Annotated in this window: 41 protein-coding genes (2 of these 41 cut by a window edge); 20 read left to right on the top strand and 21 right to left on the bottom strand. The window is 68.6% G+C overall.

Going from position 1 to position 57,671, the window contains the following annotated elements:
* The 5 genes from H6844_19945 to H6844_19925 form a co-directional block, all read right to left on the bottom strand.
* Nucleotides 1–19 carry the 5' portion of an efflux RND transporter permease subunit gene (locus H6844_19945; GenBank protein ID MCB9931676.1) on the bottom strand. Its footprint begins 3,005 nt before the window's first position, so only the first 19 of its 3,024 coding nucleotides appear in the window; the start codon lies at nt 17–19; the stop codon falls past the left edge of the window.
* A gap of 65 nt (nt 20–84) precedes the next feature.
* The gene (locus H6844_19940; GenBank protein ID MCB9931675.1) at nt 85–1,188 is read right to left on the bottom strand and encodes an efflux RND transporter periplasmic adaptor subunit; all 1,104 of its coding nucleotides are present in this window, start codon (nt 1,186–1,188) and stop codon (nt 85–87) included.
* A 98-nt stretch (nt 1,189–1,286) separates the two neighbouring features.
* A complete protein-coding gene (locus H6844_19935) occupies nt 1,287–2,342 on the bottom strand; it encodes a 2-oxoacid:ferredoxin oxidoreductase subunit beta (protein ID MCB9931674.1) in 1,056 nt (351 codons plus the stop codon).
* Nucleotides 2,339–4,183 carry a 2-oxoacid:acceptor oxidoreductase subunit alpha gene (locus H6844_19930; GenBank protein MCB9931673.1) on the bottom strand — a complete coding sequence of 615 codons (1,845 nt, stop codon included), beginning with the start codon at nt 4,181–4,183 and terminating at the stop codon, nt 2,339–2,341. Before H6844_19930 ends, H6844_19935 begins: the two co-directional genes overlap by 4 nt.
* The gene (locus H6844_19925) at nt 4,183–5,997 is read right to left on the bottom strand and encodes an FAD-dependent oxidoreductase (GenBank protein MCB9931672.1); all 1,815 of its coding nucleotides are present in this window, start codon (nt 5,995–5,997) and stop codon (nt 4,183–4,185) included. Before H6844_19925 ends, H6844_19930 begins: the two co-directional genes overlap by 1 nt.
* A gap of 271 nt (nt 5,998–6,268) precedes the next feature.
* On the opposite strand from H6844_19925, the gene H6844_19920 reads away from it, so the two are divergent.
* The 5 genes from H6844_19920 to H6844_19900 all read left to right on the top strand — a co-directional run bounded on the left by H6844_19920 (nt 6,269) and on the right by H6844_19900 (nt 13,680).
* Nucleotides 6,269–7,921 carry an NAD(P)/FAD-dependent oxidoreductase gene (locus H6844_19920; GenBank protein MCB9931671.1) on the top strand — a complete coding sequence of 551 codons (1,653 nt, stop codon included), beginning with the start codon at nt 6,269–6,271 and terminating at the stop codon, nt 7,919–7,921.
* Between the two features lie 214 nt (nt 7,922–8,135).
* A complete protein-coding gene (locus H6844_19915) occupies nt 8,136–9,800 on the top strand; it encodes an ABC transporter substrate-binding protein (protein ID MCB9931670.1) in 1,665 nt (554 codons plus the stop codon).
* A gap of 215 nt (nt 9,801–10,015) precedes the next feature.
* Nucleotides 10,016–11,629: an ABC transporter substrate-binding protein gene (locus H6844_19910; protein ID MCB9931669.1), complete on the top strand. Its 1,614-nt coding sequence runs from the start codon at nt 10,016–10,018 to the stop codon at nt 11,627–11,629.
* Between the two features lie 112 nt (nt 11,630–11,741).
* Entirely contained in the window at nt 11,742–12,695 is a 954-nt protein-coding gene (locus H6844_19905; protein MCB9931668.1) for an ABC transporter permease, read from the top strand.
* A 19-nt stretch (nt 12,696–12,714) separates the two neighbouring features.
* Nucleotides 12,715–13,680, top strand: coding sequence for an ABC transporter permease (locus H6844_19900; GenBank protein MCB9931667.1), 966 nt, complete (start codon nt 12,715–12,717; stop codon nt 13,678–13,680).
* 330 nt (nt 13,681–14,010) lie between these two features.
* On the opposite strand, the gene H6844_19895 is transcribed toward H6844_19900, so the two are convergent.
* The 7 genes from H6844_19895 to H6844_19865 all read right to left on the bottom strand — a co-directional run bounded on the left by H6844_19895 (nt 14,011) and on the right by H6844_19865 (nt 22,866).
* Complete coding sequence (locus tag H6844_19895; GenBank protein MCB9931666.1) at nt 14,011–14,988, bottom strand: dipeptide ABC transporter ATP-binding protein; 978 nt, start codon at nt 14,986–14,988, stop codon at nt 14,011–14,013.
* A 51-nt stretch (nt 14,989–15,039) separates the two neighbouring features.
* The gene (locus tag H6844_19890) at nt 15,040–16,020 is read right to left on the bottom strand and encodes an ABC transporter ATP-binding protein (protein MCB9931665.1); all 981 of its coding nucleotides are present in this window, start codon (nt 16,018–16,020) and stop codon (nt 15,040–15,042) included.
* A 197-nt stretch (nt 16,021–16,217) separates the two neighbouring features.
* The gene (locus tag H6844_19885; protein MCB9931664.1) at nt 16,218–17,897 is read right to left on the bottom strand and encodes an NAD(P)/FAD-dependent oxidoreductase; all 1,680 of its coding nucleotides are present in this window, start codon (nt 17,895–17,897) and stop codon (nt 16,218–16,220) included.
* Nucleotides 17,898–18,052: 155 nt separating this feature from the next.
* On the bottom strand, nt 18,053–19,186 hold the full coding sequence (locus H6844_19880; GenBank protein ID MCB9931663.1) for a DNA polymerase III subunit delta: 1,134 nt from the start codon (nt 19,184–19,186) through the stop codon (nt 18,053–18,055).
* Nucleotides 19,104–19,610, bottom strand: coding sequence for a hypothetical protein (locus tag H6844_19875; GenBank protein MCB9931662.1), 507 nt, complete (start codon nt 19,608–19,610; stop codon nt 19,104–19,106). The genes H6844_19880 and H6844_19875 overlap by 83 nt, the downstream gene beginning before the upstream one ends.
* Nucleotides 19,597–22,185 (bottom strand): leucine--tRNA ligase, encoded by a 2,589-nt coding sequence (locus H6844_19870; GenBank protein ID MCB9931661.1) that lies wholly within the window; start codon nt 22,183–22,185, stop codon nt 19,597–19,599. The genes H6844_19875 and H6844_19870 overlap by 14 nt, the downstream gene beginning before the upstream one ends.
* Before the next feature lie 153 nt (nt 22,186–22,338).
* The gene (locus H6844_19865; GenBank protein ID MCB9931660.1) at nt 22,339–22,866 is read right to left on the bottom strand and encodes a DUF3576 domain-containing protein; all 528 of its coding nucleotides are present in this window, start codon (nt 22,864–22,866) and stop codon (nt 22,339–22,341) included.
* A gap of 2,519 nt (nt 22,867–25,385) precedes the next feature.
* Here H6844_19865 and H6844_19860 point away from each other — a divergent pair.
* Genes H6844_19860 through H6844_19840 form a run of 5 tightly spaced genes read left to right on the top strand, consistent with a single transcriptional unit; the run spans nt 25,386 to nt 28,983 of the window.
* Nucleotides 25,386–25,580: a hypothetical protein gene (locus H6844_19860; GenBank protein ID MCB9931659.1), complete on the top strand. Its 195-nt coding sequence runs from the start codon at nt 25,386–25,388 to the stop codon at nt 25,578–25,580.
* A 49-nt stretch (nt 25,581–25,629) separates the two neighbouring features.
* On the top strand, nt 25,630–26,358 hold the full coding sequence (locus H6844_19855) for a YggS family pyridoxal phosphate-dependent enzyme (protein ID MCB9931658.1): 729 nt from the start codon (nt 25,630–25,632) through the stop codon (nt 26,356–26,358).
* Nucleotides 26,355–26,945 carry a uracil-DNA glycosylase family protein gene (locus H6844_19850; protein ID MCB9931657.1) on the top strand — a complete coding sequence of 197 codons (591 nt, stop codon included), beginning with the start codon at nt 26,355–26,357 and terminating at the stop codon, nt 26,943–26,945. Before H6844_19855 ends, H6844_19850 begins: the two co-directional genes overlap by 4 nt.
* A 2-nt stretch (nt 26,946–26,947) precedes the next feature.
* Nucleotides 26,948–28,135, top strand: coding sequence for a class I SAM-dependent rRNA methyltransferase (locus H6844_19845; protein MCB9931656.1), 1,188 nt, complete (start codon nt 26,948–26,950; stop codon nt 28,133–28,135).
* Nucleotides 28,136–28,170: 35 nt separating this feature from the next.
* The gene (locus H6844_19840; protein MCB9931655.1) at nt 28,171–28,983 is read left to right on the top strand and encodes a phytanoyl-CoA dioxygenase family protein; all 813 of its coding nucleotides are present in this window, start codon (nt 28,171–28,173) and stop codon (nt 28,981–28,983) included.
* Nucleotides 28,984–29,022: 39 nt separating this feature from the next.
* On the opposite strand, the gene H6844_19835 is transcribed toward H6844_19840, so the two are convergent.
* The 6 genes from H6844_19835 to H6844_19810 all read right to left on the bottom strand — a co-directional run bounded on the left by H6844_19835 (nt 29,023) and on the right by H6844_19810 (nt 46,584).
* Nucleotides 29,023–32,679 carry a hypothetical protein gene (locus H6844_19835; protein MCB9931654.1) on the bottom strand — a complete coding sequence of 1,219 codons (3,657 nt, stop codon included), beginning with the start codon at nt 32,677–32,679 and terminating at the stop codon, nt 29,023–29,025.
* Nucleotides 32,676–34,016 (bottom strand): ATP-binding protein, encoded by a 1,341-nt coding sequence (locus H6844_19830; protein MCB9931653.1) that lies wholly within the window; start codon nt 34,014–34,016, stop codon nt 32,676–32,678. Before H6844_19830 ends, H6844_19835 begins: the two co-directional genes overlap by 4 nt.
* A 106-nt stretch (nt 34,017–34,122) precedes the next feature.
* Nucleotides 34,123–39,066, bottom strand: coding sequence for a hypothetical protein (locus H6844_19825; GenBank protein ID MCB9931652.1), 4,944 nt, complete (start codon nt 39,064–39,066; stop codon nt 34,123–34,125).
* 134 nt (nt 39,067–39,200) lie between these two features.
* On the bottom strand, nt 39,201–41,654 hold the full coding sequence (locus H6844_19820) for a hypothetical protein (protein ID MCB9931651.1): 2,454 nt from the start codon (nt 41,652–41,654) through the stop codon (nt 39,201–39,203).
* Nucleotides 41,651–42,499 (bottom strand): hypothetical protein, encoded by an 849-nt coding sequence (locus H6844_19815; GenBank protein ID MCB9931650.1) that lies wholly within the window; start codon nt 42,497–42,499, stop codon nt 41,651–41,653. Before H6844_19815 ends, H6844_19820 begins: the two co-directional genes overlap by 4 nt.
* Complete coding sequence (locus tag H6844_19810; GenBank protein MCB9931649.1) at nt 42,496–46,584, bottom strand: baseplate J/gp47 family protein; 4,089 nt, start codon at nt 46,582–46,584, stop codon at nt 42,496–42,498. Before H6844_19810 ends, H6844_19815 begins: the two co-directional genes overlap by 4 nt.
* A 225-nt stretch (nt 46,585–46,809) precedes the next feature.
* Here H6844_19810 and H6844_19805 point away from each other — a divergent pair, with 225 nt between their 5' ends.
* The 7 genes from H6844_19805 (at nt 46,810) to H6844_19775 (ending at nt 52,982) form a co-directional block, all read left to right on the top strand.
* Nucleotides 46,810–47,547 (top strand): DUF4157 domain-containing protein, encoded by a 738-nt coding sequence (locus H6844_19805; protein ID MCB9931648.1) that lies wholly within the window; start codon nt 46,810–46,812, stop codon nt 47,545–47,547.
* A gap of 10 nt (nt 47,548–47,557) precedes the next feature.
* A complete protein-coding gene (locus H6844_19800) occupies nt 47,558–47,851 on the top strand; it encodes a PAAR domain-containing protein (GenBank protein ID MCB9931647.1) in 294 nt (97 codons plus the stop codon).
* 120 nt (nt 47,852–47,971) lie between these two features.
* Nucleotides 47,972–49,024, top strand: coding sequence for an Ldh family oxidoreductase (locus tag H6844_19795; GenBank protein ID MCB9931646.1), 1,053 nt, complete (start codon nt 47,972–47,974; stop codon nt 49,022–49,024).
* Between the two features lie 324 nt (nt 49,025–49,348).
* A complete protein-coding gene (locus tag H6844_19790) occupies nt 49,349–51,001 on the top strand; it encodes a long-chain fatty acid--CoA ligase (protein MCB9931645.1) in 1,653 nt (550 codons plus the stop codon).
* On the top strand, nt 50,991–51,407 hold the full coding sequence (locus H6844_19785; GenBank protein ID MCB9931644.1) for a pyridoxamine 5'-phosphate oxidase family protein: 417 nt from the start codon (nt 50,991–50,993) through the stop codon (nt 51,405–51,407). The genes H6844_19790 and H6844_19785 overlap by 11 nt, the downstream gene beginning before the upstream one ends.
* A gap of 59 nt (nt 51,408–51,466) precedes the next feature.
* Nucleotides 51,467–52,531 (top strand): amidohydrolase family protein, encoded by a 1,065-nt coding sequence (locus H6844_19780; GenBank protein ID MCB9931643.1) that lies wholly within the window; start codon nt 51,467–51,469, stop codon nt 52,529–52,531.
* 304 nt (nt 52,532–52,835) lie between these two features.
* A complete protein-coding gene (locus H6844_19775) occupies nt 52,836–52,982 on the top strand; it encodes an entericidin A/B family lipoprotein (GenBank protein ID MCB9931642.1) in 147 nt (48 codons plus the stop codon).
* Nucleotides 52,983–53,019: 37 nt separating this feature from the next.
* Here H6844_19775 and H6844_19770 read toward each other — a convergent pair whose 3' ends face one another.
* The gene (locus H6844_19770) at nt 53,020–54,033 is read right to left on the bottom strand and encodes a ketopantoate reductase family protein (protein ID MCB9931641.1); all 1,014 of its coding nucleotides are present in this window, start codon (nt 54,031–54,033) and stop codon (nt 53,020–53,022) included.
* A 158-nt stretch (nt 54,034–54,191) separates the two neighbouring features.
* On the opposite strand from H6844_19770, the gene H6844_19765 reads away from it, so the two are divergent.
* The gene (locus tag H6844_19765) at nt 54,192–54,413 is read left to right on the top strand and encodes a hypothetical protein (GenBank protein ID MCB9931640.1); all 222 of its coding nucleotides are present in this window, start codon (nt 54,192–54,194) and stop codon (nt 54,411–54,413) included.
* Nucleotides 54,414–54,548: 135 nt separating this feature from the next.
* On the top strand, nt 54,549–55,763 hold the full coding sequence (locus H6844_19760) for an LLM class flavin-dependent oxidoreductase (GenBank protein MCB9931639.1): 1,215 nt from the start codon (nt 54,549–54,551) through the stop codon (nt 55,761–55,763).
* 170 nt (nt 55,764–55,933) lie between these two features.
* Here H6844_19760 and H6844_19755 read toward each other — a convergent pair whose 3' ends face one another.
* Together H6844_19755 and H6844_19750 are read right to left on the bottom strand one after the other, a co-directional pair.
* On the bottom strand, nt 55,934–56,797 hold the full coding sequence (locus H6844_19755; protein ID MCB9931638.1) for a 3-hydroxyacyl-CoA dehydrogenase: 864 nt from the start codon (nt 56,795–56,797) through the stop codon (nt 55,934–55,936).
* Nucleotides 56,798–56,917: 120 nt separating this feature from the next.
* Nucleotides 56,918–57,448 carry an O-acetyl-ADP-ribose deacetylase gene (locus tag H6844_19750; GenBank protein ID MCB9931637.1) on the bottom strand — a complete coding sequence of 177 codons (531 nt, stop codon included), beginning with the start codon at nt 57,446–57,448 and terminating at the stop codon, nt 56,918–56,920.
* 96 nt (nt 57,449–57,544) lie between these two features.
* Between H6844_19750 and H6844_19745 the strand changes: the two genes are divergently transcribed.
* Nucleotides 57,545–57,671, top strand: the 5' portion of a protein-coding gene (locus tag H6844_19745; GenBank protein ID MCB9931636.1) for a methyltransferase domain-containing protein. The gene runs 1,169 nt beyond the window's last position; the window shows 127 of its 1,296 coding nt (coding positions 1–127); it begins with the start codon at nt 57,545–57,547; the stop codon falls past the right edge of the window.

The raw sequence follows: 57,671 nt of genomic DNA, 5'->3' as shown, positions 1-57,671 counted from the left end.
TGACGATCATCAGGTTCATCACCGCTGCCAGCCAGGGCCGGCGAACGCTGAGGCCGGGCAGACCGCCGCTGTTGCCGCCGCCCCTCACCCGGTCCCGTCCGTCGCTTTCAACACCGTGACCGCGCGGCCGGGGTGCAGGCGCTGGGTGCCCTCCACCACCACCGCATCGCCCGCGGCCAGCGGGCCGTCCACCAGCACCGCGCCCTCGCGCCGGCGCACCAGCCGCACCTCGACCTTTTCCGCCTTGCCGTCGCGCACGCGCCAGACGTGCAGGGCGCCATGGCCGAACTGCAAGGCCAGTTCCGGCACCAGGGGGTAACGGTCGCCCGGCAATTCCAGGCGCACCGCGAACGAGGCGCCCGGGCGCAGCCGGTCGTCGGGGTTGGGGATGGCGACCCGCACCTTCACGCTGCGGCTGCTGGCGACGATGCGGCTGTCAATGGCCGCCACATGCCCCTCGAACCGCGCGTTCGGCACCGCGGGGGTGGTGGCGCTGACCGCCAGACCCGCGTGCACGCGGGCGAGCAGGGCTTCCGGCAGGTCGAATTCCACCAGGATGACGCTGCGGTCGTCGAAACTGGCCACGGCGATAGCGTTGTCGACCCAGGCGCCCAGTTCGACGCTGGGCAGGCCGGCAACGCCGTCGAAGGGCGCGCGCAGCACATGATCGGCCAGGGCCTCTTCGGCCCGGCCCAGTTCGATGGCGGCGATTTCGCTGGCGGTGCGGGCCTCGTCCAGGCTGGCGGTGGTGGCGGCACCGCGGCCCTTCAACTGGATCATCCGCGCCAGCGTGCGCCGGGCCTCGGCGAGGCGCGTCTTGGCGAGGTCGACCAGCAGGCGTTCCTCGGTATCGGCGATGCGCAACAGTTCGTCGCCCGCGCGAAACCGCTGGCCGGCCGCGAGCGGCATGGCCGCGATGCGGCCCTCGGCTTCCGCGCGCAGCATGACCGAGCGATTGGCCCGGCCGGTGCCGACCGCTTCCAGCACCAGACGGTCGTCGGCGACCGTTGTCGGCGCGACGATCACGGGCACGCCGCGCGGGGGTTTGCCCTTGCCTTCGGCCAGCGCGGCCTTGTCGCCGCCAAGCGCCGCCAGCACCGCGTCCTGCCCATACCACGCGCCGGCCGCCAGCGCGACCAGCAGCACGGCCAACACCGATTGTCTCAACAGGCTCCAGGGACGGGGCAAGCGCAACACCTCACGGGCGAATGGCCCCGGCTACCGACGGGACCATTCGTTAGATGCGGTGCCGGGCCGCCATTGTCCAGCGCAGAGCGGCTACCGCTTTAGCGCAACGCGGCGTTGATCTGGTCCAGCGCCGCGCTGCCGGGGCAGAGATCGGCCTCACCCAGGCGGTTGAGCGGCGTCGGCACCGTCTTCAGGTTCGCGTGCACGTCGCGCGGCAGCGGGTCGAGATAGAGCAGGCCCGTGGCCAGTTCGCCCGCCTGGTTCTTTTCCTCGATGAAGGCCAGCGCGCCGGCCTTGTCGGACGGGTCGTAATCCGGCGTGATCTTGCGCAGGCGCAGCGTGGCGCCACCGGCCTGCGGCACCTCCACCACCTCGCCCGGCTCATACTCCGCCGTCAGCGGCGGCGCGCCCAGGATGACGTCGAGCCGGTTGACGGTCTCGTTGTGCTCGCGCACGAAGTCATAGCTCTTGGTCGAGCCGGCATGGTTGTTGAAGGCCACGCAGGGGCTGACCACGTCCAGGATCGCCGCGCCCGGATGGCTGACCGCCGCCTTGATCAGCGGCACCAACTGGCTCTTGTCGCCGGAGAAGGAACGGGCGACGAAGCTGGCGCCCATGATGATGGCGAGCGAGGCGAGATCGATGCCGCTGTCATTGTTGACCGCGCCCTTCTTCGCCACCGAGCCCTTGTCGGCGGTGGCGGAGAACTGGCCCTTGGTCAGGCCGTAGACGCCGTTGTTCATGACGATATAGGTCATGTTGACGCCGCGGCGCATGACATGCGCGAACTGGCCGAGCCCGATGGAGGCGCTGTCGCCGTCGCCGGAAACGCCCATATAGATCAGGTCGCGATTCGCCAGATTGGCGCCGGTCAGCACGCTGGGCATGCGGCCGTGCACGGTGTTGAAGCCGTGGCTGTTGCCGAGGAAATAGGTCGGCGCCTTCGACGAGCAGCCGATGCCCGACAGCTTGGCAACCCGATGCGGCTCGATCGAGAGTTCGAAACACGCCTGGACGATGGCGGCGCTGATCGAGTCGTGGCCGCAGCCGGCGCAGAGGGTCGAGATCGCGCCCTCATAGTCGCGGCGGGTGTAGCCGACCTCGTTCTTCGGCAGCGCCGGGTGGTGCAGCTTCGGCTTGGCGATATAGGTCATGACACAGCCCTTTCGAACGAAACGACCTTGAATTCTTCCACGTGCTCGCCGATGGCGTCGGCGATGAAACGGCCGGTGATCGGCGTGCCGTCATAATGGCAGACCGGCACCAGACGGGCCGGGTCCAGGCCCAGCTCGTTCACCAGCATGCCGCGCATCTGCGCGTCGCGGTTCTGCTCCACCACGAACACCGAGTCGTGCTCCAGGATGAAGTTCAGCACGCTCTCCGGGAAGGGAAAGGCGCGCAGGCGCAGGGCGTTGACGTGGTTGCCGGCCTCGGTCAGCAGGTCCAGCGCCTCGTCCATGGCCGGGCTGGTGGAGCCGAAATACAGCACGCCATACTTGGTCGGCCGGTCCGCGTCGCGGCGGATCGGTTGCGGCACCAGCGACTTGGCGGTCTCCCACTTCTTCAGCAGGCGCTCCATGTTGTCGACATAGACCGTCCCCTCTTCGGAGTAGCGGGCATAGCGGTCCTTGGTGGTGCCGCGGGTGAAATAGGCGCCGCGGGTCGCGTGCGTCCCCGGATAGGTGCGGTACGGAATGCCGTCGCCGTCCACGTCCAGATAGCGGCCGAAATCCTTGCCGGCTTCCAGTTCCTCCGCCGTCATGACCTTGCCGCGGTCATAGCGGCGGCTGTCATCCCATTGCAGCGGCTGACAGAGGCGCTGGTTCATGCCGATGTCGAGGTCGGTCATGACGAACACCGGCGTCTGCAACCGGTCGGCCAGGTCCAGCGCGTCCGCGGCGAAGTCGAAGCATTCCTTCGGGTCTTCGGGGAACAGCAGCGGATGCCGCGTGTCGCCGTTCGAGGCATAGGCGCAGGACAACAGGTCGGCCTGCTGCGTGCGGGTCGGCATGCCGGTGGACGGGCCGCCGCGCTGCACGTTGATCAGCACCGCCGGCACCTCGGCGAAATAGGCGAGGCCGATGAACTCGGTCATCAGGCTGATGCCCGGGCCGGAGGTGGAGGTGAAGGCGCGGGCGCCGTTCCAGCCGGCGCCGATCACCATGCCGATTGAGGCCAGTTCGTCCTCCGCCTGGACGACGGCGAACTTGCCCTCGCCCGTCTCCTTGTCGCGGCGATAGCGCTGGCAGAAGGACTGGAACGCCTCGGCGAGCGAGGAGGACGGCGTGATCGGATACCAGGCGCAGACCGTGGCACCGCCATAGACGCAGCCCAGCGCCGCGGCGGCGTTGCCTTCCATGAAAATGCGCTCGCCGACCTTGTCGGCCGCGCGCACCTTCAGCTTGCAGAGCGCAGGGTCGAGATTCTCGGTCGCCCAGTCGCGGCCCAGTTGCAGCGCCTTCTTGTTGGCGCCGATCAGGGCTTCCTTGCCCTTGTACTGCTCGCCGAACAGCTTCTCGATCACCGCCGGGTCGATATCCAGCAGGATCGACAGCGCGCCGATATAGATGATGTTCTTGAACAACTGGCGCTGGCGCGCGTCGGTGTAGGTGGCGTTGCAGATCGCGGTCAGCGGCACGCCAATCACGTTCACGTCGTCCCGGAACATGCTTTTCGGCATCGGCCGGGTCGAGTCGTAGAACAGATAGCCGCCGGGCGCCAGTTCGGCCACGTCCTGCTTCCAGGTCTGCGGGTTCATGGCCACCAGCAGGTCGACGCCGCCGCGCCGGCCCAGATAGCCCTTCTCGCTCACCCGCACCTCGTACCAGGTGGGCAGGCCCTGGATGTTCGAGGGGAAGATGTTGCGCGGGCTGACCGGCACGCCCATGCGCAGGATGGAGCGCGCGAACAGTTCGTTGGCGCTGGCGGAGCCGGAGCCGTTGACGTTCGCGAACTTGACGACGAACTCGTTGATCGAAGCGATGGATGCGGTCATCACAGCCCCCGGCAGGCATTGCCTGCGTGAGTCATTTCCATGAAATACTTGCGCATGTCCCAGGCGCCGGTCGGGCAGCGCTCGGCACACAGGCCGCAGTGCAGGCACACGTCCTCGTCCTTCACCATGACCCGCTCGGTCGGCAGCATGTCCGAAACATAGAGCGCCTGCTCGCCGTTCAGCGCCGGCGCGGTCAGCCGCTGGCGCAGATCCGCCTCCTCGCCGTTCGGCGTGAAGGTGATGCAGTCCATCGGGCAGATGTCGACGCAGGCGTCGCACTCGATGCACAGATTGGTGGTGAACACCGTGTGCACGTCGCAGTTCAGGCAGCGCTGCGCCTCTTTCCAGGCCAGTTCCAGGTCGAAGCCCAGTTCCACCTCGGCATTGATGTCGGCCAGCGCCTTCACCTTGTCGAGATGGGGCACCTTGAAGCGCGGGTCGATGGCGATGTCGTTGTCATAGCTCCACTCGTGAATGCCCATTTTCTGGCTCACGATATCCTGGAGCGGTGCCGGACGGTCGTTGATGTCCTCGCCTTCCAGCATTTTGTGGATGCTGATGGCGGCATCGTGGCCGTGCGCGGCGGCCCAGATGATGTTTTCCGGGCCGAACGCGGCGTCGCCGCCGAAAAACACCTGGGGATGGCTGGAGCGGAAGGTGACCCGGTCCACCTGGGGCATGTCCCAGCGCTCGTCCCATTCCAGGCCGATATCGCGCTCGATCCAGGGGAAGGCGTTTTCCTGGCCGATGGCGCACAGCACGTCGTCGCAGGCATGGAACTCGTCCGGCTCGCCGGTCGGCACCAGCCGGCGGCGGCCGTTGTCGTCGTAGCGGGCTTCCACCTTCTCGAAGGTCATGCCGACCAGCTTGCCGCCTTCCAGATTGAAGGCTTTCGGCACCAGCATGTTCAGGATCGGAATGTCCTCGTGCATGGCGTCGTCCTTCTCCCACGGAGACGCCTTCATCTCGTCGAAGCCGGAGCGCACGATGACCTTCACGTCCTCGCCGCCCAGGCGGCGGGCGGTGCGGCAGCAGTCCATGGCGGTGTTGCCGCCGCCCAGCACGATCACCCGCTTGCCGACCTTGTCCGTATGGCCGAAGGCGACCGAGGCCAGCCATTCGATGCCGATATGGAAGTTCGGGGTCGCTTCCTCGCGGCCCGGAATGTCCAGGTCGCGACCGCGCGGCGCGCCGGTGCCGACGAACACCGCGTCCCAGCCCTCGGCCAGCACGGCCTTCAGGCTGTCGATGCGCTTGTGCACGAAATTGACATTGCCAATGTCGCGGATATAGCCGACTTCCTCGTCGATCACCTCGACCGGCAGGCGGAAATGCGGGATCTGCGACCGCATCATGCCGCCCATTTGCGGGTCCTGATCGAACAGGGTCACCTCATAGCCGAGCACCGCCAGGTCGCGGGCCACGGTCAGCGAGGCCGGGCCGGCGCCGAGGCAGGCGACCTTGCGGCCGTTGCTGGTCGCCGGCGCCTTGGGCATGCGGTCGCGGACGTCGTCCTTGTAGTCCGCTGCCACGCGTTTCAGGCGGCAGATGGCCACCGGTTCCTTGCGGCTGCCGGACAGGTCCTCGTCCTCGACCCGGCCGCGACGGCAGGCGGGCTCGCACGGCCGGTCGCAGGTGCGGCCGAGAATGCCGGGGAAGACGTTGGACTTCCAGTTCATCATATAGGCGTCGGAAAACCGCCCATGCGCGATCAGCCGGATATACTCCGGAACCGGCGTATGCGCGGGACAGGCCCACTGGCAATCGACGACTTTGTGGAAGTAGTTGGGGTCAGAGATATCCGTGGCCTTCAAGGCCATTCCTCCTGGGCGGCTGGCGGTGGCGCTGCCTCGCAGCGTTCCTTTTGGGCGGGGACCTAAACGGCTTCAGCCCGCTGGCGTCAAGAAAGTTGTGGCGCCGAGGTGTTTCCTGCTGCCTGCAAAACCGGCAAGCGGCAGGGCTATACACCAAGTACGCCCCCGATGCCCCGCGATCATCCGCCTCATGGCGAGACCGGTTGGCGAAGGACCCTCGCTTCCGCCATCATATGCGGCACTTTCGTCGAATATCAAGGAAACCCCGGCCATGCCCGACACCCATGCGGCGGCGGCACTCGACCGCGAGAGCGCGGTTGGCGACTTCGATGTCATCGTCATCGGCGCCGGCATGTCCGGCCTCTATCTGATCCATCGGCTGCGCCAGTTGGGCGTGCGCTTCCGCGTCTTCGACAATGGCAGCGACGTCGGCGGCACCTGGTACTGGAACCGCTATCCGGGCGCCCGCTTCGATTCCGAAAGCTGGTCCTACGGCTTTGCCTTTTCGGAAGAGGTACTACAGGAGTGGAACTGGCGCGAGCATTTTTCCGCCCAGCCCGACACGCTCGCCTATATGGAATACGTGGCCGACAAGTTCGACTTCCGCCGCGACATCCAGTTCGACAGCGAGTTGACCGCCGCGCTCTGGGACGAGGAAGCCCGGCTCTGGCGCCTGGCCTTCGACGTGAACGGCACGCGGCAGGAATACAGCACCCGCCTGTTCGTGCCGGCGCTGGGGCCGCTCTCCGCCCATGTCATGCCGGTGATCGAAGGACGCGACACATTCGAGGGCCGGGCCTTCCACACCGCCCGCTGGCCGAAAGAGCCCATCGACTTTTCCGACAAGCGCGTCGGCATTATCGGGACGGGCGCGACGGCGATCCAGGCGATCACCGAAATCGCCAAGACGGTCAAGCACCTGACCGTGTTCCAGCGCAACCCGAACTGGGCCGCGCCGCTGCACAACCGCGAGATCACCGCGGACGAGCAAAAGGACATCAAGGCCCGATTCGACGAAATCTATGCCCGCTGCCGCGAGACGGTCAGTTGCTTCATCCACAACCCGGACCCGCGCAAGGCGCTGGAAACCCCGCCGGAGGAGCGGGAGGCGTTCTGGGAGAAGCTCTATTCGGAGCCGGGCTTCGGCATCTGGATGGGCAATTTCAGCGACATCCTGGTGAACGAAGAAGCGAACAAGCTCATGACCGCGTTCGCCGCCAAGAAAATCCGCCAGCGGGTGAAGGACCCGAAAATCGCCGACCTGCTGACGCCGAAGAATCACGGCTTCGGCACCCGCCGCCTGCCGCTGGAGAGCGGCTATTACGAGGTCTACAACCAGGACAATGTGCAACTGGTCGATCTCAACGCCACGCCGATCGAGCGCATCACGCCGAAGGGCGTGCAATGCTCGGACCGGGAGTATGAATTCGACCTGCTGATCTTTGCCACCGGCTTCGACGGCGTCACCGGCCCCTATGACCGCATCGACATCCGCACCTCCACCGGCCGGGTGCTGCGCGAGGACTGGGCCGAGGGGCTGCCGCGCACCTATCTGGGCGTGCAGGCCGAAGGCTATCCCAACATGCTTATGGTGCTGGGCCCGCACACCGCGCGCGGCAACATTCCGCGCAACAGCGAACAGATCATCGACTTCGTCATCCCCTTGATCCGGCACGTGTTCGCGCACGACATCACCCGCATCGAACCCCGCGCCGACCACGTCACCGAATGGGGCGAGCATGTGGAGCGCGCCGCGGCACCGCTGCTCGCCAGCCAGGTGAAAAGCTGGCAGACCGGCGTCAACCGCAACGTGCCGGGCCGCGACGTGCTGCGGGTGCTGGGCTATAACGGCAGCGCCGTCAAATACCGCAAGCGCACCGAACGCGAAGTGGCGGAGGGCTTCCCCGGCTTCCTCGCGGACTGAGCCCGCTGCGGGCGCTGTTCCCGGCGCTCCCAAAACCCGCGCAAGCTGCTTGCTATGGTTGTGGCTACGGCGTTAGGGTTTTGACCGGAGATGCTCCAAAGTCCCGTCCCGTCCCGGCATGAACGGCGATGGCGGGAGCGGGCTGGGAGGCGCTCGGGAACGGAAATCCGGCGACCGTCGCCGATGGCGGTCGGCCAAGATGGGAGACCGGACCATGTCCGATGGCTATGATCCGTGGAATGGCGGGTTGAACCGCCAACTGGGGAATGGCGGTCTGAACCGCCGGCTGGGAAATGGCGGGTTGAACCGCCGGGAATTTCTGGCCGCAGGCGCCGCCGCCGGCGCCATGGCAGCCGGCCTCCCCGGCGTCGCCCGAGCCGAGACGCCGAAGCGCGGCGGCATCATGCGTTACGCCTCCACGGTCGACGGCAATGGCCTGGACCCGCACCGCAACCTGATCTTCTACGTCTCCAATCCGCTGGCGCCCACCACCCAGGGTTTGCTCGACCTGGACCAGAAGATGGAGATCGTCCCCGGCATCGCCGAGGAATGGGAGATCTCGAAAGACCTCAAAACCTACACCTTCCGATTGCGCAAGGGCGTCGAATACCACAATGGCGCCGACGTCGACGCGGCCTCGGTGAAATGGAATTACGAGCGCATTCTCGACCCGAAGATCGGCTACGCCTTTACCCGCGCCAGCCTGCTGGAAATCGAGAGCATGGAGGCGGACGGCAAGCACCTGCTGCACATCCACCTGAAAAAGCCCAGCGCGGTGTTCGCCGCCAACGTGGTCTACTATCCCTGCTGCCTGATCGCGCCCAACAGCGTCGACCAGGCCGACACCAACCCGATGGGCTGCGGCCCGTTCAAGTTCAAGTCGTGGAAGCGCTATGCCAAGACCGAAATGGTGCGCTTCGAGAACTATTTCGAGACCGGCTTCGACGGCAAGCCCCTGCCCTATCTCGATGGCCTCGAAGTGTACCCGAAGCGGGAGGACAAGGTTCGGCTGACGGCGCTGCGCACCGGCGAGGTCGACATGACCCAGAGCATGTCATTCTTCGACGTGAACGATTTCGAACGCGAATACGGCGACCGCTTCACCATCTGGAACCTGGCCCAGGGCGGTACGGCCCACCTGAATCTCAACGCCAAGGCGGGGCCGTTCGCCATGAATGCCCCGGACGGCAAGCTGCTGCGCCAGGCCGTCGCCCACGCCATCGACAAGCAGGCGATCCACGAGGCTGTCTACAATGGCTTCAGCGAGCCGTTGAAGCAGTTCTATGCCTCGACCTCGTCCTGGTACAATGACGAGGTGCCGAACGAGTTGGAATACGACCCGGAGAAGTCGCGCTTCATCCTGCGCAAGCTGAACATGCAGAACCTGCCCATCGCCGTGGTGGCGCGCGACACCTACCAGTACATGCGCAACGGCGCCGAGATCGTCCACGCCATGTTGCTGGACGCCGGCTTCGGCGCCACCAACGAGGTGTTCGACAACCCGGTGCTGCGCGAGAAATACAAGAAGAACGACTGGGGCATCGATTCCACCGGCAGCAGCTTCCGCTTCGAGCCGGACGGCTGGTTCTCGCGCTGGATCCACAGCGAAGGGGCGGAGGGCAAGCTGCGCTCGGGCTTCAAGAGCGAGCGGGCGGACAAGCTGATCGAGGAAGCCCGCGTGACCCTGGACCAGGGCAAGCGCAAGGAGATCTATCGGGAGGTCGACGGCATCGTCAACGACGAGGCGGCGCTGATCTACGCCCATGCCATCCCCGTCACCAGCGCCGCGGCCAAGAAGGTCAGGGGCTACGAGCCGGCGATTGCCGGCCCGCCGAGCTGGTCCGGCGGCGGGGTGCGAACCGCCTATCTCCAGGAATAGAGGCGGTGCCCGGATCGACGCGACCGCGGACCGTCGCAAGCGGGTTGCCAGCCTGTCGCAGAGCGGGTTAGGCTCCCAGTCAGGCAACGGCTGGGAGGCAGTTGCCGAGCCTGCACATCAAAACAAGAAACCGCAGGTCCGCAGTTGAGTTGAAAGGAAACACCGCACGAAAGATCGCCGCTCATGGCGCTCTGGCAAAGATGGGAGACCCAGACATGTCCGATTCCCGCAACAACTGGAAAGGCGGGTTGAACCGCCGAGAATTCATGGCGGCAACCGCCGCGGCCGGTGCAATGGCCGCGGGCATGCCGGGGATCGCCAGGGCAGACATGCCAAAGCGCGGCGGCGTCCTGCGGTATGCGACCCGCGTCGACGGCCGTGGCCTCGATCCGCAACGCAACATCATCTATTACGTCTCCAACCCGCTGGCGCCGACCACCCAGGGCCTGCTCGACATCAACCAGAAAATGGAGATCGTCCCCGGCATCGCCGAGGAATGGGACATTTCCAAGGATCTGAAGAAATACAGCTTCCGGCTGCGCAAGGGCGTCGAATACCACAACGGCGCCGACGTCGATGCCGCCTCGGTGAAATGGAATTACGAGCGCATCCTGGACCCGAAGATCGGCTATGCGTTCACCCGCGCCAGCCTGCTGGACATCGAGAAGATGGAGGTGGACGGCAAGCATATGCTCCACATCTATCTGAAACACCCGAGCGCGGTGTTCGCCGCCAATGTCATCTATTATCCGTGCAACCTGATCGCGCCGAACAGCGCCGACCAGGCCGACACGCACCCGATCGGCTGCGGCCCGTTCAAGTTCAAGTCGTGGAAGCGCTACGCCAAGACCGAACTGGTGCGCTTCGAGAACTATTTCGAGACCGGCGCCGACGGCAAGCCCCTGCCCTATCTCGACGGCATCGACGGCTTCCCGAAGAAAGAGGACAAGGTCCGGCTGACGGCGTTGCGCTCCGGCGAAGTCGACATGATCGAGAACATGTCCTATTTCGACGTGACCGACTTCAAGAAAGACTATGCCGACGAATTCAACACCTGGGACGTGGCCCAGGTCGGCATGGCGCACCTGAACCTCAACGCCAAGTCCGGCCCGTTCGCCATGGATGCGCCGGACGGCAAGATGCTGCGCCAGGCCGTCGCTCATGCCATCGACAAGCAGGCGATCCACGAAGCGGTGTTCAACGGCCTGAGCGAGCCGGTGAAGCAGTTCTATTCCTCCGCGTCCGCCTGGCATGACCCGGACGTGCCGAACGAGCAGGAATACGACCCGGAGAAGTCGCGCTTCATCCTGCGCAAGCTGAACATGCAGAACCTGCCGATCGCCGTGGTGGCGCGCGACACCTACCAGTACATGCGCAATGGCGGCGAGATCGTGCACGCCATGCTGCTGGACGCCGGCTTCGCCGCCACCAACGAGGTGTTCGACAACCCGGTGCTGCGCGAGAAGTACAAGAAGAACGACTGGGGCATCGATTCCACCGCCACCAGCTTCCGCTTCGAGCCTGACGGCTGGTTCTCGCGCTGGATCCACAGCCAGGGCTCCGAAGGCAAGCTGCGCGTCGGCTTCAAGAGCGAGCGGGCCGACAAGCTGATCGAGGAAGCCCGCCTCACCCTCGACATGAACAAGCGCAAGGAACTCTATCGCGAGGTCGACGGCATCGTGAACGACGAGGCCGCGCTGATCTACAGCCATGCGGTGCCGCTGACTGCCGCCGCGGCGAAAAAGGTCAAGGGCTATGCGCCGGCGATTGCCGGCCCGCCGAGCTGGTCCGGCGGCGGCCTGCGCACGACCTATCTCAACGAGTCGTGAGTCGGAACGGCGTCCGTCCGGGACCGCGAGCCCGGTCGGACGCCGTGTCCACACCGGTGGGGCACCTCGCCATTGACCTTCTGCAATCTTACCCTTTGCGAGTCGTGGGCCGATGCTGATCTATACCATTAACCGGTTACTGCAACTGATCCCCATCGTCTTTATCCTGTCGGTGGTGGTGTTCCTGTTCGTGCAGATGTTGCCGGGCGACATCATCGACGCGCTGCACGATATGGAGGCGGCAGACGACCCGGCGGTTCGCGCCGCGCTGGAAAAAGAGCTGGGCTTGGACCAGCCGATCCCGGTCCAGTATCTCTACTGGCTGGGGGATATCCTCCAGGGCGATTTCGGCACGTCCATGGTCACCCGCCGCCCGGTCGCGACCGAATTGCTGGAGCGCATTCCCGCCACGATCTATCTGGCGGCCGTGGGCATCGGCCTCTCGCTGATCATCGCCATCCCGTTCGGCACGCTGGCGGCGGTGCGAAGAAACAGCCTGACGGACTACAGCGCACAGGTCACATCGCTGATCGGCATTTCCATCCCCGAATTCTGGTTCGCGATCCTCACCATCCTGGTGTTCTCGCTGCATCTCGACCTGTTGCCGTCGTCGGGCTATGTCGGGCCGGGGGAGAATTTCGGGCTCAGCATCTATTATCTGATCCTGCCGGCAGTGGCGATCGGCTTCCGCCAGGCGGCCTATACCACCCGCCTGACCCGCTCCAGCATGCTGGACGAGGTCAACAAGGACTATGTGGTCACCCACCGTTCGCTGGGCCTGTCGGAACGGCGGGTGATCTACAAATACACCCTGCGCAACGCGCTCATCCCCACCGTGACCATCAGCGGCCTGCAATTCGCCAACCTGCTGGGCGGCACCGTCGTCCTGGAGACGATCTTCGCCTGGCCGGGCATCGGGCTCGCCATCTATCAGGCGATCCAGTTGCGGGATTATCCGATGATCCAGGCCGGCGTGCTGATCCTGGGTTGCAAGGTGGTCCTCATCAATCTGCTGGTCGATCTCATGTACCGCTTCCTCAACCCCCGCGTCGGCATCGGCGGCTAGAGCAGGAGACACAACAGCCATGACCGACACGCGTATGCCTGGCGGCGAGATCACGGCTCGGGAACGCTTCGACCTGGTCGACAGCAACGAAACCCCCTGGCGCATCCGGGCGCGCCGCACCCGCAACACCTTTGCCAACGCCTGGTCCGAACTCCGCAAAAGCCGCACCGCCACCATCGGCGCCGTCATGATCGCCTGCCTGCTGGTGGTGGTGGTCTTCGCGCAATCGCTGGCGACACACGACCCGATCAAGTCGAACTATCGCGAGCGCGTCGCGCCGATCAGCGCCGAGCACATCATGGGCACGGACAAGTTCGGGCGCGACATCTACAGCCGGGTCATCATCGGCGGCCAGCGCACCATCCTGATCAGCGTCGCCGCGGTGGTGTTCGGCCTGGCCATCGGTATCCCGATCGGCATCTGCTCCGGCTTCTATGGCGGCAGGGTCGACAGCATCGTCATGCGCATCGTCGACGGGTTCCTGGCCTTTCCGGGCTTGCTCTTATACCTGCTGATCGTCACCGTCGCGCGCGAATGGAAGCTCTACGGCTTCTGGAACGACCTGATCCTGGTGCTGGCGCTGGGGCTGGCCTTCTGGCCGGAGGTCGCCCGGCTCTCGCGCAGCACCGCGCTGGTGGAGGCGAAGAAGGAGTATGTGGAGGCCGCTCGCGTCATGGGCGAGCGCAGCTTTCTCATCGCCATGACCCAGATCCTGCCCAACTGCATCTCGCCGCTGATCGTCAACGCCACGGTGCGGCTCGGCTATATGATCCTGATCATCGCGGCGCTCAGCTATCTGGGCCTCGGCACCGCACCGCCGACGCCGGACTGGGGCTCGGACCTGCGCGCGGCCCAGGACCATATGGAAACCCACCCGATGATCGCCGTGTTCCCGGGCCTGGCCATCTGCTTCAGCGTGCTGGCCTTCAACCTGTTCGGCGACGGACTGCGCGACATTCTCGACCCCCGCCTGTCCGAGCGGTAGGGGGGAGAGTGACCGCACACAAACCAAGGGCGGAGCCACTGGCTCCGCCCTTTATGGTTGCAAGCGGGTTGCGATCATCGGGCGTTGCCACCAATCTCTTTCCGGATAGGAGCCGCTGTTTCCCGGCCGAGCCGGAGGCGAGCGCCGGGACCGGCCGCGACATGCGAACACTGCGGTCGCCAGTGTTCGCAGGATGACACCGGCCCCGGATCGGCGCTCCGCACCATCCGGGGTACAGGGGACCACCCCCAGCAACGGCCCCGATCATGGACCACTCGCCAACCGCCTTCGGCATGACGAACGATGATTGCGAGCCGCGCGCCGCCCGACTCACACATTGTGGCAGGCGACGAAATGATCCGGGGCCAGCTCACGCAAGGGCGGCGGGTCGGTGTCGCAGTTCGGCGTGGCGATGGGGCAGCGCTTGCAGAGACGGCAGCCGGGCGGCGGGTCGATCGGCGTCGCGATCTCGCCCTGCAAGGTCAGCTTCGGCGCCGGTTTGCTCGGGTCGGCCTCCGGCACCGCGGCCATCAACGCCTGGGTGTAGGGATGTTGCGGCCGCGAGAAAATCTCGTTGACCGGCCCGGTCTCGACGATCTTGCCCACATACATCACCGCCACCCGGTCGCTGATATGACGGACCACGCTCAGATCGTGGGCGATGAACAGATAGGTGAGCCGGAATTTCTCCTGCAATTCCCGGAACAGGTTCAGGATCTGCGCCTGCACCGAGACATCCAGGGCCGAGACCGGCTCGTCGCCGATCACCAGTTCCGGGTCGACCGCCAGGGCGCGGGCGATGGCGATGCGCTGGCGCTGGCCGCCGGAGAATTCGTGCGGGTAGCGGTCGGCATGCTCGCTGCCGAGGCCGACCAGGTTCAGCAATTCCAGCACCCGCTGGCGCTTGCTGCGCCAGTCCTTGGCCAGACCGTGGATTTCCAGCGGCCGCGCCAGGATCTGCATCACCGTCTTGCGCGGGTTCAGCGAGGAATACGGGTCCTGAAAGACCAGTTGCACTTCCTTGCGCATGCCCTGCATGCGGGCATGGTCGAAGGTCAGCAGATCCTCGCCCTTCAGCCGGATCTGGCCGGCCGTCGGCTCGATCAGCCGGGTGATGAGCCGGCCGGTGGTGGACTTGCCGCAGCCGCTCTCGCCGACCAGGCCCAGGGTCTCGCCCGCCTTCACCTGGAAGCTGATATCGTCGACGGCCTTCAGGGTCTTGGTCTTGCCGGCCAGGCGCGAGACCATGTCGCCGTTCAGGGTGAAATACTTGGTGAGGTTCTCGACCTCCAGCAATGCAGCGCTCACGGGCGGAGGCTCCTTCTCGTCAGTCGGGCTCGTCAGTCGGGGGGTCGGGGCTCAGACGGCGGCCATGTCGTTCAGGTGGCAGGCGGCCCAATGGCCCGGCGCAACCTCGCGGAATTCCGGGTTGACCCGCCGGCAGATGTCCATGGCGTGCTCGCAACGCGGGTTGAATTTGCAGCCGGCGGGCGGGTCCATCATGTTGCACACCGACCCCTTGATCGGCGTCAGGTATTTGGTGGTCTCGTCCATGCGCGGGATCGAGTTCAGCAGGCCCACCGTGTAGGGGTGCATCGGGTTCTCGAAAATCTCGCGCTTGTCGGCCAGTTCCACCAGGTGCGAGGCGTACATCACGCCGACGCGGTCGCAGGAATGGGCGACCACGCCCAGATTGTGGGTGATGAACAGCAACGACATGTGGAACCGCTCGATCATCGAGCTGATCAGTTCCAGAATGGTCGCCTGGATGGTCACATCCAGCGCCGTGGTCGGCTCGTCGGCGATCAGAAAGGTCGGGTCGCAGGACAGCGCCATGGCCAGCATGACCCGCTGGCGCATGCCGCCGGAAAACTCGTGCACGTAATTGTCGACGCGGCCCGCGGCGGACGGAATGCCGACCAGGTCGAGCAATTCGATGGTGCGCTCCCGCGCCTCTGCCTTGGACATACCCAGATTGGTGCGCAGCACGTCGCCGATCTGGGAGCCGACCGTGTAGACCGGGTTCAGGGCGCTCATGGGTTCCTGGAACACCATGGCCATTTTCCGGCCGCGAATGCTGCGGATCTGCTCGCCGGTCAGGTCGTAGACATCCTGGCCGTCGACCCGCACGCGGCTGGCGGTCACCTCGCCCGGCGGCGTCGGGATCAGGCGCATAATGGCCCTGGCCGTCACCGACTTGCCGGAGCCGCTCTCGCCCACAAGGCCGAAGGTTTCCCCCTTGTCGATGTTGAAGGAAATGCCGTCGACCGCTGTCAGAATCCCGCGCTTCAGATGAAAGCGCACGACCAGATCTTCCACCGACAATACCGGTTCCGACATCAAGCATTCCCTTCATTCACTACGATTATGTTTATGCGCCATTCTGACCCATTCGCAGGGCGGAGGTCCACCCCGAACGTCACCTGCGTTCGATGGCGGGTCCGGCCTGCCGAAACCGTCTGGAAAGACACGAAAAAACCCCGCGCCGGCCAGGCCAGCGCGGGGTTCGCGAACGGGATCGGGTGGGCGGGAGGCCGCTACTCGGCCGCCCGGTTCGCGGCGGCGCTCTCCCCGCGTTCCAGGCGGAAGCCCTCATAGCCGTGGGCCGCCACCTCGTCGCATTTCACGCGATAGGCGCCGACGCCGCCGATATAAGGCAGAAACACCCGCGGCTTGCCGGGAATGTTGGCGCCCATATACCAGCTCGCCGCCTTGGGATAGAGCGTCTTGTAGGCGGCCGCGTTCACATGCTCGACCCAGGCGTCTTCGGCGGCCGTATCGGCCTCCATCGCCTCGGCGCCCCGGTCCTGCAGATAGCCGAGGGCGTCGCTCACCCAGTCCACGTGCTGTTCGATCGAGATCATCATGTTGGACAGCACCGAGGGGCTGCCCGGCCCGGTGATCATGAACATGTTCGGGAAGCCCGCGGTCATCAGGCCCAGATAGGTGCGGGGCCCGGCCTCCCATTTCTCGGCCAGCGGCTGGCCGCCGCGGCCCTTGATGTCGATCTTCAGCAGCGTGCCGGTCATGGCATCGAAGCCGGTGGCGAAGACAAGGGCGTCGAATTCGAGTTCCTCGTCGCCGGCGCGCACGCCCTTCGCCGTGATCTCGTGGATCGGATGGGCGTTGATGTCGACCAGCCGGACATTGTCGCGGTTGTAGGTCTCGAAATAGAAGCTGTCGGCGCAGATACGCTTGGTGCCGATGGGATAGTCCTTGGCGACCAGCAATTCCGCCGTCTCGGGGTCCTTGACGATTTCACGGATCTTGGTGCGCACGAATTCCGCGGCGTGCTCGTTCGAATTGGCGTTGGTGGCCAGGTCGTTGAACGCGGTCATGAAGCGGGTGCCGCCTCGGGCCCAGCGCTCTTCCAGAATGCGCTGGCGCTCGTCGTCCGACACGTCGGCGGCGGAGACGGCCGAGCGCTCGTAGAAATTGCCGACGGCGGTGTGGCGCATGATTTCGCGCCGCTCGGCGTAATTGTCCTTCCACTCCCGCTCATAGTCCGCCGACATCGGCGTGGTGCGGGCCGGAATCGAGTAGTTCGGCGTGCGCTGGAACACGGTGAGATGCTTCGCCTGCTCCGCGATCACCGGGATCGCCTGGATCGCCGAGGAGCCGGTGCCGATCACGCCGACGCGCTTGCCCGTGAAATCGACGCCCTCGTGCGGCCACTGGCCGGTGTGGTAGGTCGGACCCTGGAAGCTGTCGACGCCCTTGATGTCCGGCGCGCGCGGCGCGGACAGGCAGCCGGTCGCCATGACGCAGAACCGGGCGGACAGCGTCTCGCCGGTGCTGAGCGTCACATTCCAGCGCCGCTTCGCCTCGTCATAGCTGGCGGCCTCGACCGCCGTGTCGAACTCGATGTGCGGCCGCAGGTCATAGCGGTCGGCGACGTGATTGGCGTATTTCAGGATTTCCGGCTGCGGCGCAAAGGTCTCGCTCCAGTGCCACTCCTGCTCCAGCTTCGGATCCCAGGAATAGGAATACTGCATGCTTTCCACGTCGCAACGCGCGCCCGGATAGCGGTTCCAGTACCAGGTGCCGCCGACGCCGCTGCCGGCCTCGAACACTCGGAAAGACAGCCCCAGTTCCCGCAGCTTCACGATCAGATAGAGGCCGGAAAACCCGGCCCCGACCACGGCCACGTCGACCTCCGACGGCTTGGTGCAGGCGCCGGTTTTGGCCGGCGCGGTTTTGGTTTGTGCTTCGCCCATGCGATGGCAACTCCTGCATTGTCTGAACCTTGGGACGCGTCCCGCCAGGACGCATTAGACGAAAGGCTAACGCATCTCTGCCCCGCGCTCCAGCCCGAAGCGTGCAGCGGGCACAAGAATCGCCGTGCCTTGGCCCGCCCCTCCCAGCACCCGTCTCAGCGCCGGGCGCGCTGCCGCGGCGCCGCCGCACTCAGCGCCAGCACGGCGCGGGCGCACATCAGTTCGGCCGGCATGCCGGTGGTCTTGCAGTCGATCTCGGCCCGCAACAGCCGGTCGAGCGCGGTTTGCAGGCGGGGCGTGGTCCAGCCGCGGGCGGCAGCCACCATGCCCGGCTTGGCGCGGTAGAACACCGGCGGCCGCAGATTGCCCACCGCCGCCTCCGCCTCCATCCCGGCATCGACATGGGCGCGGGCCTCGGCAATGCGGCCGAAATGGCGGACCAGCCCCCGCAGCACCTGCACCGGATTGGTGCCGTCGGCAAACAACCGCTGCACCAGCCGCTGCGCCTCGCCGCTCTGCCCGGTCGCGACCGCCTGGGCGAGCGCATCCAGATTGGACTCGCCGATATCGCCCACCGCCTGTTCCGCATCCTCCAGGCTGACCTGCCCGCCATCGCCCGCATAGAGCGCCAGCTTCTCCAGCGTGTTGCGGCTCGCCTGACGGTCGCTGCCCAATTGCTGGCCGACATAGCGCAGCGCATCCGGTGCGATGCGCACGCCATGGGCCGCCAGCGTCTCGGTTACCAGCTGGGTGAGGCTGGCGCCCTCGTCCGGATAGCAGGCGATGGCGGCGGCGCGCGCGTGGGATTCGGCCAGCTTGCGCAGGCTGGAGCGCGCCTGCAATTCACCGCCTTCCAGCACAATCACCGCGTCCGGCGAGGGATCGTCCAGATAGGCGCTCACTTGCTTGGTCAGGGCATCGGCGGCGCCGCGCACCCGCACCGCCCGCCGGCCGCCGGTCAGCGACATCGAGCGGGCCTCGTCGCCCAGAAGGGCCGGGTCGTCCTGAAGCGCGGACAGCGCCAGATCGGCGACCCGGAACGGGTCCGTCGGGTCGTCCGCCACGGTCCGGACCAGGGTCTGGGCCAGTTCGGCCACCTGGCCGCGGTCGGGACCGAAGATCAGCACCACCGCCGCCTCCGCGGGCGGGGCGGCCACGAACCGGGCGCTGCTGCGGGGGGCGACCTTGACCACGAAACCGCCCGCCCTAGCGCTGGCGGGCGAAATACACCGCGAGCGAGCGCCGAATATCGCGCGCAAGCCGGTCCACCGCCCGTTGCTCCGCCGCATCCTCGGCCACCAGGGTCGCGAAATCGGACGGCAGTTGATCGATGCCGGCGTCGGTGATCAGGGTCCGCCGGAAGACCGGAGTCTTCTCGCCGTCCGGGATCAGCGCAATCGCCGCCACCAGTCGCAGATTGCGCCGGCGCACACTGTCGTCGCGGTCGATGGCGGTGACGGTGCTGCGGTCGTCCAGCTTGATGGCGAGGCGATAGCGGCTCGGCACGCCATCGTTCGCGAACTGGCGGTTCAGTTCGGCCCGCAGGCGATGGCCGACCCGGTCGGGCACGGTGTCCACGGCAACCGTGCGCAACTCGCTGCTGGCCGCGCCGCTCTCGCCGCCGCCATAGACCGGCTGGAAGCCGCAGCCGCCCTGCGCGCCGGCCAGGGCCAGCACGCCGAGCAGCAGGGCGATGCGCCTAAGCCACCACATTGACGATCCGATTCGGCACGACGATCACCTTGCGGGGCGCCTTGCCGTCCAGTTGCCGTTGCACCGCCGCCAGCGCGAGCGCCGCCGTCTCCGCTTCGTCCTTGGCACAATCCCGTTTCAGGTCGATGGTTCCTCGCGTCTTGCCGTTCACCTGCACCGCGACGGTGACGGTGTCGTCGACCACCAGTGCCGGGTCCGCTTCCGGCCAGGGCTGGTCGGCCAGCAGGGTGGAATGGCCGAGTTCGGCCCAGGCTTCCTCGCCCAGATGCGGCGCCATCGGCCCGACGGTCTGGACCAGGGTTTCCAGCGCCTCGCGCATGGCCCAGGCCAGACCGGCCTCGCCGGCCTGCGCGTCCTTCACGTCGGCGATGGTGTTGGCCAGCGTGCGGATCTGCGCCACCGCGGCGTTGAGGTGGAAGCGGTCCAGGTCCTGCGTCACCGCCGCCAGCGCCTTGTGCGCCGCCTTGCGCAGCGCCAGCGCCGCGTCGGACAGTTGGTTCGGCAGCGGTTCGCCAACCGCAACCGGCGGCACCGCCGGCTCGGTCACCAGCCGCCAGACGCGGTTGAGAAAGCGCCAGGCGCCGTCGACGCCGCCCGTGGTCCATTCCAGATCACGATCCGGCGGCGAGTCGCTCATCATGAAGAACCGGGCCGTGTCCGCACCGTAGGCGGCGATGATCGCCTCCGGATCGACCACGTTCTTCTTCGACTTCGACATTTTCTCGGAACGGCCGACGCGGACCGGCTGGCCGCTGGCAACCCGGATCGTGGCGCCGCCCTGGCTTTCCACCTCCTCCGGCAGCAGCCAGGTGCCGTCATTGTCGCGGTAGGTCTCGTGCAGCACCATGCCCTGGTTGAACATGCCGGAGAACGGCTCTTTCAGGTCGGCATAGCCGCAATCGCTCAACGCCCGCATGAAGAAGCGGGAATAGAGCAGGTGCAGCACCGCGTGCTCGGCGCCGCCGATATACTGGTCGACCGGCATCCAGTAGTCGATGGCGGCGCGGCTGAACGGCTCCGCGTCGTTCTGCGGGTCGCAGAAGCGCAGGAAATACCAGCTCGATTCCCAGAAGGTGTCGAACGTGTCGGTCTCGCGCCGGGCCGGCTGGCCGCAGCAGGGGCAGGCGACATTCTTCCAGGTCGGGTGATGGTCCAGCGGGTTGCCCGGCTTGTCGAAGGTGACGTCGTCCGGCAGCGTCACCGGCAGGTCGGCCTTCGGCACCGGCACGATGCCGCAATCGCCGCAATGGATCACCGGCACCGGACAGCCCCAGTAGCGCTGGCGCGAGACGCCCCAGTCGCGCAGGCGGAACACGGTGGTCGGCTCGCCGTCGCCCAGGTCCTGGAGGCGCTCGCCCACCGTCCGCTTGGCGTCGTCGACCTCCAGCCCGTTCAGGAAGTCGGAATTGTAGATCTTGCCGGGGCCGACATAGGCCTCGTCGCCGACCCGGAACGTGGCCGGGTCCTCGCCCGGCGGCAGCACCACCGGCAGCACCGAGAGGTCGTATTTGCGGGCGAAGTCCAGGTCGCGCTGGTCGTGCGCCGGGCAGCCGAAAATCGCGCCGGTGCCATAGTCCATCAGCACGAAATTGGCGATATAGACCGGCAGGCGCAGCCCTTCGACGAAGGGGTGGTCGGCGACCAGGCCGGTGCGGTAGCCCTGTTTCTCCGCCTGCTCGATCGCGGCTTCGGAGGTGCCGAGGGCACGGCATTCCTGGATGAAGGCCGCGGCCTTGGCATCGCGCTCCGCCACTTCGGCCGCCAGCGGATGGTCGGCGGCGACGGCGATGAAGCTGGCGCCATAGAGCGTGTCCGGCCGTGTGGTGAACACCTCGATCCGGTCGGGGCGCGGGCTGGCGTCGGCATTGGCGAGGCGGAAGCGCACATAGGCGCCGTGGCTCTTGCCGATCCAGTTTTCCTGCATCGCCCGCACCCGGTCGGACCAGCGGTGCAGGTTGGCGATCTCGGCCAGCAGGTCGTCGGCGTAATGGGTGATTTTCAGGAACCACTGGCTGAGCTTGCGCCGCTCCACCGGCACGCCCGAGCGCCAGCCCTTGCCGTCCACCACCTGCTCGTTGGCCAGAACGGTGTTTTCCGCCGGGTCCCAGTTCACCCAGCTTTCGCGGCGATAGGCCAGGCCCTTCTCCAGGAAGTCCAGGAACATCGCCTGTTCGTGCTTGTAATAGTCCGGCTCGCAGGTCGAGAGTTCGCGGCTCCAGTCATAGGCAAGGCCCATGGACTGGAGCTGGCGCTTCATGGTCTGGATGTTCTGCCGGGTCCAGACGCCCGGATGGGTCTTGGCCTCGAAGGCGGCGTTTTCCGCCGGCAGGCCAAAGGAATCCCAACCCATCGGGTGCAGCACGTTGAACCCCGCCGCCCGCTTGTAGCGCGCCACCACGTCGCCCAGGGTGAAATTGCGCACATGGCCCATATGGATGCGGCCGGAGGGGTAGGGAAACATCTCCAGCACGTAATATTTGGGACGCGCCGGGTCGGCCTCGGCGCGGAAGGTGCCGGCGTCGTGCCAGCGCTGCTGCCACTTCGCCTCGGTTTCTCTGGGGTTATAGCGTGCCATGTGTGCCTGGTTCGGATGCTGGATTCCTGGATCGGGCGCCTTGCATGGCCCGGATGGGGCGGCGGCGCAAGGGGCGGCACCGCCGCGGCCCCGGTTTGCGCGCCCCGATTCGCCACCCGTGGCATCGCCCCCGAGCGACGAATCGGGTCGGGTCTAGCTCTCGGAGGCGGATTTGACCCGCAATTCGCGGGCACGAGTCAGGATGCTGTCCTCGATCTGGCGCGTGGTGCGCGGGCTGACCTGCGCGGACACCCAGCGCCCGTCGTCCAGGCGCTGGCGGAACACCGAGACGCGCAGCCCGTCCGAGCGCAGTTCGCGATCCAGGATATAGATCTGCATCTTGGTGCGTTCGTTCGGCACGTCCGGGGCGGAATACCAATCGGTGATGATCACGCCCCCGAACGGATCGGCGGACGCCAGCGGCATGAACGACACGGTGTCGAGCGAGGCGCGCCACAGGAACGAATTGACGGCGATGCCGGAGCCGCCGCCGGGCTGATTCCCGGCCTCATCCCCGCCAAGTATGCTGATGCCGCCCTTGCCGAACAGGCCTTCCTGGTCCTTGGCATAGAAGTTGGTCTTGCCGCGGCTGGCGTTCGGATACTCGTACTTGACGTCTTCGGTTCCGGAGCAGCCGGCAAGGCCAACGGCGGCGGCGAGAAGCAATAGTCTGAAATTCATGGCGGCGGTGGTCTCGCTCCGCAGGCTCCCGTCCGTTGAAGGGAACCTGATCAGTCGATGGGCTCTGGCAGGGCCGCCACCGTCCGGGGCGACCGACTCCCGGCAGCCAATAGCACAGGCTGGCGATTGGGAACAGCATTCCTAACTGCTGACCTGCCACTTCGCACTGTTGTTTCCAGCCCACCGCGGGTGCTGGCGACTGTACCCGTTTCTCCCGGTATCGTTCTTCGTGCTGGCATGCTGGCAAAACGTGCCTGTTCGGCAACAAATACGACCACCGGCGCCACCATAGCCAACCATCAATCGGCAGTTTGACAGCGAAAGAACTTCATACCAACGGCGCGGTCGCGCTGGGTGCCGGTCATCAGCATTTCGCCAGCTGCCGATCGAAATCAGGCCGGTGGCTCGTGTAAGGGAGCAAATGGGTCGGCTTTTATCACGCAGGATGCTGACGCTGATACTGCCGGCAAACCCGGAGCGGTATGCGACCGATCTAGATATCCAGACCGATCTGAACGACTTCACCGGCTCGACCACACGATAACGGCCTGACTCACCGCGTTAACGTTCAGCTCGATCCGAAACGTCCGCCGACCAGATCGATGGAAACATATCTGCTACGCGTGGGCGACTTCGGCGAGTTGCTGGTTCGAAAACGGCGCGGCCTATCACCCACCTGGCGGCGTCGTGACAACGACCAGGGTATTACCGAAGACGGCGATGTTGCATACTGGTTCTCGGCACGTCGGCCACCCTGTACCCCGCGCATGGTGACGGTCGATAATGACAGCCAGAAGATCTGATTTCGCTGCCATCGAGGGCTTCTGTGATCGGTCTGCGCGAAGGTCGCCAGGACACCGACGGTCGCACTAAACGAGGCGGTGAACGATCAAATGCTGGAGGCCACCGGCTTCACGAGGGAATTTTTCCGGCGCGATTAATTCGGTGCAGGATTTCGACAACGTGAATGTAGGGCCCAGTCGGCTTCCGCACGCATACAAGGATCCGAAATCGACGCCAACAAAGCCGCGGCTGGCATACACCAGTGGCGAAGACGAGGTTCAGCGCGGCGCTGGGCCTGCGCGTGTCAGCAGTGGCGGCTTCACCGGCACGCTGGGCTGGCAACCACCAGAACGGCCAGCAGCCGCTGTTTACGAACAACAAAACTGGCTATCATCAGGCGCTGATCGTCGAGTTGATTTTGGACGGATCGCGGCTGGCCTTCCAGCGAAGACGGTCCGATGGGCGTCGTTGTGGAGCGTGCGTATGGCTGGACCCAAGGCGGCAACTGGGGGATGACGCCGATCGGGACATCGGGCGCAAAGTTTACTTCTGCTGCTTGGCGCAAATATGCTCGGCCTGGTACAGCGGCGCGGCCGCATTCATAAAGTCAAGAGCGACGATGCAAACTGGCGTTATGAAGACTATGACGGGCTCGCCGTTGGCGGTATCGCACAGTTCTAAGTTCCGATCCCAAATACATGGTCTTTGAATTCAGGAGGAACGCGGACAGATTCGTTCTTTTATGCGATAAAATTCTTATTGTCAACAGTGTCGAAACCGCAACCTCGATCCAAGTACGGGCAATTGATGGTTTCTGAAAACACGATCTGTTGCCTTCCGGCCAAACGCTCAACCCGGTTCGATATTCCAATGCATCGAAGCACGCAACAGAAAGGTGAAGCCGGTCAACCTATTTGACGAACATAGGCCCGTTCGTGAAATGCTATCGTCGCCAGCGAGCGCTTCTGAACGTCAGCCCGTTTCGCTGCCCTGCCATTGTTGGGAACAGTGGCGCACCGCGAATTTTGGAAGCGCCTGTTGCGCGTTCCCGGACCCAAGCCCCAGGTGACTGTTAATTGCAATGCCTGATACCCATGCCCTCGCTAAATTCCGCAGTCCACAATCCATCACCGTTGTCTGCAGGCGCAACGCATGATATTTTTGCGACCAACCATTCTTGGATTTGTGTCCACTCTGGTTCAGCTGAAAGGAAACGGTGGAAAAGTTTGATCATACCATCGTGATCTGGCTGCTGATGTTGGCACGCCATAACATCGACGGCGCCAGGACTTTGAGACCGAGCTCCTGAAGTCCTTCGGCATACCGCCAAGTCCATTCTATGGCCCCTAATGCTAAACCCATAATACGTGCGGAACGACTGCGCTTGACTTTTTTCCCACCGGTAAGTTCCTCTTCGCACCCTCCCCGCAGCGGTGATCGAGCGCATCGCCGAAGTTCTCATCCGATTACGGTGACACGGACGGTCCATCTCACTTGGCAGCAGCAAGGTAAAATCCTCGCCGCGTCACCAGTGTTCACCACCGTTGAGTTACACCATTAACGAATTTCTATCGCTACGTTGTTGCGGAAATTGCCGATTGCGACTATGCTGCTGTTCGCTGACAGTGGCCCTGCCCATATGATTTAGAAACTGTTCTCGACACCATGCCGTATCTGCCAGCGCCAGCATCAGTCTTGCCGGTTCCACAACCTATCTGCGTATAAGATCCCATTTCATGGCCTCTTTGCTCTGCGCCTGTGGCTCCCTGCCAAAGTCCGCGGAACGGTTCTTCCGCAAGGGCCAGGTCGGCGGCTGGCGCGAGGTGCAGAGCGAGGCCCAGGCACGCCAGATCGCCATCGACCACCGCGAGGTGCTGGAGCATTTCGGCTATCTGGGCCCGAACGGCGAAATCCGGGACGGGGGCAAGTGATGGCGATGGCTGCCGTTCCGATTCGTTTCCCCTCCCATGCGAGGCCGCTATGACCGACACCCCATCCCCCGAAGCCGCCGCCCCCGAAATCGTTGCCCCCGAAATTGTTGCCCAGGTGCGGGCCAATCTGGAGGCGGTCCACGCCCACATCGCCCAGGCCGCGCGCGACGCAGACCGCGACCCGGCGGCGGTCGCCCTGATCGCCGTCAGCAAGATGCAGCCGGAGGAACGCATTCTGGCCGCCCTGCTGGCCGGCCAGCGCGTCTATGGCGAGAACCGGGTGCAGGAAGCCGAGGGGCGCTGGCCGGCCTATCGTGAGCGCTTCCCCGACGTGCAATTGCACCTGATCGGGCCGTTGCAGACCAACAAGGCCCGGGTGGCGGTGCAGTTGTTCGACGTGATCCACACGGTCGACCGGCAGCGCCTTGCGCAGACGCTGGCGCGCCTGTTCGACGAGACCGGCCGCCGCCTGCCCTGCTATATCGAGGTCAACACCGGCAGCGAGCCGCAAAAGGCCGGCGTGCTGCCGGAAGACGCCGATGCCTTCATCAAGGCCTGCCGCGAGGACTACCGGCTTCCCATCGTCGGGCTGATGTGCATCCCGCCCGCCGACGACGTGCCGGCACCGCATTTCGCCTTTCTGGCCGACATCGCCAGGCGCAACGGCCTGGAGAAACTCTCCATGGGCATGAGCGCGGATTACGAACAGGCGGTGGCGCTGGGCGCGACCGAGGTCCGGGTCGGCAGCGCCATTTTCGGCGAACGGCTGCATCGGTGAGCGAAGGGTTCGACCGGCTGCTGGCGGAGGTGCGGGCCTGCCGCATCTGCGCCGAGCATTTGCCGCTCGGGCCGCGGCCGGTGGTGCAACTGCATCCCGATGCGCGCATTCTGATCATCGGCCAGGCGCCCGGCACCAAGGTGCACGAGACCGGCATTCCCTTCAACGACCCGTCCGGCGACCGGCTGCGGGACTGGCTCGGAGTCGACCGCGACACGTTCTACGACCCGACCCGCATCGCGCTGATGCCGTCCGGCTTCTGCTATCCGGGCCGCGCGCCGAAGGGCGGCGACCTGCCGCCGCGCAAGGAATGCGCGCCGCACTGGCACCCGCGCCTGCGCCCGCATCTGGCGCGCGTGCGCCTGACCCTGCTGGTCGGACAGTACGCCCAGGCGCACTATCTGGGCCGCGCGCGCAAACGCACCCTTGGCGACACCGTCCGGGCATGGGAAGAGTACGGGCCCGATCTCTGGCCGACGCCGCATCCGAGCTGGCGCGTGAACCACTGGCTGACGAAGAACCCCTGGTTCGAGGCCGAAGCCCTGCCGGCGCTACGCGCCCGCGTTTCCCAACTCCTGAAAGCGTAACCATGTCCGACCTGCCGCGCATCACCGTCCTGCCCGGCAAGCACAAGCGCGCGAAGCTGGGCCATCCCTGGATCTATGCCAACGAGGTCGCCATGACGGCCGAGGTCAAGGCGCTGCCGCCGGGCTCGCTGGTGACCGTGGCCAACAGCGGCGGCGAGGTCATGGGCACGGCGTTTTTCTCGGCCAACACCCTGGCGGTGGCGCGCATGCTGGACCGCCGGCCCGACCGGCCGTTCGACGCCGCCTTTGTCGCCGAACGGGTGCAGCGCGCCGCCGCCTGGCGGGCGAAGCTGTTCCCCGAGCCGTTCCACCGGCTGATCCATGCAGAGGCCGACGGCCTGCCGGGCCTGATCGTCGACCGGTTCGGCCCGGGTCTGGTCTGCCAGCTCAACACCGCCGGCATGGACCGCCACCGCGACGCGGTCATCGACGGCCTGCGTCAGGCAGTGCAGCCGGACTGGCTGCTGCTGCGCAACGATTCGGCCCAGCGCAGCCTGGAAAAGCTGCCGGAAACGGTGGAGACCGCCTTCGGCCAGCCGCCGAGCCCGCTGGAAATCCTGGAGAACGGCGTCGTCTACCTGTCGGACGTCGCCGGCGGCCAGAAGACCGGCTGGTTTTACGACCAGCGCCTGAACCGGGCCATGGTCGCGGCGCTGGCGCCGGGCGCGAGCGTGCTGGACGCCTATTGCTATCTGGGCGGCTTCGGCCTGCTGGCCGCCAAGGCCGGCGCCGCCGCGGTCACCTTGCTGGACCGGTCCGAGCCGGCGCTGGCGCTGGCGGCGGAAGCCGCGGCGCGCAACGGCCTCGCCGAGCGGGTTTCGACCCAGCGCGGCGAGGTGTTCGACGCACTCGACGCCTATGCCGCCGAAAAGCGTCGGTTCGACGTGGTGGTGATCGACCCGCCGGCCTTCGCCAAATCCCGGAAGGACCTGCAACCGGCACTGCGCGGCTATCGCAAGCTGGCCCGGCAGGCGGCCCGGCTCGTCGCCCCCGGCGGCTTCCTGCTGGCCAATTCCTGCTCGCACACGGTGGACGTCGCCAATTTCACCGCCGAGACCACCCGCGGCGTGTTCGAGGCCGGCCGCACCGCGCGCGTGCTGCGCACCACCGGCGCCAGCCCGGACCACCCGACCCATCCGCAATTGCCGGAGAGCGCCTATCTGAAGGCGCTTCTCCTGAATCTGGACTGAAAAAGCCCCGTCCGATCAACAGGGATCCCGCCGCCATGCCCCACCCCACTGACCTGAGGGAGCGCTTCGCGCGCGACGGCTTCGTCACGCCGCTTACCGCCATGACACCGGCCGCGGCGGCCGGCTATCGCGGCCAGTTGGAGGCGGCGGAAGCCCGGTTCGCGGCCGAGCCGGCGTTGCGCAAATGCCTGCGCCGCTATCCCAATCTCGTCCTGCCCTTCGTCGATGAGATCACCCGCCTGCCGGCGATCACCGACACGGTCGCCGCCATTCTGGGCGAGGATCTGCTGGTGCTGGACCCGCCCTTCTTCATCAAGGAGGCGCAGACCCCACATTATGTCTCGTGGCACCAGGACCTGCACTATTGGGGCCTGGCCGCCGACGACGAGGTCACCGCCTGGGTCGCGCTCAGCCCGGCGACGGTGGAAAGCGGCTGCATGCGCTTCGTCCCCGGCTCGCACCGCCAGGTGGTCGACCATGTCGACACCCATGCGGAGGGCAATCTGCTAACCCGCGGCCAGGAACTGGCGGTCGAGGTGGACGAGAGCGAAGCGCGCGATGTGGTGTTGCAGCCGGGACAGTTCTCGCTGCACCATGGCCGCGTGTTTCATGCGAGCCACGCCAACCGGTCGGACGACCGGCGCATCGGCCTCGCCATCCGCTATATCCCGGCCGGCATGCGCCAGATCGCGGGCGCCGACATGGCGGCGATGCTGGTGCGGGGCCAGGACCGCTTCCACCATTTCCGCGAATGCCGCCCGCCCTCCGGCGTGTTCCTGGCCGAAGACCTGGCGCACTGGCGCGACATCCAGGGCGCGCGCGACAAGGTCATGTACCGCGAGACCTGAGGCCGGCCCCCCCAGGCAGCGCTCAGGGATCGTTGGCGCTCAGGGATCGTCGGGCCGCTGCATGCGGAAGATGTAGCCGAAGGCGGCGTTGTAGAGCAGCGCCAGCGGCACCAGCGCCAGCAGCCAGGCGACCACGTTGGGCGCGAACAGCGGATCGAAGATCGCCAGCAGCGCCCAGACCCCGGCCAGCGCCGCTGCTCCGATCGGCGGAATGCGCAGCTTGCGGGCGATGCCCATGCAGATGGCGCAGCGGAAATAGGACAGCAGCGCCAGCACGATCAGCCCCGCCAGCAGCAGCGCCGCGATGAAGCGCACCAGGATGCGATGGGTGCAGACCCATTCGGCCACGCTGGCAATGACGGAGGCCACGGCCGTCCCCACCGGCGCCAGGGCGGCGGCAACGGCGCCGAACAGCCCCGCCCCCGCCGTCTCGGCCGGTGCCGTGGCGGCTTCGTCATCGCCGGTCCAGAAATGCTGGCGCAACAGGGCGCTGACCGCGGCATTGTCGGCCCCGGCCGCTGTCGGCATCGGCCAGAAGCCGACGCCGCGGAAATTGTCCCGGAAATAGCTGAGATCGTCGTCGTACTGGCCGTAGTCCATCGTCTCCGGTTGCAGCTTCCGCTTGCCGTCCACCAGAACGGGCACGTCGCTGTAGATGTCCTTCAGCCCGCCCGGGCCGATCACGGCGACGGTCTTGCGCAGCATGTTGCGCCGCACCTCGCCCGCGAACGCGTCCTGGATGCCGCGGACCAGCAGCTTTTTCGTGTCCGTCGTCGGCCGGTTCAGCAACACCAGCACCAGATCGACCGGCGCGGCCTGGTCCGCCTGGGCCCGGATCAGGTCCGAAAGTCCCATATAGAGCAGGGTGATACGCTTGCGGATCGACCAGATCGTGTCCGCGTTCCGCAGGTCCTCCGTGCTGCCGATCGGCAGGGCAAAGGCGATGTTCAGGGTCGTGCCCGCCGGCAGGGCCGCCCGCACCGCGCGGGCAATCGCCGCCACCTTCGCGGCCGCGGCCACGGGGTCGGCCCGATTGCCGGTCCCGACCGCATCCGCCATATCCGGGAAATACAGGGTAACGCCGTCGAGCGGCGCTTCCAGGAAGCCGTTCACCGCCCCCAGGGAGTTCACCATATTCCACACCGCCGTCCCGAACCCGGATGGCGGCACGAGGCGGGCGCTCACCGCGTCGGTCAGGGGCGCCAGGTCGGTCTTGTTCGCGCCGTCAGTCCGGATCGCCGTCCACTGATCCAGGATCAGCGCCAGATCGGCCTTGGCATTGTGCCGGTGCACGGCCTCGATGAAGCCCGCCACGCCGTCACCATCCGGCGCCTCCTGCGCCGGGTCCCAGTCGGCCCAGTCGGCAATCGTGTAATCGCCGGACCTGGGGTCGAACTCCGCCCGGGCGCCGAAATAGGCCACGCGCGAGAACAGGCTGAGATCGACCGCCGGCGGCGCCGCCTCGCCCGCCTTCGCAGTCCAATAGGGGTAGAAGCCATAGACGTCGCGGTCGGCCAGAAGATCCCAGGGGACGCAGCCGCAATCGGCGGGCACGGTGAGGGCCAGCGGGTCCACCTTGTCCGCCACGCGCGGATGCTTGCGGGCGGCCAGGGTCAGGTCGCCCAGATCCGCGGGGATCGTGGTTGCCTCGGCCTGCCGGTTCAGCGGGTCGAGCGCCGCCCGTTCGAACAGGGCGTGATCGGCGAAGCTCACGCCTTCCAGCGGCGCGGCCTCGGCCAGGGTTTTGGGGTCGATGCTGCGCAGGGCCGGCATGGTCCGCAGCGCCGTCATGGCCTTGTCGCCCAGCACCACGCCGTCGACGGTCTGGATCTGGGCCTCCACCGCCTTGGCGAAGGCGTCGGACTGGGCGCTGTTCTGCTGGACCAGAACGCCCGCCGCGGCCAGGGTCGCCTGTTTCGTCAGCGCCTCAACCGAATCGAAGGGCTGTTTCGCGAGCTTGCCGATGGCATTGGCCGCCGCCGCGGGCACCCCGTTCGCCTTCAGGTCCGAGGCAATGGTGCCGGGAAGCGTCCACTGCTGTTGTGCGGACTGCTGCGAGGCTTGCGGCGAGGGCGCCGGGGTTGTTGGCGCCGCCGCCGAAGCCGCCGCCACCGAAGCCGTCGTGCCGCCACCCGTCGTGCCCCCACCCGTCGCGCCGCCGTTATCCTGCCCGGACGCGGGTGTGTTTCCGGCTGCCGGCGGTGGCGCCGGCTTGGCCGCGACCGGGACCGCGCGGGCGGCCGCCTGGGCGGCATAGCGGCCGGCCTCGGTCTCCGCCTTCTGCTGCAACGCTTCCGCCAGAATCTGCCCGATCTGGTTGGTCAGTGCGGAGCGGGTGTCCGGCGGCGGCAGTTTCGCCAGCGCCTGCAACGCGGTGCGGGCGCTGTTCGGCAGAGAGAACAGCGGACCGCTGGCGAAGCCGTTGTCGACCAGTTCGTAGGTTTTCACCGTTTCGGCGTCGCTCTTCAGCACCTGGGCGACATAGTCCCGGTTGCACTGATCGAGGCCCGGCACCGCCTTGGCCACTTCGTCGGCGGCCGCTCCGACATCCCGCGCCTGGGTCCCGGCGAGCTTCGAGACCGCCTCCACCAGTTTTTCCCGCCCCGCAATGGCTTTCACGTCTTCCGCGGTCAGTTCGAAATACCGGGCCCCGGCCGTCAGCGAACAACTGGCGGGCAGCCCCTTCTCGGCCGCATCCACCGGGTCGGGCGTGGGCGGCGTGTCGGGTGCGGGCTGGTCGGAGCCGCCCCCCGATTCGCGGTATTCCGCCAGCAATGCCAGCACCACCGGCACCGAACCGGCCAGCCGCAACAGGCGATGGTAGGGCAAGGGATCGTCGCCCTTCGCCGTCACCCAGCGGCCGAAACGCGGGTCGCGAATCGTCGCCACGGCCTGGGGGTCGATCACCTGCAACTGCGCATAATGCGAGAGCGCCGCCAACGTATCCGCCGCCGCGCTCGCGGCCGAGCCGGTCACGCGGTAGGCTTCGCAAAACGCCGCCGCCGCCGCGCCGTCGTCCGACACGGTCCGCCCCAGCAACACGGGCAGCAGATCGCGATAGACCGCCAACTGCGCGGCCGGCAGTGCCGCGGCCGGCGCACACACCGCCGCCGACGCCCTGCCGGTCTGCAAGTCCTGGCCGTTGCCCAGCAACTGCCGCACGACCCCGAACGGACCCGCGAGCCGCAGCCGCAGGGCATCGCTGCCGGCGAAGGCTGCCACCGCCGCCGCCGTGGTCACCTCCGCCCGCCAGTCGCGCCTGTCCTCCTCGCTCACCCGGTCGAAATGCTGCGCCGAGGCAAACAGCGCGTCCCAGCGCGCGGTATCGGCCTTGAGGGCGAGGACCGGGAAATCGCCACAAAACGCCCGCAGCGCCTTCTGCGTCTCCTTGCCGAACAGCCCGTCGTTCAGATTGCGCTCGGGACGGTTCACGTCCAGGCGTCGGAAGTCGGCGGCGGTGTAGACCGCGCGGATGCCGCGCTGCACCTGGCGCACGAAGGGGCGCGACTTGGCATTGATCGCCTGCCGGTCCGCCAGGTTCAGCTCGTCGACCAGACGGCAGTCGTCGCGGTAGAGCTCCATCTGCCACGGCGCCGGCGCGACCTGTGGCTGCTGCGCCCCGGCTCCGGAAGCGAGACCGATCAGGCCGGCCGCCAGCGCCAGCGTCACCGCCACCCAACCCGCAATCCCGTTCATAGCGTCCGCCCCAGCTTGCGCATTTCCTTGCCCACGCCGCCCAGCAGGTCGGCCTGAGAGATCGCCTCGCGGTCGTCGTTCAGCGCGGCGATGGCCGCGTAGCGCACCACGTTGACGATGTTGCCGCCCGCCAGTTCGCAGCGCTCGGCCAGATCGTCCAGGCGCACGTCCGCGCCCAGTTCGACCGCGGTACCGACGGCGCCGCGCCAGAGCGCCAGACGGTGTTCCGCATCGGGCAGCGGAAAATAGACCAGCGACTGAAAGCGCCGCGCAAACGCCTCGTCGATATTGCTCTTCAGGTTGGTGGCCAGAACGGTCAGGCCCGGATAATCCTCCACCCGTTGCAGCAGGTAGGCGATTTCCTGGTTGCCGTAGCGATCCATCGAGGTGTTGGCCTGGGTGCGCTTGCCGAACAGGGCGTCCGCCTCGTCGAAAAACAACAGCCAGTCGCGATTCTGCGCCTGGTCGAAGACCCGGGCCAGGTTCTTTTCGGTCTCGCCCACATATTTCGAGACCAGCATGGAGAGGTCGACCCGGTAGACGTCCAACCCCAGGGCCTTGCCCAGCAGCACCGCGGTCAGGGTCTTGCCGGTGCCGGGCGGGCCGTAGAACAGGCAGCGATAGCCGGGCTTCAGCAGCCGCTGAAAGCCCCAGTCCCGCATGATCCGGCCCTCGTGCTGCATCCAGCCGCGAATATGCGCCAGTTCCACCATGGCTTCCGGCGGCAGGATCAGGTCGTCCCACTCCAGCCCGGTGGTCAGGCGCTTGGCCGGAAAGTCGGGGCTGTAGTCCGGCTTGCGGGCATGGCCGGTGGTCAGCCGCTCCACCCATTCCGGCGACACGGTCAGGGCGCCGCTCAGTTCCGGCTCGTAGGCGCCCACGGATTCCAGCCGCACCAGGTCGAGCCGGCGAAAGGCCCCGTCCGGGCGAAACAGCTTCTGCACGGCAACGCGCCCGGCCAGATCGGCGCCCGCCACCAGGAAGGCCGCGGTCTCGCCGGTGGGCAAAAAGCCGTTGTGATGGGTGCCGCGCCAGCCGCCGAACTCGGAAAAGCCGCGCCCCAGGCCCGGATTCTGCACGAACAGCGGGTCAAGCCGCTCCGGCCCCAGATGCGGCGCCAGCGCCAGCGCCAGAACCAACCGGGCATTGGCGTCGAGCCCCGCCCCGGCCACGAGATCGGCATAGGCGCCCGGCCGCCCCGCCAGCCCTGCCAGCGGCGGCGGCTCCGGCCAGTCCGCCGCCTCGCCGAAATGCGTGGAGAGACGGGCTGCCAATGCTTGGCTCAGCCAGTTCAGTTCGGCCTGGAGCAGCGCCGTGTGCTGTTCGATCGAGGGCATGGGCCTCTCGGTATCCGGCTAAGACATTGGAGGATAGGCACTTGACTGTCGAAGCCTCCCACACTTGATCACAACAGAAAAGAGCAAATCCAACCGTTTGCTCCCGTTACGGTCGCCAATCGACCAGCAACGGCCATTCCATCCAGCGATGCCGGATCGTGCCGTACCCCCAGGGCAGCCGGTCGATCAGCATGTCATAGGCCCGACTTTCCACCCGCAACCGCCAGTTTTCGGACTCGCGACGCACGACACCCGGACGTTGCAGAAACGCTTCCCGCAAGCCGGCGACCGAGGTGTTGCCGATGGCGGACCAGTTGGAGACCACCGCCTGCAACAGGCCGTCGATCAGTCCCGTCTCCTCCTCCGACAGGGCGACGGGTGCGGGCGGCTGGTTCGGATCGAGGCCGCAGAGCAGGGCGGCGACGCAATCGCGACGGGGGGCCGGATCGTCCCGGTGGGCGTCCGTCGTCGCCTCGCCCCAGACCGCGTACCGGACCAGCGCCCGCGCCTTGGCGCAGGCCGTGTCATCCGCGAAAGCGCCGTCGACCACCAGGCCCCGCATCTCGAACAGCCGCGGCAGGTAGACCGCGATCAGCACCACGCCGGCATCGTCGGTCCACCAGCCGCCGCTGTCCGGCGCCGTACCCTGCATGGGCCGTGCCGGTTCCGGCTCCGCCAGGGCCCGCAGCCGCCTTGCGACCGGATCGGCCGCCGCGGGCGCCAGCACCGTCGCCAACTGCCGCGCCATCGCGCCGTCCGCGAGCCGGCCGGTCGTGGCAAGGCGCCGAAGGACGGTGCGGCCATAGCGCTCGACAATCCGGTCGGGCGGCGGCGCCAGCGCCAGTTCCGCCAAAGCCGTCCAGGCCACGGCCCGCACCGGCATCCGTGGCCGTGACAGGGCGCCGGCGATCCATTCCAGCGCTGCCAGCCCCTCTCCCGCCACGGCGGGGGCCAGATGGGCGAGCAGTCGCGCGCGTTCCGCCTCCGACAGCGCCAGGACCGCCGCGATGGCGGCCTCCGGCGGCGACCGGCGCAGGATATCCGCGAGCCGGCCGGGCGCGCGCGCCAGCAGCGCCCGCATCATGACCGCCCGCTGCCGCCCATCCGCCGGCCGGTCCGTCGACCGGTCCATCGCCAGGGACGCCGCCAGGATCTGCGGGAGGTCGAAGCCGGCAGCCGGCGTCGCGGCGTCCGCTCGGTCTCGCCCGTCCGGACCGTCGTCTCCGTCGGTCCCGACGGGACGGGTCGCCGCCCGCGGTGCCTCCCCGGCCGGAGCGGCATCGATTGCACTGGCGGAGGGGGCCGGTCGCGCACCGGCACGCGCCGCCTCGCCGGTCGGAGCGACATCGGACGCCAGCGCGGCCAGGGCGGACCGCAGGGCGGCCGGGTCCGGTTGCGCTTCCGCCAGCAGGCGGCGGGCCTCGGCGACGGCGCTGGCACCGGGCGCATCGACGGCAGGGTCAACGGCATGATCCGATGCTGCCGGGACCAGAGCGACGGCCGCGGCCAGCATGGCCCGCACGTCCTCGGCCGTGCGCTCCCAGACCGCCGCGGCAAGCCCTCCCGGCTCGGCCGTCGTCTCCTGCCACCAGCGCAACAGGGCCAGTGGGGCGTGGTCGCCGAGCGCGGCCAGAACGGCCGGCAACGCCCCGTCCGCCACCGTTCCCGTGCTCAAATCGGCCAGCAGGCGGTAGCCCGCAAGCAGGGCCTCTGCCCTGCCGGCAGGCGCGGCTTCCGGACGCTCTTCGGGCGCCGCGGCCGATGCGGGCGCCGCCTCGTGATCCTCCGCCCCATCATCCTCCGACCCGTCATCCTCCGGGCCGGGATGCGCCGACGCGCCGGTTCGCGTCCCGCCATCCTCCGCGTCGTCCGCCCGCCGCGACGCGATGGCCGTATGGCCCGGATCCCCGGCCTCCCCGGCCTCCGCGGCCGCCCCCTGCGTGACCGCCTGGCCCGCCTCACGCAGCGCCTCCTCCATTCCGCCCAGTGCCGGGAGACCGGCGAGCATTTGCAAGCGGGCGACGATGGCCGCCGCCGCTTCCGCCTCGCCCGGAGGCTGCGCGGGCGAACCTCCATCGGCCTGCGGAGCCCCGGCCGCCAGCGCCAACGCCGCGACCAGTTCTTGCCGCTCCCCCGCCGCGAGGAGACGCAACAGCCGCCGCCAGAACACGGACCGGTCGGTGGGGCGTACCGTGACGGTGCCGAACGGCTGGCGCCTGACGGTCAGCGCGGCCCAAACCGCTTCCGCCTGCTCGAGCCATGCCGCCGGCCGGTCGGTTGCCGACACGACCGGCACGACCGGCACGACCGGTACGACCGGCGCGGCCGGCGCGGCCGCCGCCGTCGGCGCTATCGGTGCGGGCGGCACGTGCCGCGCGGGCGGTCCCACTGTGGCGGGCATAGGCGGCGCGGCCAGCGCAAACGCGGCGAGGTCCGGCTCGGGCAACAGGGCCGCCAGCCGCTCCACCGCCTCGAACCGCCGGACGAGCGGCAGCGCTGCCAACGCCCGCCAAAGCCGGGCCGGCCCCACCCGTGCGAGCACACCCAGGCCGGCCCTCAGCACCGCCGGGTCCTCGTCTTCGGTGAGGCCCGCGACCAGAACCGCGGCGACCGTATCGGCCAATGCGTTTTCTGCGACAGACGGCCGGGACGACGCGTCGGCTTCGCCCGGCATCGGGGCATGGATGTCCGTCCGGGCGGACGCCCAGCCACCCAAGGCGCCGACAAAGGCCTGGCGCTCCGGCAGCGACCGGTCGGCGAGCACCAGCGCATCGAGCCCCGGCACCGCGGCCAACACGCCCGCCAGACGGAATCGCAGCGCCGCCGGCAGGCGCGCCAGGATTCCCGCCAGGCCGCCGGGCTCCAGCGCGCCTCGAAACAGCGCATCGAAACTGTCATAGGTGCGCGCCAGACGCTCGGCGACCGCTGTCGCATCCGCCCTTCGCTCCATGCCATCGGGCGGCGGTATCGCAACCTCGCCCGGAGCCGCCTCGGCCTCGGCCGCGGCTTCCAGATCGAGCGGCGCGCCCGCCACCAGCGCATGCAGCAACGCGCGCCAGTAGCCGGCTCCCAGCCCCTGCTCCGCAGCCAGGGCCGTGGCGGCATCGGCCACGGCGGCCGCCGCTTCCGCCCCCATCGCCGCGGCGGTGAGGCGGCGGAACTCAACCGCCAGCGTTTCGCTCGACCGGCCGTCGGTCAGAGCCGCAACCGTCACCGCCCCATTGCGCAACCGGCGCAGCAGCAAGGCGGCATCGGCGCTCGCCGGGTCGCGCGGTTCCGAAGCCCCCCCTGCCGGAGCCGCCGCGCCGGCAATGGCCGCGCGCTCCGGTCCGCCCCCGATGCGGGGCGCTTGTCGGCCGGCCTCTCCCCGGTCGCTCGGATGCGGCGGGGAGCCGGGCGGGGCCGCCTCACCGTTAACGCCCGCTCCATCGGCGTGAGGCCGGCCCGGCAGAGGCCCCCTTTCCAGGGCACCGGTATCGCTCGATGCGGTTCGTTCCGCCATGGTCGCCGGCGGATTCGCCGTGCTGTCGCCGGGGGCCGGCCGGTCTTGTTCCGCGGAAAGTGGCGACGCGTCGATGCGCCCGGCTGCCAAATCGGCTGCCGCCGCCCGCTCCAGGTCCAGCGGTTGGTCCCTCCCCAGGGCATGCAGCAAGTGGCGCCAATAACCGGCTCCGAGCTCCTGATCCGTCGCCAGAGCGGTGGCGGCGTCGACCAGCGGGGCCGCCCGCCCCGCCCCCATCGCCGCTTCTGCCAGCCGCCGGAACAGGGCCGCCAGCGCCTCCGCCGACCGGCCGGTCGTCAGGGGATCGAGCGTCATGGCCCCACTCCGCAGGTGCCGGAGCAACCGCCCGGCATCGACAGCCGCAAGCGGGGCGGCCTCCGGAACCGCCGGTTCCGTATCCGCGCCGGCGGACGGCTCCTCTGGCCGTGGCCCATCGGTCGTGGGGGCTTGGGACGTCCCGGCGGGCAGGGCTGCGGGCCGCTCGCCGTCCTCCCCCGTTGCGATGACCGGATATTGGCCCGAAGCGGCACCGGGCGGGCGTTCGGGCCGGTTGCCACCCCCGAGGGCCGGCCGGTCCGGCGACGGGGCGGCCATCGCGGCCGCCCGTTCCAGGTCGAGCGGCGCGGCGTCGACCAGGGCCTCCAGCAACCGACGCCAATACGCTGCACCGAGGGTGCGCTCCGCCGCCATTGCGACGGCGGCTTCGGCCATGGCGGTTCCCTCCGCCTCGCCCATCGCTGCGGCGGCCAGCCGCCGGAACAGGCCAGTCAGGCCTTCGACGGATTGGTTCGCGACCAACGCCGCCAGCGATGGCTCCCCCTGCCGCAGCCGTTGCAGCACGCGCGCGGCCGTTTCCTCAGGTCCGGCGGGATCGGCTGCGGCACCGGTCCCGCCCGCCGACGGGCCCAGCGCGTGGGACGAATCCCCCGACCCAGGGTCTCGGCTCGCAGCCATGGCCGGCTGTTCGCTCGTGGCCGGGAGTCCCGCCAGCGCTTGCAGACGCGCCCGCAATTCCGCTTCCGAGACAGGGACGGAGGGCAGGCTGCCGGCGGCCGCATCCGCGGAGAGCGCCGCGTACAAAACCCGCACGTCCGCCAACGACCGGCCTTCGATCAGGCGCGCGAGCCCGATCCGCCCGGATCGCAGCGCCGCCAGCACGGCCGCCGGGCGGTCGGGAGTGCCCAGCAGCCAGGCGGGCGTCCAATCGGCGAGCGCTTGAGCCTCCGGCACCTCCGCGTCGGCAGGGTCGGCAGGGCCGACAGAGCCAGCGGCGGCGCGATGATCCCCGCCGGGAGGGGATGCCGCCCCCGCGCCCTGCTGCGACGCAAGGGCCGGCCCACCGGCCGCGCGTTCCCGGGTCCGCCGCCGGCCCGCCGCCTCGCGGATCGCGGCGAGCAGGGCGTCGCGCAGGGCCGTGCGGTCGCGCTCGCGGATGCCGTCGGCGGAAAGCGGCGGCACGCGCACCGCCAGATCGTCCAGGATGAGGTCGCCGAATTCGCCCGCGGCCAGGTCGAGCGCGTCCTCCACCGCCGGCAGCAGGTCGCGCACCAGCCGTTCCACCAGGGCGCTGGCGGCCTCCCGGTCGGCGGGCGGGCAGGGCCAGCCGAAGCGCACCTCCAGATGGTCGATGAAATGCCGGGCCAGGCTGATGGCCGCGGCGGAAGCGAACGGGCCGGGCACGCCTAGGGCCCGGCGGGCGAAGCCGGCTCCAGCAAGCCCACCAGCCGCAGCGCCGCCCGGTCCGCGGCCTCGGCCCGCGCCGCCTCGCCCGGCGCATCCGCCAGCGCCGCCAGTGCGGCCCGCCAGTCGGCATGGGCTTGCTCGAACGCGGCCAGCGCCTCGAACGTCTCCAGCCAGCAATCCTCCACCATCAGATGCGCGGGGCTGTTCAGGCGCAGGGTCTCGCGCGCCAGCGAGCGGAAGCCCGGCTGCGCGGTGCGCGCGGTCCAGCCGGAGAAGACGGCCGTCAGCCGCATTTGCCGCGCTTGCTGCCTTTGCCGCAACGGCGCAGCGAAGGCGGCGTCCGAGCGGGGCCGCAGCAACACCCCTTCCACCACGAACACGCCTTCGGCATTGCGGCAGACCTGCACCGAGAATCGCCGCACCAGATTGGCGACGCGCCGGGCCGTCGCCCGGTCGCGAAACAGGCCGACCACCAGCACGTCGTCCGGCTCGCCATCGTCCAGCAGCAGCCACCAGCCGTCCGCGCTGCGGCGGATGGCGAAGCGGTCGAGCTGGCAGCCGAAGGCCACCAGCGAGGGATGGATCGGGCCGGGCGTCAGGAGATCGTGCGGGCGCAGGGCCGCGATCAGGCCGTCGAGGTCGACGCCGGCGCCGTCGTCGCTCAGCAAGGCCTGGCCTTCAAGCGGCTCGGGCAGCCGGGTGCGGGCGATGCGGGCATGGCGCTGGCGGCCGGCCGGCGGGTCCCAGTAATAGTCGGCCGAGCGGTCGCCCAGGCCCGCAGTCAGTCGCGGCGGCTCGCCCGCCGGGCGCAGGTCCAGCAGCAGCGCCAGGCGACGGGCCAGCCCGCCGGCGTCCTCCGCCAGGCGCAGATCGGCGCCGCCGCCACGGTCGCGCGTCATGCCGGCGACCTGGGCGAGAAAGCGTTCGCGATTGGCGATCACCGCCTCGTCCTTCTCGACGCCGACCCGGTACAGGTCGAAGCTGCGCAGCGAATTTTGCGAGAACTGTTCGCCGTAGAGCGCCAGCAGATAGTCCAGCACCCGCCCGCGCCGGTCGAGTGCGTCGGTGTAGGCGTCGCCCACACCGGCCATACCCCCGGCCATTCCCGGCGCCGAGGGGTAGAGATCGCGGTCTTCCGCCGGCAGGCCGGCACCGGGTGCGGCGGAATGGCGATAGCCGGCCTCGCCGTCGCGGGCGGCGAACACCGCCGGAAGCGCGTCCAGATGGGCGAGGAAATCGGCCAGAGCCTGCTCGAACTGCAACAGGAAACCGCGCAACTGCCGCGCCCGCGCCCGTTCCGCCTCGGTGGCGCTGGGGCCGAGGCCTTGCGGCGTGACGTGATAGAGCCGGGGCAGATGGCTCTGCACCAGCGTGTAGCGGTCCACCCCCAGATAATGGCCGACCGGGCGCTCGATGATGGCGTCCGGGCTCTGATGCGGCCGCATGCGGTCGGAGCGTTCGAGCGCGAACCGGTCGATGTGATAGCCCATCCGCACCGGGTCGACCGGCAGGGGACGCCCGCGGCTGGTGAGCGCGATGCCCGCAGCGCCGCCGGCGCCCGCGACCGGCTGTTGCAACACCAGCACCGCCGCCTCTCCCGGCGCCGGCAACCCGTCTTGCGGCAGCACCAGTCGCAACCCCTGGACGAAGCGCACGTCGGCAATTTGCCCGACCGCCCGGAAAAACCGCTCCGGCGCCTGTGCCGCATCGTCCAGCAGGTCGGTCGGAACGCTGCTGCTGGCCGTGTCGCGCAACTGCTCGCGGTCGAACAGGCCGCACTGGCCGAGCGGCCCCAGAAACACCGCGTCCAGGGGCGCCCCGGCCCGTCGCAACTCCTCGAACGGCACGGCCCGGACGCCCGCCGTCAACAACGCCGCGCAACGATCAAACATCTCCGCCGCGATCTCCGAGGGCTCGCGGTCGCGTTCAACCTCGGCTTCCACGGCCAGCGTGCAGGGAATTTCACGCACGAAACCGATGGTTGCCGCATCCTCGCCCGCATTGCGGTTGGCGTCGAAAGCGGCCCGCACCCAGCGCAGCAGGCCCGCGCGGGCGTCACCGCCCCGCACCCTGCCGGCGAACAGGCTGATGCGGAGGCAGCCGGGATCGTCGACGACCGGATCGACCCAGGCGTTGTCGATGGACCGGTCCGCGTCCAGGATCACGGCGCGCCAGTCCTCCGGCGTCGCGGGCCGGCTCGGCAGCGCCTGTTCCGGCGGCAACAGGCCGAGCGCGGCCAGATCGAGCCGGTCCTGGCGCGGCGTCAGCAGGTCGGCGGTGGCGAAGTCGACGCGATAGGCCAGATCCGTCAGGCCGTAGACCAGCGCCTCCAGCAGGGTCACGCCGGGATCGTGGACGTTGTAGTCGGTCCAGCGTTCGCCCGCATACCGCTGTAGCCAGTCCAGCCCGCGCAGGCGGAGGGATTGGAAATCGAGCGGCGGCGTCTCGGTCATTCGGCCGGACCGTCGCCCGCAGCGGTGCCGCCATTGCCGCTGTCCGAGGCCGGCGGCCGGGCCTCGGGATTGTCGCCGGTCATGGCCGGATCGTGCCAGAGTTGGGTCAGATGCGCCCGCACCCTGACGCCCTCGTCGAACGGACAGCGCGAGCGCAATTCGAGGCGGAATTGCCGGGCATCGTCCGGCGCCGTTCGCCACCGCAGCAGGATGCGGTCGCGCATCCGGCCATAGGCGGCGCTGGTGGTGCGAATCCGCCGGCTGCCGGGGAAGAACCAGCCGAACAGGCGCCGGCCCGGATTGTAGGCATTCATCGCCACCGCGTGCAGCATCGCATAGCGCCCGGAACCCTTGCCGCCGCCGACGCCGGCCATCACCTCGAAGGCCTGGCAGCCGGTGATCCAGTCGGTGATCGGGTGCCATTCGCCGTCGGCGGCGACGCCGCCCTTGGCCGCCGGATAGCCGATCCGCCCCCGGGCGCGCACGACGCCGGCAACGTCCAGCGTCGCAGACGGCGCGGCGGTGTTGACCCCGACCTGGCCGCGCGCCACCGCCAGACTGGTCTGGGCGCCCTCGCGCTCGCTGTTGAATTGCAGCACGTCGGCATCCGGGTCGTGCGCCACCCGCCAGACCGGCGGCCCGAACCGGTCGCCGCGATAGAGGCTGATGAAATTCGGCGCCGCCAGCCAGGTGAGTTTCAGGCCGTCGGCCGGCGTCTTGTCGAAACCGTCGTCGACCTTGTTGACGGTGGATTCGATCAGTTCGCCGAAATGCTCGCCGCTGGGCAGCGCGCCGTCGTCGAAATAGTTGCGCAGGGTCCGGCGGTCGCGCCCTCTGCCGCTCATGGCTCTCGTCCCGTCGCCACCAGTGTTGACCCCACGCCCAGCAGGCCGACGCCGGCCGCGCCCGCCGGCCGCCGTTCGTCGGATTGCACGGCCTCCAGCGCCTGCCAGTGGAGCGGCAGCGGCAGGCTCCACGGCACCGAGTATGCGAGGCTGCGCGCGCCGTTCGCCGCGGCTCTGTGTGCCGACGGATCGGCCGCAGTCTGCGCGGGAAGGACGGGCGCCGTCGCCGGCGCGGGCGGGGCGGTGTCCGCCAGGCGATAACAGCCGTGATCGTCGACGCTTATCATCAGCATGCCGAACTCCGAGACATGGCGGACATAGTCGCGCTCGGCAATGAAGGCCTGCACGTCCGCCGCATTCAACTGCCAGCCGAACCCCAGGCGCTGGCCGCGGTCGTCCCAGGGGCTCAGATAGGCCGAAACGTCTTCCACCAGCGCCCGCAACAGGCGGCCGCGGTCGGCCGCGTCGGAAAAGCGGACCCGGCCGCGCACCTGGATCATGTCATAGGCCGCGTTCCGCACCTCCACCCGCGCGCCCGCCGGGGCCTGGCGGGTGAGCGCCGTCTGGATCTCGCGCAGGCTGAGCGCGTCCAGCATGCGCCGCTCGCCATAGCGTTGCGGCCCGGATGCCAGGGCCTGGGGCACCGCCACCAGCAGCACCTTGCCGGCCGCCGGCGCATCCGGCCGGGCATCATCCAGCACGGGGAAGCATTTCACCAGATGCACCTGGGGGAATTGTTCCAGCACCAGCCGCTCATAATCCCAGGCGGTGACGGCGCGCTGGCGGTGCCGCAGCCGCTCGCTGATGCGGGCGCGAAACTGCCGGGGCGTCTCCGGCGGCTGGCCGCCGGTTGCGGCCCGCACCTCCACCATGGCACCGAGGCCCGGCGGCGTCGTCTCCAACTGCCAGGCGATGCCGGCGGGCAGCGGCTTGTGCGGCACGCCGTCTGTCACCACGCGCGAGGCGGTTAGACCGTTCGCCAGCAGACGGGCAACGCGGGGGAAGGTGGCCGGGTCGGCGTCGGTGACGATCCGCAGCCAGTGGCCCGTTCCGGGCACGCGCGGCCCGCCGGCGGCCGCGTCCCCCGCCTCCGCCAGGTCGTCCGGCAGGGTCAGGGTCAGCAGGCCGGAGCGCATCAGCGCGCTGGTGGTGTCCGCCAGCACCAGGTCGTGCGGCAGCGAACGCCAGGCGCCGTCGGCCAGATACTGCCACGCCACCGCGGGCACATCGTAGCGGCGCCGGCGGCGCGCCCGTTCCGCCATCCAGAACAGCAGCGACACCGGCTTGCCCGGCCCGGTGCCCGAAAGCGCGATATGGAGCGCGCCATCCGCCGGCCGCCGTTGCAACGGACCCGGCTCCGGCTGTAGCGGCACCGGGTGCACCTCCTCGCTGCCATAAGGCACCACATGGTCGATGAACTCGGCCTGGCGATAGGCGTGCTCGCGCGGCACCTGCGAGACCCGGATGATGGTGCGCGCCGTATAGTCCAGTTCGAGCCCGGCCAGCACTGGCGTGTAGGGCGGGTTGATCGGCTCGCGCGGCCCGCGCCAAAACGCGGTCCGGGTCATGTTGCGGGACAGCAGCAAGGGATAAAGCTGGTGCCCGAACGCCCCCGGCGGACCGGTCAGCCGCAGGCGCACAAAGCCGCCTTGCGCCGCCAGGTCGTAGCGGAAGTCGGTGGCCGCCAGCCTCGGCGGCAGGGGCTCGGCCGCCGCCGGCGAGCGCATGTCCAGGGTCCGGGTCGCCGGCAGCCGGCTGGCCCCGTCGACGGCGCCGAACAGCGGCACCGGCTCGCCGCCGCTCGCGGGCACCCACACCCCACCGGCCAGCCAGTCGATCTCCGCGCCGAACCGCGCATCGGACCAGTCCTCGCCATACTGGCGGTAATAGGCCGGAAAGCCGCCGAAATCCCGCGGCAGGCCGGACCAGACCAGCCGCAGATGGGCGGTCTCCACCCGTTTCAACGCGGGTTCGTAGGCGCCGACAATGAAGCTGGAGCCGATGCGGGGCGCGGGACCGAAGGGCTGGAACGGCTTGGTGGCGTCGACCGGCCCCAGTTCGCTATAGCCTTTCAGGCTGCGCAGCCCCTCGACCGCCACCACCGCCTCCACCTCCTCCAGCACGAAGGGCGCCAGCAGGCTGTAGGCGCAGAGCGTCGCGCCCGGTGCCAGCAGCAAGCGGGCCGCCGGAACCGGCAGACGGTCCCCGCCCGCCGCCGGCGCGGTCGGGTCCGCCTCGATCGCCGGCGCATCCGGCGCCAGATCGCAGACGATCCGCAGGCCGATCCGGCCGGAGGCGCCGGCCTCGGTCTCCAGCGGGGCGACGCCGATCTCGGGAATGCGCAGCCAGCCTTTGGCGGTCGACAGGTCCAGGGTGAAGGCGTCGCTCAGATACTTGGCGTACTGATACACGCGGCTTTCGGTCAGCAGGGTGCGCACCGAAGCGCCATGGCCATGGCGATCGCCGCCTTCCGGCGCATCGCTGCCGGCCAGCACCCGGTCGGCCGCGTCGGCCAGTTCGTCCACCAGGGCCTGCTCGGCGGCCGATAAGGCGGATGGGACGCGCCGGTCCGGCCCCAGCATCAGGCGGGCCATCAGGCGGCCGAAGGGTGCGGAGAAGCCTCGGGGCCGCTCCGGCGTCGCGATGCGGATCAGGGCGAGCACGAACACCAGATAGAGCGGATCGTCCGGAAACAGCGCCGCATGGGCCGGCTGCACCGTCCGCTGCGCCGGCGTCGACCCGGCGATGATCCGCGCCGCGGCCGTCTTCGCCGGGCCAAGGCCGCACGCATCGACCAGCCCGGGGTCGGCACGCAGCCAGGTCTCGCACCGGGCCGGGTCCAGCACCGCGCCGGCCGCAGCGCCGGCGCGTCCGCCCAGCGGCCGCAGCACCAGTTGCAGGTCGAGCCGCCGCTGGCCCTCGCGCAGCAGCAGCAGCGGCGTCGAGACCACCAGCCCCATCGGTGCGGCATCGGCGGCCTCCGCCCCGGCAGCGTCGCGCCCGAACAGCGACCAGGACGGCGCCCCTTGCTCCGCCGGCGGTTCGACCGGCAGGCGCAGCCGGTGGATGCGCGTGACGAAGTCCATCTCGCGCTGGGGCGAAAGCAGCGGGTCCCGCTCGAAATGCAGGGCGTGCAGGCCGGCAATCCGCGCGGTCGACGCGAACGCCTCCGCATCCGCCTGAAAGCGCAGCGGCGGCGCGCCGTCGGCGGTGGTGGCCAGCACCGGGTCGCCGCGGCGGATCGGCAAGGCCTCGCGCGCCGTGGCGGCCGGAAACGCCAGCAGCACCTGCTCCGGCATGGCCGGCCGCTCGCGGGTGCCGAGCACGTCGCGGTAATAGAAGTCGTTGTGGCGGCGGGTGAAGCCGTTCAGATGCTGCTGCGTGTCGCCGAACAGCCGCAGAAACGCCAGCACCAGGGCAAAGGCCGGCTCATGGTCGGCCCGTGCCAGGCTGTCCTGGAAATAGGCGGGCACCATGGACTGCAACAGGCGCACGGCGCTGATCAGCGTCGAGAACCCGCCTTGCAGACCGTGGCGGGGGTCGTGGCGGGGATCGTGGCCCGGCGGGACGGCGCTCCGGCGATCGGCATCGCGAGCCGCCCCCCAGGCCGGGTCGAGCCCGCTCGGCAACAGCGCCGCCGGCAGGTGGGCGAGGGCCGGCCCCAAGCGGGTGCGGACCAGTTCCGCCGTGCGTCGGTGCAGTTCGACCGCCGGCCGGGCCGGCAACTGCCCCAACCGCTGCAACCAGCCGTCGATGCGCGCGGCCAGATCCCGCAACTCGGCGCCGGCCTTTGCGGGGTCGCGGTGCAGCGCGTCCAGGAATCGGCGCTCCAGCGGCGCGGTGCGCGTGGCCAGAATCTCGGCCATCACCACCAGATCCTCGCGCGCGAACAGGCGCTGCCAGGTGCCGGCGAACCGATTGGCCTGATCGACGAAGGGCAGCCGCCCGGCGGTTTCCGACAGGCCGGCCAGCAGGGCCGCGAAATTGCGCTCGTCCACGTGGAAATAGCCGTCGGCCAGCGCCTCGGGCAGGCGGTCGCCCTGCCGCACGCCATCGCCGAACCGCCAATGACCCGGATCTGCCACGCTGTCTCCCTCACGATGGGGCCGGGGCGCGAACGGCCGACGAGCCGGCCCCAGCCCAACCGTCTGCGCAACCAGAAGTAACGGCGCATGCTAGCACCACAAGTGCCTGTTTTGGCAAGATCGAATAGGCTATTGTTCCCGCTCGACGTCCGCTTGCAGCCTTGCCGCCGTCTTCGGATGGCCGTTATGCTGGCAGGGCCATTGGCCAAGGAAAGGGTGATGCCGATGCGTCAGACCACCCGAAAGGCTCGTCCGGCTGCCGGAAAGCCCGCGGTTTCCGTGGGGCTGGCGGCGCCGGCCACCGCCGCCAGCCTGGACTTGCAGCAACTCCAGCGCCGGGCCGCCGCCAGCCGGCAGAGCCAGGCCGCCACCGCCCTGCAACTGCGGGCGGATGCCTCGGTGCAACGCATGGGCGGGCCGGAGGAGGAGGAACTTCAGGGCAAGTTCGCCGATTCCGTCCAACGCATGGGCGGGCTGGAGGACGAAGAACTCCAGGGCAAGTTCGCCGATTCCGTCCAGCGCATGGGCGGGCTGGAGGACGAAGAACTCCAGGGCAAGTTCGCTGGCCCCGTGCAACGGGAGGCCGGAGCGGCCGCCACGGCGGCGGGCGCGACCGGCGGCGGCCTGCCGGGCCATCTGCAAGCCGGGCTGGAAAGCCTCTCCGGCCATGACATGAGCGATGTGCGGGTGCACTACAACTCGTCCGCCCCCGCCTCGGTCGGGGCGCTGGCCTACACCCAGGGGTCGACGATCCATGTCGCACCGGGCCAGGAACAGCATCTGGGCCACGAAGCCTGGCACACGGTGCAGCAGCGCCAGGGCCGGGTGCAGCCGACCGGCAGTGTCGCCGGCCTGCCGCTGAACGACGACCCGGGCCTGGAGCGCGAGGCCGACGTGATGGGCGCCCGCGCCGCCAGCGAGGGCGTGCGCCAGAACCGTCTCGCCCGCGACGGCGAGGGCTGACACCGCCAGCATGCCCGGACCGCCCGCCGCCCGCCTCAGCGACATGCACACCTGCCCGATGGTCACCGGGCTGGTGCCGCATGTGGGCGGGCCGATCGTCAACGGTTCGCCGAACGTGCTGATCGGCAAGCTGCCCGCGGCCCGCGTCTCGGACCCTTTGACCTGCGTCGGCCCGCCGGACACCATCGTCAAGGGCTCCGCCACCGTGTTCATCAACAAGCTGCCGGCAGCCCGCATCGGCGACCAGACGGCCCATGGCGGCGTCATCGTCCTCGGCGAATTCACGGTGTTGATCGGCGGCTAGCCCGGCGGGCGGATCGGCTGCCACGGCGGCCGTCGGCGCTTGACGCCCGCGCGCGTCCGCCGCACCATCGGCGCCACCCAAAATCGCACGAACATCGCCCCGGGAAGGACACGCCCTCTCATGCCCACCGTCGCCCATGATCGCCTGCAAGCCATCGGCGAAGCCCTGCTGAAGGCCGCCGGCTGCTCCGACTACGAGTCCGCCGTCGTCGCCAAAGGCTGTATCGGCGCCAATCTCGCCGGCCATGACAGCCACGGCATTATCGCGATCCCCACCTATATCGACCGGGTGAAGCGCGGCCATATCGTGCCCGGCGCGCCCTACGAGGTGGTGAAGGAATCCGCCAACCACATGGTGGTCGATGGCCATTGGGGCTTCGGCTTTGCGGTGACCGAGCGCACCATGCGCACCCTGATCGAGAAGGCCAGGACCTCGAACATCGCCGCCGCGACGGTCTATCACCAGAGCCATATCGGCCGGCTCGCCAATTACCCGCTGATGGCGGCGAACGAGGACATGATCGGCCTGATCACGGCGGATTCCGGCCGCTCGCCCAAGGCGGTGGCGCCGTTCGGCGGCCGTGAGGCGCGGCTCGGCACCAACCCGATCTCCATCGCCGTGCCCTCCGACCTGGGCGCGCCGCTGTTCCTCGACATGGCCACCAGCGCGGCCGCGGCCGGCAAGGTCGCCGTCGCCGTCGCCCGCGGCGAGGAGGTGCCGGACGGCTGGGTGATCGGCCCGGACGGCCACGGCACCCGCGACCCGAAACAGCTGCGCCAGGGCGGCGCGCTGCTGCCCCTGGGCGGCCCGGACGGCGGCTACAAGGGCACCGGCCTCGCCGTGATGGTGGAGATCCTCTGCGGCCTGCTGACGGGGCTCGGCTTCGGCGTCGACCCGACCGGCAAGCACAATGACGGCTGCTTCATGGCGGTGTTCAACGTCGCCTCGTTCCGCGATGTCGCCACCTTCAAGAAGGACGTGGCCGACTTCGCCCGCTATCTGAAAGAGACGCCGCCCGCCGCCGGCAGCAACGGCGTGCTCTATCCGGGCGAGATCGAGCATCTGAAGGAAGAGGCCCGCCGCCGCGACGGCATCGAGATCGAGGACTCCACCTGGGCGAAGCTGACCGAGCTCGCGACCGAATACGGGCTGAAGGACACGCTGGGGATGTAGGGCGCCGACGCGGTGCGCCCCCGTCCCGCTTTCCCGGACGTGGCGAAGCCGCGATCCGGGATCTCCGACCGATAGAGTTGCGGCGATCCGGGCCCGCTCGCCGATCGGGCGGCGGCGACCGGAGGCCTCGCCCATAGAGTTGCCGCGGCGACCGGAGGCCTCCCGGTCGGAGGTCCCGGCTCGCCCCCCGCCAAAGGCGGGCTCCGGCCGGGAAAGCGGAGAGGAATGGGAGTGTGCGGGCGGCTGCCAGGCCCATCCGCCTTCCCTCCCGGCTCCGCCCCACGCCAGGCTCGCCGCCAATCTTGCGCCCCTGGAGGAACCGCCATGCTCGGGCTGATGCAGGACGCCCCGTTGCTCACCAGCCAGACGCTGGCCTATGCGGCCCGCGTCTTTCCGCAGGGGGAGATCGCCACCGCCGAGGCCGGGCGTATCGTCCACCGCACCACCTACCGCGAGGCCGACGCGCGCGCCCGCCGGCTGGCGTCGGCGCTGGCACGGCGCGGGCTCGCCGGCGAGGATACCTTCCTGGGGGCGCTGGCCTGGAACACCTGGCGCCTGTTCGAGGTGATGCATGCGGTTCCCGGTGCGGGCGGCGTGCTGCACACCGCCAATCCGCGCCTGCACGAAGGCCACCTTGCCTACACCGTCAACCATTGCGGCGACCGGGCGGTGTTCGTCGATCGGGATTGCCTGCCGCTTGCCGAAGCCATCGCGCCGGACTGCCCCGGTGTCGAACACTGGATCGTCCTCGCCGCGGCCGACGAGATGCCGCAAACGTCCCTGCCGGGCGTCCTCTGCTACGAGGACCTCGTGAACGAAGGGGACTCGACCTTCGAGTGGCCGGAGTTCGACGAGCGCCGCGCCTCCACGCTCTGCTTCACCTCGGCGACGACCGGGGAGCCGAAAGGGGTGCTCTACAGCCATCGCGGCACGGTGCTGAACGTGCTGAGCATCGCCGGCAAGAACGGCTGGAATCTGGGCAAGGGCGACTGTGTGCTCTGCGCCGCCGCCTTCTTTCACTGCAATGGCTGGGGCATGCCCTATATGGCGCCGCTGACGGGCGCGAAAATGGTGCTGCCGGGCCGGGTGGTGAGCCCGCGCGCCATGCTGGACCTGTTCCGGGCCGAGGGCGTCACCCATTCCGGCGGCGTGCCGACCGTGCTGATGGACCTGCTGGGCGAACTCCAGCAGGACGGCGGCGACTTCGGGCCGCTGCGCCAGCTCTGGACCGGCGCGACCGCCCCGCCGGAGTCGCTGCTGCGCCGGCTGGAGGCGCTGGGGCCGAAAGTGGTCCACGCCTTCGGCATGACCGAGACCACCCAGGCGCTGACCATCGCCGTGCCGGACCCGCATGCCTCCGAGGCCGCGCGGCGGGCGGAGCAGCAAACCCAGGGCCAGCCGGTCTTTCTCTCCGCCGTGCGCGCGGTCAGCGAGGACGGCCTGGTGCTGCCGGCCGATGGCGCAAGCGTCGGCCTGTTGCAGGTGCGCGGGCCGTCGGTCGCCGCCGGCTATTTCCGCCGGCCGGACCTCTCGCCCGTGACCGTGGACGGCTGGCTCGACACCGGCGATATCGGCTCGGTCGGGCCGGAAGGGCATATGCGCATCTCGGACCGGGCCAAGGACGCGATCAAGTCCGGCGGCGAGTGGATCAGCTCCGTCGAACTGGAGAACACCGCCGCCGGCTGTCCCGGCGTCGCCGAGGCCTGTTGCATCGGCGTCGACCATCCGCGCTGGCAGGAACGGCCCTTGCTGCTGATCGTGCCCGAGGCCGGCGCGGCCGGCGCGGACGTGGACGAGGCCGCGGTGCGGGCCTTCCTGGACGGCCGCATCGCCCGATGGTGGATGCCCGACGCCGTGGTGTTCGTCGACCGCCTGCCGAAAAACGGCGTCGGCAAGGTGATGAAGGCCGACCTGCGCGCGCGCTATCGGACGGCTCTCACGGACCCTGCGGAATCGGAGGCCGGCCATGTCGCATGAAACCGAACGCGCCTTTCTGGCCATGCCCTTTGTGCCGATGCTGGCGGTCGCCGCGCCGGGGCGCGGGCCGCTCGCCGTGCCGGTCTGGCACGCGCTCGACGCAGAGGGCCGGCCCTGGTTCGTGACCGCCAAGGACTCGCCCAAGGCCCGGCTGATCGCGGCGGCGGGCCGCTGCACGCTCACCGCCCAGCGCGACCGCTCGCCCTACGCCTATGTCAGCGTCGAGGGGCCGGCACGGCTGGAGACCGCGGCCTATGCCGACATCCTGGAAATGGCCATTCGCTATGAGGGCAAAGCCGATGGCACCGCCTATGCCGAGAGCATGCGGGCGGAATTCGAGGCCGGCAGCCGCTGGCGCGTGACGCTGACGCCGGAGCGCTGGTCAAGCTACGGCCTCGGTGCGTAAGATCGCAACCAGCCGGCCCGTTCCAGAGGCCGCCCCGCAATCAGAGGAATCGCCACGCCATGGCCAAGCTCCCCACCGCCCCGCCGACCCCGTCCGGCGGCTCGCACTACCTGCATCCGCGCGCCGACTGGCTCGCCCTGTATGACGAGCCGGCGCTGGAGCCGGACCTGCCGATCATCGACCCGCACCATCATCTCTGGGAGCGGTCCGACTGGGTCTACATGCTGCCGGACCTGCTGGAAGACTGCAATTCCGGCCACAACATCATCGGCACCGTGTTCGTGCAATGCCGGGCCATGCACCGCGCCGGCGGCCCGGAAGAGATGAAAGCCATCGGCGAGACCGAGTTCGCCAACGGCGTCGCCGCCATGAGCGCGTCCGGCGGCTATGGCAAGACCGCGGCCTGCGCCGGCATCGTCTCGTTCGCCGATATGTTCCTGGGCGAGAAGGTCAAGCCGGTGTTGGAGGCGCACATCGCCGCCGGCAACGGCCGTTTCCGTGGCATCCGCCACATCGTCGCCTGGGACCCGGACCCGGAGGTGCGCAACCCCGCCTACGAGCCCGGCCAGCACGCGCTACTGGACCCGACCTTCCAGGCGGGCCTGAAACAGCTCGCACCGCTGAACCTGACCTTCGAGGCCTGGCTGTATCACCCGCAGATCCCGGACCTGACCCAGATGGCGCGGGATCTGCCGGACCTGAACATCGTGCTCAACCACATCGGCGGGCCGCTGGGCGTCAACGCCTATGCCGGCCATCGCGACGAGGTGTTCCGCGACTGGAACACGGCGATCCGCGAACTGGCCACCTGCCCGAACGTGGTGGTCAAGGTCGGCGGCATCGGCATGCGCCTGAACGGCTACGACTTCCATACCCGGCCGAAGCCGCCCGCGGCCCAGGAACTGGCGGACGCCTGGAAGCCCTATGTCGATACCTGCATCGAGGTTTTCGGCGCCGAGCGTTGCATGTTCGAAAGCAATTTCCCGGTGGACAAGGGCAGCTACCCCTATAGCGCCTATTGGAACGCCTGCAAGCTGCTGAGCAAGGGCGCCAGCGCCGCCGAAAAGCGGGACCTGTTCGCCGGCACCGCCGACCGCTTTTACCGCCTCGGCCTGTTGGGCTGACTGCCCTAGGTCCCGGAGGTGGCGGAGCCGCCATCCGGGGCCGGCGTTGGCGTGCGGACACCGGCGGCGCCGGTGTTCGTCTCCGCCGGCCGGTCCCGGCGCACCGCTCCGCGGCGGCCGGGAAACGCGATGTTCGGTCATGGGACGCACCGCATGGGATGCCGGGCCGGGACGGCGGGGCTACGACCGCCCCGCCCTTGCGGCCTCCGGAATGTCGCCCCAATTATCCGCAAGAAGTCTGAAGTTTGTAACGTCTGGCTGCCGCCATCGACCCTGCATAGGGCGGCAGCGGAAAGGATCGACCATGCGCACCCTGATGGGTTTCCTGCTGATCGCCGCCGCCGGATCGTGGCTCACGGCCTGCAACACCGCCGAGGGCGTCGGCAAGGACGTGAAAGCCACCGGCAACGCCATCGAAGAAACCGCGAAAGACGTGAAGAAGAAGCTCTAGCCAAAGACGCCCCGGCCACGCCTCATCACGCCACGCCTCATCCCGCCGCCCGACGGATGCGATCCATGCCGGCGATCATGCGGTAGCCGGCCTCCACCGTCGGCACTGGCACGCCCAGCCGCCGGCCGCGGGCGACCAGGTCGCCCAGGGTCTCGTCCACCTCCAGCCGCTTGCCCCGCTCCAGGTCCTGGAGCATGGAATGCTTGTGCAGGGGCGCATTGGCCTGGAAGAACGCCCCGGTCTCCAGGGCCAGCCGCAGCATCTCCGCCTCGTCCGTGGCGGCCAGGGATTCGGGGCTGGAATAGGGCGGCACCGGCTCCGGCACGGCGCCCTCGGCCTCCGCAATCGCCTGCACTTCCCGGTGGATGCGCGCGATGGTGCATGCAGTGTCGGGGTCGGAGAACACATGCACGCTCGGCTCGCGCGTCAGCGTGCTGACAATGGCCATGCCGGACCAGATGATCAGCTTGCTCCAGGTGGTCGACACGATGTCGGCGCTGCCGTGGGCGTTGATGCCCGCCCCGTTCAGCGCATCCACCACCGCCTGCGCCCGGGGCGAGACGCCGCCGGCCGGCTCGCCGACGGTGATGCTGGCATTGACGGTGAACAGCGCCACCCCGTCGTCGCGCACCGCACCGGAGAAGTTGGCAATCGCGCCCAGCACCGCTTCGCGCCCAAAGGTGGCGGCCAGCTGGTCGTCCTTTTGCACGCCGTTCTGCAACGACAGGCAGGAGGCCGGCCTGACATGGGCCAGTTGCTGCAAGGCCGCAGCGGTGTCGAAGGTCTTGACCGTCATGATCAGCAGGTCGGCCTCGGTCAGGGTCGCCGGGTCGGTGACGATCGGGCAGGCCGCCGTCACCTCTGCCAGCCCTTCCACGCGAATGCCGTTGGCGCGCAAATGCTCCGCCCGGGCGCCGCGTGCCACCAGGGCCACGTCATGGCCGGCCGCGTGCAACAGCGCTGCGGAAATGGAGCCGAGGGCGCCCGCGCCCATGACGATGATTTTCATCGGATCAGCCTCGCCATTGCGGATCGTTCGGGTTCCGATCAATCGGGGCGGGTTCCTTGCGCCAAGTCAATCCGAACCCTGTGGCCGAAGGGTAACATGCGAGGCGCTGCCTGTCGCGGGCAAGAGGTCATGCCACATCCCGCAAACGCAGGGCGGCCGATATCGTCTCCCCTCCCCGCCGTCACCGAAAGAGTTTCGCCATGGCCAAAAGCCCCACCGACATCGTCCGCCCGCACGCCCTTGCCGCCGCCGAGGAGGGCCTGAAGGCCGGCCTCGCCCTCGACCAGGTCGGCCGCGCCCTGCTGGACCAGGCCATCGAACTGCTGCTGAAGGAGCAGGCACCGGAAGCGGTGGCGAGCGAACTGGAATTCGTCGCCCGCAATCTGGGCGACGAGGAAGACAACAGCTTCATGCGGCCCTGAAGCTTCACGCCGCCCTCAGCCGGGCCCGGACGCCGGGCCCCTTGCGCCGGGCGGGTTCCGCGTTAGAGTGCGCCCATACGACGAAAGACCTGCATGTCTGTGCATGTCTATCCTCTACCGCGGAGCGACGTCCCCATGAAATTCGGCATTTTCTACGAACTGCAAATCCCGCGCCCGTGGGAGCAGCACAGCGAATACATGCTGCACCAGAATGCGCTGTCGCAGCTCGAACTGGCCGACCGGCTGGGCTATGACTATGCCTGGGAGGTGGAGCACCACTTCCTCGAGGAATACTCCCACTCGCCGGCGCCGGAAGTGTTTCTGGGCGCGGCCAGCCAGCGGACCAAGAATATCCGCCTCGGCCACGGCATCATCCAGCTGACCACCAACCACCCGGCCCGCGTTGCCGAGCGCGTGGCGACGCTGGACCTGCTTTCCAGCGGCCGCGTCGAATTCGGCATGGGCGAGAGCGCCAGCAACACCGAGCTCGACCCGTTCGGCGTGCGCTTCGAGGACAAGCGCGAGATCTGGGAGGAAATGGTTCAGGCCGTGATCCCGATGTTCTCGGGCGAGCCGGTGGAGTTCAACGGCAAGTATTTCTCCATGCCAAAGCGCCTGGTGGTGCCGCAGCCCCTGCAACGCCCGCACCCGCCGCTCTGGGTCGCCTGCTCGCAGTTGGACACGATCGAGATGGCGGGCCGGCGCGGCCTGGGCGCGCTGGGCTTCCAGTTCGTCTCGGCCGACGCGGCGCACGCCTGGGTCAGCGCGTATTACAACGCCATCACCAAGCGCCTGGACAAGCTGGCCGACTACCAGATCAACCCGAACATGGCGCTGGTCAGCTATTTCATGTGCGCCAAGACCGACGAGGAAGCGCGCAAACGGGCCGAGGGCCTGACCTTCTTCCAGTTCGCGCTGCAATTCTACGGCCAGTCGAAGACCCGCGAGCGGCCGCCGGCGGCCTCGGTCAATCTCTGGGACGAGTTCACCAAGTGGAAGGACGCCAACCCGGAGATCGTCGAGCGGGCGCTGCGCGGCGGCCTGGTCGGCTCGCCGGACACGATCCGCAAGAAGCTGCGCCGCTTCCAGACCAGCCATATCGACCAGGTGATCCTGCTGAACCAGGCCGGCAAGAACAGCCACGAGGACATCTGCGACAGCCTGGAACTGTTCGCCCGCGAGGTCATGCCGGAATTCCACGCCGAGGAGCCGGCACACCAGGAATGGAAGCGCCAGGTGCTGGCCGGCGACATCCAATTGGACGAGCTGGACACCTCCGACCACAAGGACCGCTACGGCCATCTGTCCAAGGTCGCACCCGGCCAGGGCAAGCCGGTGGCGGCGGAGTAGAGACACGGACTCCGGTGGGAATTCGGTTGTTGGCAACCGAATTCCCCTTTTATTTGAAACCGCAATGACCGGGGTCGGCCCTCCCGGACAATGAAGGGTGAAGGGTCGGCTGCAAACGCAACGCTGTCTGCTGAGAATGCATCGACCGGCAAAGGGGGCGGCCGAACGGTTCAGCCGTACTCGAATACGCCCCGCCCCGCCGCCATGCCAAGCCGGCCCCGGTCGATATACTCGGATTTGAGGAAGGCCGCGGCAGCGGCGGCCTGGTCGTCCTGATAGGCCGCGGCCCAACTGCTGGCGATGTGATAGGCGGCGTTCATGCCGACCATGTCCAGCATGCGCATCGGCCCGATTTCGGACTTGTTGCAAATCTGCCAGGTCCGGTCGATGCTCTCGGCATCGCACACGCCCTTGCGCAGCAGGTCGATGCCCGCGATCAGCCACGGGATCAGCAGCGAGTTCAGCACGTATCCGGGCTGTTCCTTGCGGACCTCGATCGGCACCAGGCCGATTTCGCCGGCGAAGGCGGTGATCGCGGCATAGCTCGCCGGCGCGGTCTGCGCCTGCCCCATGACCTCGCCGATATTGGCGTCCCACACATCGACGCAGAAATGCAGCGCGAGGAATTTCTCCGGGCGGTCGATAAAGCCGACCATGTCGCTGAGCAGCAACGACGAGGTGTTGGAGGCGAACAGGGTCTCCGCCGCCGCCAATGCGGAGGCCTGCTGCCAGAATTTCTGCTTGATCCCCAGGTCTTCGGGAACCTGTTCGATCACCAGACCGGCCCCGGCGAGCGCCGCTCCCAGGTCGGTGGTGTAGGAAATGCGCGCCCGAGCCGCCGCCACCTCTTCGGCCGTCCGGCGCTTTTGCGCGACGAACCGTTTGCCGAAATCCTCGTGAAACGCCCGGCTGCGCGCCAGGCCTTCGTCGAAGACATCGTAGACGGTCACGGTCTTGCCATGGGTCGCCGCCTGCCAGGCGACTTGCGATCCCATGACACCGCCGCCCGCCACCACGATTCGATCGATCCGCATGCGCCTGCACCTCCTCAGCGTCGCTGCCCCCGTACCCTTCGCCCAAACAGGCCCTTCGCCCGAACGGGTACTGCCTTATGCTAGCACGCGAGTGGACGCGTAACAAAGTACCGGATTCGCTTACCCGGCGTCGGGCGATGCCTCTGCCGCCGTCAGGATCGCCCGGAATCGGTCGTGGTCGCGGTCGCCGAAGCAGACGAACACCACGCGCTCAATGGTCGGCAGGCGGGCGGTTTCGCCCCGCACCGTCGCCAGCGCGATGCGGCACGCGCGCTCGAACGGGAAGCCATAGACGCCGGTGGCAATGCTCGGAAAGGCGATGGAGCGGCAGTCATACCGGACCGCCAGCCGCAGGCTGTTGCGATAGCAAGCCGCCAGCGCCGGGTCGTCGTCGCGGGCGCCGGACCAGATCGGCCCGACCGTGTGGATCACATGACGCGCCGGCAGGCGGTAGGCGCCGGTGATCCGCGCCTCCCCGGTCGGGCAGCCGCCCAGCGTCCGGCACTCCGCCAGCAACTCCGGCCCGGCGACGCGGTGGATCGCACCGTCGACCCCGCCGCCGCCCAACAGCGAACTGTTGGCGGCGTTGACGATGGCGTCGACGGCAATGCGGGTGATGTCGCCCTGGAGCAGTTCGAGTTGGGCGGGCATGGCTGGACCTCCGGCAAGCGGGCTTCGGCTCGGATCGAAACCACGATAGACTGCCCGGCAAACCCGCCAAAGTCCCAAAAGGAACGCCCGCAAACCATGACCCTGACCGATCGCATCCTGGCCGTGCTCGACGTGCTCGGCATCGCCCGCGCGCACGTGGCGACGCAACTGGCCGGCGACATCGCCGGGCTCGCCGCCGCCCATCCGGACCGCATGGCCGGCG

The organism is Alphaproteobacteria bacterium, assembly GCA_020638555.1.
Taxonomy (GTDB): domain Bacteria; phylum Pseudomonadota; class Alphaproteobacteria; order Bin95; family Bin95; genus JACKII01.
The sequence above is the reverse complement of the archived record's forward strand: the minus strand, read 5'-3'. Positions and strand labels throughout refer to the sequence as shown.

Excerpts from the sequence above, each read along its gene's own strand:
- H6844_19870 (MCB9931661.1), bottom strand. The coding sequence starts at position 22,185 with ATGGCACGCTATAACCCCAGAGAAACCGAGGCGAAGTGGCAGCAGCGC.
- H6844_19785 (MCB9931644.1), top strand. The coding sequence starts at position 50,991 with ATGTCGCATGAAACCGAACGCGCCTTTCTGGCCATGCCCTTTGTGCCG.
- H6844_19885 (MCB9931664.1), bottom strand. The coding sequence starts at position 17,897 with ATGGGCGAAGCACAAACCAAAACCGCGCCGGCCAAAACCGGCGCCTGC.
- H6844_19855 (MCB9931658.1), top strand. The coding sequence starts at position 25,630 with ATGACCGACACCCCATCCCCCGAAGCCGCCGCCCCCGAAATCGTTGCC.
- H6844_19865 (MCB9931660.1), bottom strand. The coding sequence starts at position 22,866 with ATGAATTTCAGACTATTGCTTCTCGCCGCCGCCGTTGGCCTTGCCGGC.
- H6844_19900 (MCB9931667.1), top strand. The coding sequence starts at position 12,715 with ATGACCGACACGCGTATGCCTGGCGGCGAGATCACGGCTCGGGAACGC.
- H6844_19920 (MCB9931671.1), top strand. The coding sequence starts at position 6,269 with ATGCCCGACACCCATGCGGCGGCGGCACTCGACCGCGAGAGCGCGGTT.
- H6844_19910 (MCB9931669.1), top strand. The coding sequence starts at position 10,016 with ATGTCCGATTCCCGCAACAACTGGAAAGGCGGGTTGAACCGCCGAGAA.
- H6844_19830 (MCB9931653.1), bottom strand. The coding sequence starts at position 34,016 with ATGCCCTCGATCGAACAGCACACGGCGCTGCTCCAGGCCGAACTGAAC.
- H6844_19860 (MCB9931659.1), top strand. The coding sequence starts at position 25,386 with ATGGCCTCTTTGCTCTGCGCCTGTGGCTCCCTGCCAAAGTCCGCGGAA.
- H6844_19765 (MCB9931640.1), top strand. The coding sequence starts at position 54,192 with ATGGCCAAAAGCCCCACCGACATCGTCCGCCCGCACGCCCTTGCCGCC.
- H6844_19880 (MCB9931663.1), bottom strand. The coding sequence starts at position 19,186 with ATGCGGCGGAGCAACGGGCGGTGGACCGGCTTGCGCGCGATATTCGGC.
- H6844_19755 (MCB9931638.1), bottom strand. The coding sequence starts at position 56,797 with ATGCGGATCGATCGAATCGTGGTGGCGGGCGGCGGTGTCATGGGATCG.
- H6844_19915 (MCB9931670.1), top strand. The coding sequence starts at position 8,136 with ATGTCCGATGGCTATGATCCGTGGAATGGCGGGTTGAACCGCCAACTG.
- H6844_19875 (MCB9931662.1), bottom strand. The coding sequence starts at position 19,610 with ATGTGGTGGCTTAGGCGCATCGCCCTGCTGCTCGGCGTGCTGGCCCTG.
- H6844_19820 (MCB9931651.1), bottom strand. The coding sequence starts at position 41,654 with ATGACCGAGACGCCGCCGCTCGATTTCCAATCCCTCCGCCTGCGCGGG.
- H6844_19795 (MCB9931646.1), top strand. The coding sequence starts at position 47,972 with ATGCCCACCGTCGCCCATGATCGCCTGCAAGCCATCGGCGAAGCCCTG.
- H6844_19890 (MCB9931665.1), bottom strand. The coding sequence starts at position 16,020 with ATGTCGGAACCGGTATTGTCGGTGGAAGATCTGGTCGTGCGCTTTCAT.
- H6844_19805 (MCB9931648.1), top strand. The coding sequence starts at position 46,810 with ATGCGTCAGACCACCCGAAAGGCTCGTCCGGCTGCCGGAAAGCCCGCG.
- H6844_19750 (MCB9931637.1), bottom strand. The coding sequence starts at position 57,448 with ATGCCCGCCCAACTCGAACTGCTCCAGGGCGACATCACCCGCATTGCC.
- H6844_19835 (MCB9931654.1), bottom strand. The coding sequence starts at position 32,679 with ATGAACGGGATTGCGGGTTGGGTGGCGGTGACGCTGGCGCTGGCGGCC.
- H6844_19800 (MCB9931647.1), top strand. The coding sequence starts at position 47,558 with ATGCCCGGACCGCCCGCCGCCCGCCTCAGCGACATGCACACCTGCCCG.
- H6844_19780 (MCB9931643.1), top strand. The coding sequence starts at position 51,467 with ATGGCCAAGCTCCCCACCGCCCCGCCGACCCCGTCCGGCGGCTCGCAC.
- H6844_19905 (MCB9931668.1), top strand. The coding sequence starts at position 11,742 with ATGCTGATCTATACCATTAACCGGTTACTGCAACTGATCCCCATCGTC.
- H6844_19790 (MCB9931645.1), top strand. The coding sequence starts at position 49,349 with ATGCTCGGGCTGATGCAGGACGCCCCGTTGCTCACCAGCCAGACGCTG.
- H6844_19930 (MCB9931673.1), bottom strand. The coding sequence starts at position 4,183 with ATGACCGCATCCATCGCTTCGATCAACGAGTTCGTCGTCAAGTTCGCG.
- H6844_19845 (MCB9931656.1), top strand. The coding sequence starts at position 26,948 with ATGTCCGACCTGCCGCGCATCACCGTCCTGCCCGGCAAGCACAAGCGC.
- H6844_19775 (MCB9931642.1), top strand. The coding sequence starts at position 52,836 with ATGCGCACCCTGATGGGTTTCCTGCTGATCGCCGCCGCCGGATCGTGG.
- H6844_19760 (MCB9931639.1), top strand. The coding sequence starts at position 54,549 with ATGAAATTCGGCATTTTCTACGAACTGCAAATCCCGCGCCCGTGGGAG.
- H6844_19840 (MCB9931655.1), top strand. The coding sequence starts at position 28,171 with ATGCCCCACCCCACTGACCTGAGGGAGCGCTTCGCGCGCGACGGCTTC.
- H6844_19815 (MCB9931650.1), bottom strand. The coding sequence starts at position 42,499 with ATGAGCGGCAGAGGGCGCGACCGCCGGACCCTGCGCAACTATTTCGAC.
- H6844_19935 (MCB9931674.1), bottom strand. The coding sequence starts at position 2,342 with ATGACCTATATCGCCAAGCCGAAGCTGCACCACCCGGCGCTGCCGAAG.